The organism is Flavobacterium hauense (assembly GCF_054457175.1).
This window is the reverse complement of the sequence record NZ_JBTKVX010000020.1, coordinates 1-56,299: the sequence shown is the minus strand read 5'-3', so window position 1 is coordinate 56,299 and position 56,299 is coordinate 1. Positions and strand designations below refer to the sequence as shown.

At 37.6% G+C, this 56,299-nt stretch carries 63 protein-coding genes (1 of these 63 cut by a window edge); 23 read left to right on the top strand and 40 right to left on the bottom strand.

What is annotated here, in order from left to right; translation table 11 throughout:
- From ACX0HA_RS14225 to ACX0HA_RS14190, 8 genes are all read right to left on the bottom strand, one after another.
- Positions 1–310: the 5' end (the start) of a transglutaminase domain-containing protein gene (locus tag ACX0HA_RS14225; RefSeq protein WP_458845961.1), read on the bottom strand. 623 nt of this gene lie to the left of the window's left edge; the window shows 310 of its 933 coding nt (coding positions 1–310); the start codon lies at positions 308–310; its stop codon lies off the left edge, out of view.
- Positions 311–334: 24 nt separating this feature from the next.
- Positions 335–1,180, bottom strand: coding sequence for a substrate-binding domain-containing protein (locus tag ACX0HA_RS14220; RefSeq protein WP_458845960.1), 846 nt, complete (start codon positions 1,178–1,180; stop codon positions 335–337).
- Between the two features lie 114 nt (positions 1,181–1,294).
- On the bottom strand, positions 1,295–1,645 hold the full coding sequence (locus tag ACX0HA_RS14215; RefSeq protein WP_458845959.1) for a translation initiation factor: 351 nt from the start codon (positions 1,643–1,645) through the stop codon (positions 1,295–1,297).
- Positions 1,646–1,670: 25 nt separating this feature from the next.
- A complete protein-coding gene (locus ACX0HA_RS14210; RefSeq protein WP_458845958.1) occupies positions 1,671–2,093 on the bottom strand; it encodes a hypothetical protein in 423 nt (140 codons plus the stop codon).
- A 69-nt stretch (positions 2,094–2,162) separates the two neighbouring features.
- Positions 2,163–3,119 carry an isopenicillin N synthase family dioxygenase gene (locus ACX0HA_RS14205; RefSeq protein WP_458845957.1) on the bottom strand — a complete coding sequence of 319 codons (957 nt, stop codon included), beginning with the start codon at positions 3,117–3,119 and terminating at the stop codon, positions 2,163–2,165.
- Between the two features lie 162 nt (positions 3,120–3,281).
- Complete coding sequence (locus tag ACX0HA_RS14200; protein WP_458845956.1) at positions 3,282–4,049, bottom strand: SDR family oxidoreductase; 768 nt, start codon at positions 4,047–4,049, stop codon at positions 3,282–3,284.
- Positions 4,050–4,151: 102 nt separating this feature from the next.
- Positions 4,152–4,922 (bottom strand): helix-turn-helix domain-containing protein, encoded by a 771-nt coding sequence (locus ACX0HA_RS14195; RefSeq protein WP_458845955.1) that lies wholly within the window; start codon positions 4,920–4,922, stop codon positions 4,152–4,154.
- Positions 4,923–5,517: 595 nt separating this feature from the next.
- A complete protein-coding gene (locus ACX0HA_RS14190) occupies positions 5,518–6,369 on the bottom strand; it encodes a hypothetical protein (RefSeq protein ID WP_458845954.1) in 852 nt (283 codons plus the stop codon).
- Between the two features lie 217 nt (positions 6,370–6,586).
- Here ACX0HA_RS14190 and ACX0HA_RS14185 point away from each other — a divergent pair, with 217 nt between their 5' ends.
- The 3 genes from ACX0HA_RS14185 (at position 6,587) to ACX0HA_RS14175 (ending at position 9,596) form a co-directional block, all read left to right on the top strand.
- A complete protein-coding gene (locus ACX0HA_RS14185) occupies positions 6,587–8,563 on the top strand; it encodes an alpha-ketoacid dehydrogenase subunit alpha/beta (RefSeq protein ID WP_458845953.1) in 1,977 nt (658 codons plus the stop codon).
- A gap of 224 nt (positions 8,564–8,787) precedes the next feature.
- A complete protein-coding gene (locus tag ACX0HA_RS14180; protein WP_458845952.1) occupies positions 8,788–9,207 on the top strand; it encodes an NUDIX domain-containing protein in 420 nt (139 codons plus the stop codon).
- Complete coding sequence (locus ACX0HA_RS14175; RefSeq protein ID WP_458845951.1) at positions 9,204–9,596, top strand: acyl-CoA thioesterase; 393 nt, start codon at positions 9,204–9,206, stop codon at positions 9,594–9,596. The genes ACX0HA_RS14180 and ACX0HA_RS14175 overlap by 4 nt, the downstream gene beginning before the upstream one ends.
- On the opposite strand, the gene ACX0HA_RS14170 is transcribed toward ACX0HA_RS14175, so the two are convergent.
- The 3 genes from ACX0HA_RS14170 to ACX0HA_RS14160 form a co-directional block, all read right to left on the bottom strand.
- The gene (locus tag ACX0HA_RS14170) at positions 9,593–10,837 is read right to left on the bottom strand and encodes a mechanosensitive ion channel family protein (protein ID WP_458845950.1); all 1,245 of its coding nucleotides are present in this window, start codon (positions 10,835–10,837) and stop codon (positions 9,593–9,595) included. The two genes, ACX0HA_RS14175 and ACX0HA_RS14170, sit on opposite strands and share 4 nt — an antisense overlap.
- Complete coding sequence (locus tag ACX0HA_RS14165) at positions 10,837–11,136, bottom strand: DUF3817 domain-containing protein (RefSeq protein ID WP_458845949.1); 300 nt, start codon at positions 11,134–11,136, stop codon at positions 10,837–10,839. The genes ACX0HA_RS14170 and ACX0HA_RS14165 overlap by 1 nt, the downstream gene beginning before the upstream one ends.
- Positions 11,137–11,279: 143 nt before the next feature.
- Positions 11,280–11,651, bottom strand: coding sequence for a hypothetical protein (locus tag ACX0HA_RS14160; RefSeq protein WP_458845948.1), 372 nt, complete (start codon positions 11,649–11,651; stop codon positions 11,280–11,282).
- Between the two features lie 124 nt (positions 11,652–11,775).
- Here ACX0HA_RS14160 and ACX0HA_RS14155 point away from each other — a divergent pair, with 124 nt between their 5' ends.
- Entirely contained in the window at positions 11,776–12,288 is a 513-nt protein-coding gene (locus ACX0HA_RS14155; RefSeq protein ID WP_458845947.1) for a DUF6155 family protein, read from the top strand.
- On the opposite strand, the gene nfi is transcribed toward ACX0HA_RS14155, so the two are convergent.
- Positions 12,289–13,005, bottom strand: coding sequence for a deoxyribonuclease V (nfi, locus tag ACX0HA_RS14150; protein ID WP_458845946.1), 717 nt, complete (start codon positions 13,003–13,005; stop codon positions 12,289–12,291). It lies immediately after the preceding gene.
- A gap of 159 nt (positions 13,006–13,164) precedes the next feature.
- Between nfi and ACX0HA_RS14145 the strand changes: the two genes are divergently transcribed.
- A complete protein-coding gene (locus tag ACX0HA_RS14145; RefSeq protein WP_458846003.1) occupies positions 13,165–14,721 on the top strand; it encodes a DEAD/DEAH box helicase in 1,557 nt (518 codons plus the stop codon).
- On the opposite strand, the gene ACX0HA_RS14140 is transcribed toward ACX0HA_RS14145, so the two are convergent.
- Positions 14,707–15,933 (bottom strand): DUF763 domain-containing protein, encoded by a 1,227-nt coding sequence (locus ACX0HA_RS14140; RefSeq protein ID WP_458846002.1) that lies wholly within the window; start codon positions 15,931–15,933, stop codon positions 14,707–14,709. The two genes, ACX0HA_RS14145 and ACX0HA_RS14140, sit on opposite strands and share 15 nt — an antisense overlap.
- 179 nt (positions 15,934–16,112) lie before the next feature.
- On the opposite strand from ACX0HA_RS14140, the gene ACX0HA_RS14135 reads away from it, so the two are divergent.
- The 3 genes from ACX0HA_RS14135 to ACX0HA_RS14125 all read left to right on the top strand — a co-directional run bounded on the left by ACX0HA_RS14135 (position 16,113) and on the right by ACX0HA_RS14125 (position 17,692).
- Complete coding sequence (locus ACX0HA_RS14135) at positions 16,113–16,307, top strand: hypothetical protein (RefSeq protein WP_458845945.1); 195 nt, start codon at positions 16,113–16,115, stop codon at positions 16,305–16,307.
- A gap of 11 nt (positions 16,308–16,318) precedes the next feature.
- The gene (locus ACX0HA_RS14130) at positions 16,319–16,684 is read left to right on the top strand and encodes a hypothetical protein (RefSeq protein ID WP_458845944.1); all 366 of its coding nucleotides are present in this window, start codon (positions 16,319–16,321) and stop codon (positions 16,682–16,684) included.
- 66 nt (positions 16,685–16,750) lie between these two features.
- The gene (locus ACX0HA_RS14125) at positions 16,751–17,692 is read left to right on the top strand and encodes a cation diffusion facilitator family transporter (RefSeq protein WP_458845943.1); all 942 of its coding nucleotides are present in this window, start codon (positions 16,751–16,753) and stop codon (positions 17,690–17,692) included.
- Between the two features lie 7 nt (positions 17,693–17,699).
- Here the strand turns inward: ACX0HA_RS14125 and ACX0HA_RS14120 are convergent, their stop codons facing one another.
- The 8 genes from ACX0HA_RS14120 to ACX0HA_RS14085 all read right to left on the bottom strand — a co-directional run bounded on the left by ACX0HA_RS14120 (position 17,700) and on the right by ACX0HA_RS14085 (position 23,289).
- Positions 17,700–19,001: a GAF domain-containing sensor histidine kinase gene (locus ACX0HA_RS14120; protein ID WP_458845942.1), complete on the bottom strand. Its 1,302-nt coding sequence runs from the start codon at positions 18,999–19,001 to the stop codon at positions 17,700–17,702.
- A 412-nt stretch (positions 19,002–19,413) separates the two neighbouring features.
- A complete protein-coding gene (locus ACX0HA_RS14115) occupies positions 19,414–19,563 on the bottom strand; it encodes a transposase (protein ID WP_458845941.1) in 150 nt (49 codons plus the stop codon).
- Positions 19,564–19,629: 66 nt separating this feature from the next.
- Positions 19,630–20,406 carry a TerC family protein gene (locus ACX0HA_RS14110; RefSeq protein WP_458845940.1) on the bottom strand — a complete coding sequence of 259 codons (777 nt, stop codon included), beginning with the start codon at positions 20,404–20,406 and terminating at the stop codon, positions 19,630–19,632.
- Between the two features lie 13 nt (positions 20,407–20,419).
- Entirely contained in the window at positions 20,420–20,794 is a 375-nt protein-coding gene (locus tag ACX0HA_RS14105) for a DNA topoisomerase IV (protein WP_458845939.1), read from the bottom strand.
- Position 20,795: 1 nt separating this feature from the next.
- Complete coding sequence (locus ACX0HA_RS14100; RefSeq protein ID WP_458845938.1) at positions 20,796–21,014, bottom strand: DUF6095 family protein; 219 nt, start codon at positions 21,012–21,014, stop codon at positions 20,796–20,798.
- Positions 21,001–21,816, bottom strand: coding sequence for an N-acetylmuramic acid 6-phosphate etherase (murQ, locus tag ACX0HA_RS14095; RefSeq protein WP_458845937.1), 816 nt, complete (start codon positions 21,814–21,816; stop codon positions 21,001–21,003). The genes ACX0HA_RS14100 and murQ overlap by 14 nt, the downstream gene beginning before the upstream one ends.
- An 11-nt stretch (positions 21,817–21,827) precedes the next feature.
- Positions 21,828–22,556 (bottom strand): ZIP family metal transporter, encoded by a 729-nt coding sequence (locus tag ACX0HA_RS14090; protein ID WP_458845936.1) that lies wholly within the window; start codon positions 22,554–22,556, stop codon positions 21,828–21,830.
- Between the two features lies 1 nt (position 22,557).
- Positions 22,558–23,289, bottom strand: a complete 732-nt coding sequence (locus ACX0HA_RS14085) for an SAM-dependent methyltransferase (RefSeq protein ID WP_458845935.1) — start codon at positions 23,287–23,289, stop codon at positions 22,558–22,560.
- 58 nt (positions 23,290–23,347) lie between these two features.
- Between ACX0HA_RS14085 and ACX0HA_RS14080 the strand changes: the two genes are divergently transcribed.
- Together ACX0HA_RS14080 and ACX0HA_RS14075 are read left to right on the top strand one after the other, a co-directional pair.
- Positions 23,348–24,529 carry a THUMP domain-containing class I SAM-dependent RNA methyltransferase gene (locus ACX0HA_RS14080; protein ID WP_458845934.1) on the top strand — a complete coding sequence of 394 codons (1,182 nt, stop codon included), beginning with the start codon at positions 23,348–23,350 and terminating at the stop codon, positions 24,527–24,529.
- Positions 24,530–24,540: 11 nt separating this feature from the next.
- The gene (locus ACX0HA_RS14075; RefSeq protein ID WP_458845933.1) at positions 24,541–24,774 is read left to right on the top strand and encodes a hypothetical protein; all 234 of its coding nucleotides are present in this window, start codon (positions 24,541–24,543) and stop codon (positions 24,772–24,774) included.
- Between the two features lie 54 nt (positions 24,775–24,828).
- Here the strand turns inward: ACX0HA_RS14075 and ACX0HA_RS14070 are convergent, their stop codons facing one another.
- From ACX0HA_RS14070 to ACX0HA_RS14060, 3 genes are all read right to left on the bottom strand, one after another.
- Positions 24,829–25,458: a DUF2971 domain-containing protein gene (locus ACX0HA_RS14070; RefSeq protein ID WP_458845932.1), complete on the bottom strand. Its 630-nt coding sequence runs from the start codon at positions 25,456–25,458 to the stop codon at positions 24,829–24,831.
- 45 nt (positions 25,459–25,503) lie between these two features.
- On the bottom strand, positions 25,504–27,684 hold the full coding sequence (locus tag ACX0HA_RS14065; protein ID WP_458845931.1) for a S9 family peptidase: 2,181 nt from the start codon (positions 27,682–27,684) through the stop codon (positions 25,504–25,506).
- Between the two features lie 145 nt (positions 27,685–27,829).
- Positions 27,830–29,047, bottom strand: coding sequence for an aminotransferase class I/II-fold pyridoxal phosphate-dependent enzyme (locus ACX0HA_RS14060; protein WP_458845930.1), 1,218 nt, complete (start codon positions 29,045–29,047; stop codon positions 27,830–27,832).
- Between the two features lie 192 nt (positions 29,048–29,239).
- Between ACX0HA_RS14060 and ACX0HA_RS14055 the strand changes: the two genes are divergently transcribed.
- The 6 genes from ACX0HA_RS14055 to ACX0HA_RS14030 all read left to right on the top strand — a co-directional run bounded on the left by ACX0HA_RS14055 (position 29,240) and on the right by ACX0HA_RS14030 (position 37,613).
- Entirely contained in the window at positions 29,240–29,695 is a 456-nt protein-coding gene (locus ACX0HA_RS14055) for an Lrp/AsnC family transcriptional regulator (protein ID WP_458845929.1), read from the top strand.
- Between the two features lie 33 nt (positions 29,696–29,728).
- Entirely contained in the window at positions 29,729–31,363 is a 1,635-nt protein-coding gene (locus ACX0HA_RS14050; protein ID WP_458845928.1) for a carboxylesterase/lipase family protein, read from the top strand.
- 127 nt (positions 31,364–31,490) lie between these two features.
- Entirely contained in the window at positions 31,491–32,897 is a 1,407-nt protein-coding gene (lpdA, locus tag ACX0HA_RS14045) for a dihydrolipoyl dehydrogenase (RefSeq protein ID WP_458845927.1), read from the top strand.
- A gap of 95 nt (positions 32,898–32,992) precedes the next feature.
- On the top strand, positions 32,993–34,282 hold the full coding sequence (locus tag ACX0HA_RS14040; protein ID WP_458845926.1) for an anthranilate synthase component I family protein: 1,290 nt from the start codon (positions 32,993–32,995) through the stop codon (positions 34,280–34,282).
- 27 nt (positions 34,283–34,309) lie between these two features.
- Positions 34,310–35,620, top strand: a complete 1,311-nt coding sequence (gene tilS / locus ACX0HA_RS14035) for a tRNA lysidine(34) synthetase TilS (RefSeq protein ID WP_458845925.1) — start codon at positions 34,310–34,312, stop codon at positions 35,618–35,620.
- A 1-nt stretch (position 35,621) separates the two neighbouring features.
- Positions 35,622–37,613, top strand: a complete 1,992-nt coding sequence (locus ACX0HA_RS14030) for a protein-disulfide reductase DsbD family protein (RefSeq protein ID WP_458845924.1) — start codon at positions 35,622–35,624, stop codon at positions 37,611–37,613.
- A 31-nt stretch (positions 37,614–37,644) separates the two neighbouring features.
- On the opposite strand, the gene ACX0HA_RS14025 is transcribed toward ACX0HA_RS14030, so the two are convergent.
- Both ACX0HA_RS14025 and ACX0HA_RS14020 read right to left on the bottom strand, forming a co-directional pair.
- Positions 37,645–39,000, bottom strand: a complete 1,356-nt coding sequence (locus ACX0HA_RS14025; protein WP_458845923.1) for an FAD-dependent oxidoreductase — start codon at positions 38,998–39,000, stop codon at positions 37,645–37,647.
- 69 nt (positions 39,001–39,069) lie between these two features.
- Positions 39,070–39,444, bottom strand: a complete 375-nt coding sequence (locus tag ACX0HA_RS14020; protein ID WP_458845922.1) for a PH domain-containing protein — start codon at positions 39,442–39,444, stop codon at positions 39,070–39,072.
- A 144-nt stretch (positions 39,445–39,588) separates the two neighbouring features.
- On the opposite strand from ACX0HA_RS14020, the gene ACX0HA_RS14015 reads away from it, so the two are divergent.
- The 4 genes from ACX0HA_RS14015 (at position 39,589) to ACX0HA_RS14000 (ending at position 42,110) form a co-directional block, all read left to right on the top strand.
- A complete protein-coding gene (locus ACX0HA_RS14015; RefSeq protein ID WP_458845921.1) occupies positions 39,589–39,954 on the top strand; it encodes a cation transporter in 366 nt (121 codons plus the stop codon).
- 42 nt (positions 39,955–39,996) lie between these two features.
- Positions 39,997–41,532, top strand: a complete 1,536-nt coding sequence (locus ACX0HA_RS14010; protein WP_458845920.1) for a YifB family Mg chelatase-like AAA ATPase — start codon at positions 39,997–39,999, stop codon at positions 41,530–41,532.
- A gap of 25 nt (positions 41,533–41,557) precedes the next feature.
- Positions 41,558–41,815: a hypothetical protein gene (locus ACX0HA_RS14005; protein WP_458845919.1), complete on the top strand. Its 258-nt coding sequence runs from the start codon at positions 41,558–41,560 to the stop codon at positions 41,813–41,815.
- Between the two features lie 67 nt (positions 41,816–41,882).
- Entirely contained in the window at positions 41,883–42,110 is a 228-nt protein-coding gene (locus ACX0HA_RS14000; RefSeq protein ID WP_458845918.1) for a hypothetical protein, read from the top strand.
- Positions 42,111–42,146: 36 nt separating this feature from the next.
- Here ACX0HA_RS14000 and ypfJ read toward each other — a convergent pair whose 3' ends face one another.
- The 4 genes from ypfJ to panB all read right to left on the bottom strand — a co-directional run bounded on the left by ypfJ (position 42,147) and on the right by panB (position 46,232).
- Positions 42,147–43,001 (bottom strand): KPN_02809 family neutral zinc metallopeptidase, encoded by an 855-nt coding sequence (gene ypfJ, locus ACX0HA_RS13995; protein ID WP_458845917.1) that lies wholly within the window; start codon positions 42,999–43,001, stop codon positions 42,147–42,149.
- Positions 43,002–43,120: 119 nt separating this feature from the next.
- A complete protein-coding gene (locus tag ACX0HA_RS13990) occupies positions 43,121–44,494 on the bottom strand; it encodes a hypothetical protein (RefSeq protein WP_458845916.1) in 1,374 nt (457 codons plus the stop codon).
- A 192-nt stretch (positions 44,495–44,686) separates the two neighbouring features.
- Positions 44,687–45,376, bottom strand: coding sequence for an RluA family pseudouridine synthase (locus ACX0HA_RS13985; protein WP_458845915.1), 690 nt, complete (start codon positions 45,374–45,376; stop codon positions 44,687–44,689).
- Positions 45,377–45,413: 37 nt separating this feature from the next.
- The gene (panB, locus tag ACX0HA_RS13980; protein WP_458845914.1) at positions 45,414–46,232 is read right to left on the bottom strand and encodes a 3-methyl-2-oxobutanoate hydroxymethyltransferase; all 819 of its coding nucleotides are present in this window, start codon (positions 46,230–46,232) and stop codon (positions 45,414–45,416) included.
- 129 nt (positions 46,233–46,361) lie between these two features.
- Between panB and ACX0HA_RS13975 the strand changes: the two genes are divergently transcribed.
- Positions 46,362–46,763: a nuclear transport factor 2 family protein gene (locus ACX0HA_RS13975; RefSeq protein WP_458845913.1), complete on the top strand. Its 402-nt coding sequence runs from the start codon at positions 46,362–46,364 to the stop codon at positions 46,761–46,763.
- An 82-nt stretch (positions 46,764–46,845) separates the two neighbouring features.
- On the opposite strand, the gene ACX0HA_RS13970 is transcribed toward ACX0HA_RS13975, so the two are convergent.
- From ACX0HA_RS13970 to ACX0HA_RS13940, 7 genes are all read right to left on the bottom strand, one after another.
- Positions 46,846–48,273: an L-serine ammonia-lyase gene (locus ACX0HA_RS13970; protein WP_458845912.1), complete on the bottom strand. Its 1,428-nt coding sequence runs from the start codon at positions 48,271–48,273 to the stop codon at positions 46,846–46,848.
- A 139-nt stretch (positions 48,274–48,412) separates the two neighbouring features.
- A complete protein-coding gene (locus tag ACX0HA_RS13965) occupies positions 48,413–48,808 on the bottom strand; it encodes a hypothetical protein (RefSeq protein ID WP_458845911.1) in 396 nt (131 codons plus the stop codon).
- A gap of 46 nt (positions 48,809–48,854) precedes the next feature.
- Entirely contained in the window at positions 48,855–49,601 is a 747-nt protein-coding gene (locus ACX0HA_RS13960) for a hypothetical protein (RefSeq protein WP_458845910.1), read from the bottom strand.
- A gap of 127 nt (positions 49,602–49,728) precedes the next feature.
- Complete coding sequence (locus tag ACX0HA_RS13955) at positions 49,729–50,196, bottom strand: acyl-CoA thioesterase (RefSeq protein WP_458845909.1); 468 nt, start codon at positions 50,194–50,196, stop codon at positions 49,729–49,731.
- A 61-nt stretch (positions 50,197–50,257) separates the two neighbouring features.
- Complete coding sequence (locus ACX0HA_RS13950) at positions 50,258–50,845, bottom strand: Crp/Fnr family transcriptional regulator (protein ID WP_458845908.1); 588 nt, start codon at positions 50,843–50,845, stop codon at positions 50,258–50,260.
- Between the two features lie 47 nt (positions 50,846–50,892).
- Positions 50,893–52,110, bottom strand: coding sequence for an RsmB/NOP family class I SAM-dependent RNA methyltransferase (locus tag ACX0HA_RS13945; protein ID WP_458845907.1), 1,218 nt, complete (start codon positions 52,108–52,110; stop codon positions 50,893–50,895).
- Positions 52,111–52,177: 67 nt separating this feature from the next.
- Positions 52,178–53,050, bottom strand: coding sequence for an AraC family transcriptional regulator (locus ACX0HA_RS13940; RefSeq protein ID WP_458845906.1), 873 nt, complete (start codon positions 53,048–53,050; stop codon positions 52,178–52,180).
- Between the two features lie 93 nt (positions 53,051–53,143).
- Here ACX0HA_RS13940 and ACX0HA_RS13935 point away from each other — a divergent pair, with 93 nt between their 5' ends.
- On the top strand, positions 53,144–53,503 hold the full coding sequence (locus tag ACX0HA_RS13935) for a DUF983 domain-containing protein (protein ID WP_458845905.1): 360 nt from the start codon (positions 53,144–53,146) through the stop codon (positions 53,501–53,503).
- A 178-nt stretch (positions 53,504–53,681) separates the two neighbouring features.
- Positions 53,682–54,731, top strand: coding sequence for a WD40/YVTN/BNR-like repeat-containing protein (locus ACX0HA_RS13930; protein ID WP_458845904.1), 1,050 nt, complete (start codon positions 53,682–53,684; stop codon positions 54,729–54,731).
- Between the two features lie 215 nt (positions 54,732–54,946).
- Here the strand turns inward: ACX0HA_RS13930 and ACX0HA_RS13925 are convergent, their stop codons facing one another.
- The 3 genes from ACX0HA_RS13925 to ACX0HA_RS13915 all read right to left on the bottom strand — a co-directional run.
- Complete coding sequence (locus tag ACX0HA_RS13925) at positions 54,947–55,387, bottom strand: sensor of ECF-type sigma factor (RefSeq protein ID WP_458845903.1); 441 nt, start codon at positions 55,385–55,387, stop codon at positions 54,947–54,949.
- Between the two features lie 3 nt (positions 55,388–55,390).
- A complete protein-coding gene (locus ACX0HA_RS13920) occupies positions 55,391–55,804 on the bottom strand; it encodes a hypothetical protein (protein WP_458845902.1) in 414 nt (137 codons plus the stop codon).
- Positions 55,805–55,834: 30 nt separating this feature from the next.
- Positions 55,835–56,299: RNA polymerase sigma factor (locus tag ACX0HA_RS13915; RefSeq protein WP_458845901.1), on the bottom strand; the 465-nt coding region annotated here is incomplete at its 5' end.

Below are 56,299 nucleotides of genomic sequence, written 5' to 3'. Positions count from 1 at the left end.
CCTTATTGAAACCATAATTACCAAATACAGAACCATATAGTAATGCAATCAGGTAAAGGAATATGCAGACGATAAGGATGTGTTTCATTAACCGCAATACCAATTGGATAGCTACCAATATCACTATTCCAATAAGGATCCTGTCAATGTGTAGTGGCCAGTTCGGGTCCTTAAGATTTTGGTGAATGATAATAAACAGCGGTATGGCAATAAGTACATTTAGTACAAAAATGATAATAGATGCCCACGGCTCCTTTATCTGGAGCTTAGTTTTCAAATTTTTTATGGTTGTGGAATCCAGTTTTATCATTAGGGTCAAATAAAACGCTGTGTTTTATCCTGCTGCTATTTCAAATGCAGCTTTATCATTTATAAGGTTAAGTTCTAATAATTGATCCTGTACTTTATCAAACGTACTTTTGTCCAGTTTCTGTTGAGACCATTCAGTTATTTTTAACCACTCCTGAATATCTTCTGTTTTTTGGTTATAGCGTTCGGCAAGTGTCTTGTCAATGCTTGGTATTTCTTTAAAATCTGCTGTTGTGATGTTGATTATTTCCAGTAATTTTTCGATGGCTTTTGCATCGTTTTTCAATACTTCATTACGGACTGCGATCACGAAACAAGGCCACGGAGTAGGGCAGTCGCCAATTCTCCTAAAGATACCTTTGTCTACAATCGGTTTGGTCATAAAACGTTCCCACATAAAGTAATCGGCACGTCCTTCGGTAAGACCTTCAATGGCGCCATCCAGTGTGTTGATTATTTCAAATTCCAGGCCAGTTGTATCCCATCCATGATTTTTTGCATTTACAATTGCCATAAGATGCGAACCGGAGCCAAATCTGCTGATAGCGACTCTACCGTTCTCAATATCTGAAAGTTGCTTATGTGGAGAACCGGCAGCCACATGGATTCCCCAGACTAATGGCGACTCCACATATACCTGAATGATTGTACTCTCATTGCCGGCAGCGATATCTTTAATGATTCCCTCAGTAAGAATTACAGCTATATCAGTGCTGCCGTCGCGAAGCATCTGGCACAATTTACCTGTACCTTCAGGAGTGTCAGTCCATTCCACATCGATACCTGCCTGTTCAAATTCGCTGTTTTCAATACAAAGATGCCAAGGGAGGTTGAAATGTTCGGGAACGCCAGCAATTTTTAGTGTTTTCATGTAAATAGGATTGTAAAGGATAAAGGTAGTGAGACTATAAAGATTTAACAAACAAGAATAAAAAATCCCTCAAACAAAATTGCTTAAGGGATATATAAATTTTCAGATTCTGGCTTATCCACCAACTCTTTTTACCTTATAACCTTCTTTTGCAAGAAAATCTATGATCTTATCCCTGAAATTCCCCTGGATAATTATCTCGCCATCTTTAGCGGCACCGCCGACACCACAAAGTGTTTTTAGCTGCTTGGCTAAGGCTTTTAAATCGTCATCGCTGCCCTCAAATCCTTTAATTATTGTAGCTACTTTACCGCCACGATTCTTCTTATCAAGATGCGCTTCGAGCTTCTGCTGATTGTTTGCAAGGGTTTCCTGCTGCTCGTCGTTTGATTCAAATTCAAACTCTTTATTGGTAGAGAATACGAATCCTCCTAAATCATCTAAACTGCTTAATTTCTTCGCCATAGGTTTAATTATGTAAATAAATGCATTAACATCCGCATTCGCCGTAAATAGTTTCTTTTACACTCTTTCCATCTTTGGATTTGATGGACATTGTTCCTTTTTGCTGCCAGGTTTCATCTACCTGCAATACTTCCTCGCTGTCAAGAGTAACCTCATAGTCATCATTAGTATAGATCTTTACCCAATAGCCTTCGGTAACATCAGTATAACTCTTTAATTTGAACTGCATCATTTGACCGTTGATACTGATATAGGCATGGTCATGATAAGTATCGGCATATATATAGCTGCCATTTATGAAATCTTCTTTATTGGCAGAAAAATAACAGGCACAACCGTCAATCTCTTCCGGGAAATCTTTAAAGCGGTCAACAGTAATTGCTTTTTCCTCAGCACATGAAATTACAAGTATTGATAAAAGAAATAGTGCGCTAAAGATTTTTTTCATATCCCAAAATTATAAATAAAAAAGCATTGAACTATTGTCCAATGCCTGATTGTATATAAAAATATGTTTTTATTTTTTGATAAGCCCGAGCTCTACAAGACGCTCATAAAGATAATCACCGGCTGTGATGTCTTCATAAAGCTTAGGCTGATCTTCGCTAATACAGTTCTCAAGGCAATCCAGTTTCATTTCGGCAACGGGGTGCATAAAGAATGGAATGGAATAACGGGAAGTACCCCATAATTCCCTTGGAGGATTAACAACCCTGTGTATGGTCGATTTTAGTCTGTTATTGGTATGTCTTGAAAGCATGTCGCCAACATTGATAACCAGTTCATCAGGCTCGGCGATAGCATCAATCCATTCACCGTTGTGGTTTTGAACCTGCAGGCCGCGTCCCTGAGCACCCATAAGTAAAGTGATAAGGTTTATATCACCGTGTGCTGCTGCACGTACTGCATCTTTTGGTTCCTGTGTGATAGGAGGGTAGTGGATAGGGCGTAGTATACTGTTGCCTTCTCCAACATAGTTATCAAAATAGTTTTCGTCAAGGCCAAGGTAAACGGCTAATGCCCTTAATACATAAACACCTGTTTTTTCAAGCATTTTGTAAGCTTCTTTGCCTGTAGTGTTGAAATTTGGAAGTTCAGTAACTTCTACATTATTATGGTAATGAGGATGGCCATTGTATGTTGAGTCTTCAGAAAGATATTGCCCAAAATGCCAGAATTCCTTCAGGTCGCCCTGTGTATGTCCTTTTGCTTTTTCTTTTCCGAAAGAAACATAACCGCGCTGTCCGCCAATGCCGGGAATCTCATATTGTGATTTTGCTTCATAAGGAAGACTGAAGAAATTTTTTACCTCTTCATAAAGTGAATCTACAAGTGCGTCATCAAGGAAATGGCCTTTCAGTGCTACAAAGCCTATATCTTCGTAGGCTTTACCGATATCATTTATGAATTTTTGCTTGCGTTGTTCATCGCCGGAAAGGAAATCGCGCAGGTCTACGCTTGGTATATTTTGCATGGATAATGGTCGTTTTTGTGGAAGCAAAAATAACCATAAATTTTCATTCCGGGTTAAGGGAATGTTATGTTGCCTATCATTCTGACGAAGGAAGAATCTCAGGTTTTGAAAAGAGATTCTTCACTCCATTGCATTATGTTCAGAATGACAATATTTAATTGATTATATGAAGATACCTCCTGATGCTTCAATACGTTGTCCGTTAACCCATTTGGCATCATCGGTACATAAAAAAGCTACAACACCGCCAATGTCGTCAGCAAGGCCTACACGACCTAATGGAGTAATGCTTGAAAGGAAATCATTTATTTCTTTAGTGTCTCTCACACGGCCTCCGCCAAAATCGGTTGCAATTGGTCCGGGAGCAACTACATTAGCCCTGATTCTTCTTGATCCAAGTTCCCTGGCAAGGTAGCGGGTAAGTGACTCCACGGCTGATTTCATTGCGCCATAGGCTGATGATCCCGGTTGTGTAAAACGTGCCAGGCCTGATGAGATGTTTACGATACCGCCGCCATCATTCAGGTAGTTAAGTGCTTTTTGGGTAAGCATGTAGACACCTTTATAGTGGATGTTTATCATATCGTCAAGTTGCTCTTCGGTAGTTTCAGTAAACGGAGCGTAAAGCGCCGTACCCGCATTGTTGATAAGGAAATCGAAGTTAGGGCTTCCGGTGTGTTCTTTAAGGTGTGAGCCTACTTCGCTTAAGAAGCTGTCAAACTCAGAAATGTTTGCGGTGTTTAGCTGGTAAGCGATAGATTTTTGACCTAATGCCTGAATCTCTGCAACTACTTCATCGGCAGCAGCTTTATTACTGTTGTAAGTGAATATTACATCAATACCTTTTTTAGCCAATGCAATTGCCATATCCCTTCCAAGTCCGCGGCTCCCGCCGGTTACTAACGCGATCTTATTTTTTGTTGTTTCCATTTTATATAATTATTGTTATTAATTGATGGTACAAAATTCGGTAAGAAGGGGAGGTGGGTGTTTGCAAATTACAATCCCTGATTTGCAAAATTCAAATCTGACTTATATTCTATAAGCTAACGGAGCCATTTCTGTCTGTTTTTTAAAGAAGTTCGAAAAATGCGCGACTTCGTCAAATCCCAGGCTATAGGCGATTTCAGATACATTCCAGTCGGTTTGCTTGAGTAATATCTTAGCTTCCTGTATCATGCGTCCGGTAATGATCTCAGTTGTGGTCTTGCCTGTATTTTCCTTAAGTACCTTATTAAGATGGTTTACATGCACAGCCAGCCTGTCGGCATATTCTTTAGCAGAACGCAGTATAAGCTTTTGGGAAGTCGATTCAATAGGGAACTGACGTTCCAATAATTCGATAAACAATGCTATAATGCGTTGCGAAGCATTGTGTGCTGACTGTATGGTAGTTGCAGGTTGCAGTTTTTGTCCATAGTGTATGAGTTCCAGAACATAATTGCGTAGCAGATCATATTTGAATTCGTAATCCGAAGCGATCTCTTTCTTCATTTTTTTGAAGGTAAGCTCAATCTCATCAGCTTTTTCGTCAGATATTTCAAAAACGGGATAACCACCCGACCTGAAAATAGGAAGCTCGTCAAGCATCACGCCGCTTTTGTTCTTTACCATGAAATCATCAGTGAAAACAATAAACGAACCTGACTGATTCTCATCTTGTGGTACCCAATGGTACGGAACCTTAGGGGTAGCAAACAATAATGCATTCTTCTGTACATCAATAACCTTATCGGCATATTCAGCGCGGTTCTTACCACGGATAAGGCTTATTTTGTAATAGGCCCTGCGGTTGTAAGGCATCTGGTTCTTACGCTTTACCTCACGGATAGTATCGGCAATATCGAATATATTAAAGTGTCCGATCTCTTTGTTTATACCTGGTGGTAATAAAGTGTTTATTTCCCTTCCGGTAAAATGGCGGCCTCTTTATAGAAATCCTCAAGGGTTTTGTTTTCAATATTCATAACTTTGAATTTTGTTGCAAAATTCAAAGGTAGGGAAATAATTTATAGAGATTGCAAATCCGCGCCCCTGGTGAATCAGTGTCATGCTGATAAAGGAAGCATCTCTTTTAGATCATATTGCTACCATTCGCATTAAATCTCTCATAAGGAAGAAAAGAAAAAGAATCAAACTCAAAAAAAATCTCCCTCCTTGCTTTATAACTTTAGATATTTATAGATTTATGGAAGAGCTTTTTAGGGTTTGTTTATAGTATATCTTTATATATAGTATTTATATAGGTCGTGATGGTCTTGAAAAGTAGTAGAAAACTAGTATGAATCAATTAAAACTCATGCCTGTAGTAATGGTTGTGAAATGGTTGTGAAATGGTTGTGATTTCTTTGCCGGCACGGATTACAAATCCGAGTTATCTAGTTTGTTGTCGCAAACGTTAGAATTTTCTATATATCCCTTGTTTTATTAATAAGTCTACTGCTATTTCATAATTTATTCCAGTGAGAAGCCCAAAATCTTTTTTGTTAAAATCGTAAACGTAAAATTGTGAAAGTGTATATTTTTTTCCATCTGAATTTTTAAATGTTCCACATAAATAAATATATATGGCATCAACCTGATTATATGGGTACTTGATTTTTTCGGTATATTCTGTGTTATAATCTAAATCTGCATCTTTACCCAAGAATTGATATGGGGTGCGATTTAAAATGCTAATTTGTTTGTTTTTTTTACTAAGCAAGTAATATTTTAAATCTACATTTTTCGCTGGCGCAATACGATTTTCAATACGTACTTTAAAATGTGCCATATTTGCATAAATTGAATCTACACTGATGCCTTTATTTATAGCTATTTGAATTATTGGTTCAGGCTTATATCTTAAAGTGTCTCCTTTAGCTATTTTGACAATTTCATCTTTTGTAGCATCGTATTTTAAGCCATACTTAGCTAATGCTTCAGCTGTTTCTCTTTGGTTTTCACCAAGTTTATCAATATAATCTTTTCCGGCATTCACTATAGCCTTCTCATGTCTAATGTCTCTATCTAATAAATCATTTTTTAGTTTTTGGTCTTTATTGTCTGATTCGTTTTCTGAAATGATAAAGAGAGTTATTGTGCACAATACTGAAAATAGACTTAGTGTTACTATGACCCATCCTCTCCAAGTTAATATTTTATAATATGGTCTTCTTCGTAAATCTGATATTTTTCCTGTCAAAGGCATTATTCCACATATGAGCTGAAAAAAACCAACAAGTATTGTTAATATTAATGTCCATTTCATATAATAAGGATTTTAAACAAATTTATTTATAATATTTAAAGTGTGTATGGTTATTTTTTAACATAAAAGAATAGTTTTAAACAAGAGAAATTTCTTTAGGATAAAACAGCATACCTCGCATAGTTTTATTATTAAAAAATAAATTTTCCTAACATTTTATTTACCTACTGTTATTTTATTACTTTTGGAATCGTTTAATGATTATTCAAAAATCAACATGAATTTCGATAGAAAACAATTAACCAACGAACAATTACTCGATTTATATAAGAAATTAATAAAGCCAAGGCTGATAGAGGAGAAGATGCTTATCCTAATCCGTCAGGGTAAAGTATCCAAATGGTTCTCGGGTATTGGCCAGGAGGCTATCTCTGTGGGTGTTACCGCAGTTTTGGATAAAGACGAATATATCCTTCCTATGCACCGTAACCTTGGTGTGTTCACAGGCCGCGATATTCCGTTATACCGCCTGTTCTCACAATGGCAGGGCAAGGCTAACGGCTTTACCAAGGGCCGTGACCGTTCTTTCCACTTCGGTACGCAGGAATACAAGATCATTGGTATGATATCACACCTTGGTCCGCAATTAGGTGTGGCCGATGGTATCGCACTGGCACACAAGCTAAGGGATGAAAAGAAAGTAACTGCTGTATTTACAGGAGAGGGTGCTACTTCTGAAGGTGATTTCCATGAAGCGCTTAATATTGCTGCTGTATGGGAGCTCCCGGTGCTGTTTATCGTTGAGAATAATGGCTACGGACTTTCTACACCAACCAATGAGCAATACCGTTGCGAGAATATCGCCGATAAAGGTGTTGGTTTCGGAATGGAATCGCATATCATTGATGGTAACAACATTCTTGAGGTATTTACCAAGCTTACTGATATTGTAGCTTCACTGCGTGAGAATCCACGTCCGGTATTGTTAGAATTCAAAACCTTCAGGATGCGCGGACATGAAGAGGCGAGTGGTACAAAATATGTTCCACAGGAGCTGATGGACATGTGGGCTATCAAAGATCCGGTAGATAACTACAGGAAATATCTTAAGGAAGAAGGTGTGCTTACAGAAGAAGCAGATGAAGCTTTAAGGGCTGAACTTAAGAAAGAAATCGACGAGAATTATCAAAAAGCTTCTGCTGAACCTGCTATCGAAGCAAGTTTAAGTGAAGAGTTAAATGATGTATACAAACCATATGAATTTGAGGAAGTTGCTTCAAATGATGATAAGGAAAACGTTCGTATGATCGATGCTATTGCGCAGGGACTTAGGCAATCTATGAACCGCCACGAGAACCTTGTGATAATGGGTCAGGATATTGCCGAATATGGCGGGGCTTTCAAGATTACCGATGGCTTTGTTGCTGAGTTCGGTAAAGACCGTGTACGTAATACACCAATCTGTGAATCGGCTGTTGTATCTGCGGGTATGGGGCTTTCCATCAATGGATATAAATCGGTTATTGAGATGCAGTTTGCCGATTTCGTATCGACGGGCTTTAATCCAATTGTTAACTATTTGGCTAAAGTACACTACCGTTGGCAGGAAAACGCCGATGTAGTAGTGCGCATGCCTTGTGGGGCAGGAGTACAGGCAGGGCCTTTCCATTCACAGACAAATGAGGCTTGGTTTACCAAAACTCCGGGGCTTAAAGTTGTTTACCCTGCATTCCCTTATGATGCAAAAGGGCTTTTGGCAACTGCCATCAACGACCCGAATCCGGTAATGTTCTTTGAGCATAAAGCACTATACAGGAGCATTTACCAGGATGTGCCTAAGGATTATTACACGATTCCTTTCGGTAAGGCAGCAATGCTTAAAGAAGGTGGCGACGTAACGGTTATTACATTTGGTGCAGGTGTTCACTGGGCGCTTGAAACATTAGACAAAAATCCTGATATCAAAGCCGACCTGATCGATCTTAGATCGCTTCAGCCGCTTGATACAGAAGCGATATATAAATCGGTTAAGAAGACAGGAAAAGTGATCATACTTCAGGAGGATAGTTTGTTTGGCGGAATTGCCAGTGATATCTCTTCGATAATCATGGAGAACTGCTTCGAGCATCTTGATGGCCCTGTAAAACGTGTAGGAAGCCTTGAGAGTGCTATTCCGTTTACTAAAGCACTGGAAGACCAATACCTGCCTAAAGCGCGTTTTGAAACAGCACTTCAGGAGCTATTGGCTTACTAGAGAGTTGCAGAGCTTCAAAGTAACAGAGTTTTTAGTTTCTTAATATATTATCAGAGTTCCAAAGTAACAGAGTTTAAGACTTTGCTGCTTTGGAACTCTGTTACTTTGTGACTATTTCAAAACTTTGTCACTTTGCAACTTTGCTGCTTTATATCTATCATATCATAAATAAAATCACTGAAAAATTGCCATAAAGGAGGTCGGGTTTTTCTTAACTTTGAGGTATGAGAACATCAAAGATATTTGTAACGGTCGATGCTGTTATATTCAGGAAAAAAGCTGACGGAAAAGAGTTGCTTCTTATCAAAAGAAAGAATGATCCTTTTAAAGGTAAATGGGCTTTACCGGGTGGTTTTGTAGATGAAGGCGAGGATCTTGCTGATGCGGCTAAACGCGAATTACAGGAAGAAACCGGACTTGTGGTTGAAGGCCTCAAACAGCTTGGTGCATTTGGCAAACCCGGTCGTGACCCGAGAAGCCATACGGTTTCAGTTGCTTATACAGGTTTCGCTTCTGATGATGCCGAAGTTGTTGGTGCTGATGATGCTGATGAAGCAAAATGGTTTCCAGTTTTGGATTTACCTGAATTAGCATTTGATCATTCCGATATCATAAAATTAGCTTTAGAAAAACACAAGTTATGAGATTTCACACAAGAAAATGGGTAAAACCCGAAGACCTTAATCCTAACGGAACTTTATTTGGAGGTAAGCTGCTAGCCTGGATTGACGAAGAAGCAGCATTATATTCTATCATACAGTTGGAAAACCAAAGAGTGGTTACCAAACATATGTCGGAAATAAACTTTATGAGCTCTGCCAAACAGGGAGATATCGTAGAAATAGGTATTGATGTGGTGCGCTTTGGTTCGACTTCGCTAGTGCTTAAATCAGAAGTGCGTAACAAAATGACACAGGAGAAGATCATTACTGTAGATAACATAACGATGGTGAACCTTGATAGTTTCGGCCGTCCTTCGGCTCACGGAAAAACGAAGATCGAGTACGTAAAAGATAGGATCCTTAAGCCTTAATTGTCGATATATCCTTTGCCGGAAGGCAATTCAAATATTTCAAGGTCAAAATAAGCCACTGAAGCGATGATATGGTCGAAAATGTCAGCCATTATGTATTCGTGGTTTATCCAGCGCTTATCGGATGTAAACAGGTAAATTTCGATAGGAATACCTTTCTCGGTAGGCTGCAGGTGGCGGCACATGATGGTCATTTCCTTATTAGCACCCGGATGTGTCTCAATATAATTATTGATGTACTTCCTGAAAATACCAAGATTGGTCAGGTTACGACCGTTAATCGACAGTGATTTATCAATACCATTTAGGTCGTTATATTTGTCAATATCATGCTGTCTTTGGTCAATATAAGCAGAAACCAAATGTATCTTTTTGAATTCTGCCAATTCGTCTTTATGAACGAAACGTACAGTATTCGCCTTGATAAGAATGTGTCTCTTGATCCTCCTGCCTGGAGAAGTCTGCATTCCGCGCCAGTTTTTAAACGAATCAGAGATAAGGCTGTAGGTAGGAATAGTGGTTGTTGTATTGTCAAAATTTTTAACCTTAACCGTGGCAAGGTTAATCTCAATAACATCGCCATCGGCACCAAATTTCTCTATGGTGATCCAGTCGCCTATACGTACAATGTCATTGATGGTAACCTGAATACTGGCTACAATACCAAGTATAGTGTCTTTGAAAATAATAATAACAACAGCTGAAATAGCTCCAAAAGTTCCTAATAGCACTCTGAACTCAAGATCAAAGAGCATAAGAATAATGGTTGTTATGCCAAAAATCCATAACATTAACATTACAACCTGTACGTAGCTGTCAATAGGCTTATCGTTATAATCCGGTTTCTGCTTGAGGTAATCGCCCCATGCATTAAAGATACTTCGGGCAATCCAGAGGCTGATAAGGATAATAAAGGAACTGATACCCTTGGAGAATATATATTCCCAGTAGGTAAAATCTTTTAAAGCAATTGGAGCCGTTTTATAAATGAAATAAAGCGGTATTAAATGGGCAATGAACTTTGAGGTTTTGTTCCTGACTAAAAAATCGTCAAAAGAGGTTTTGGTGCTTCTTGCTAAAATGATAAAGCCAATTACAAACACCCTCTTGGCAACTTTGTCAATTACATACGCCAGGACACCAATGATAAGAATGTTTACTATCAGGTTGATGTATATAGCCGTAATATGGCCAAGGCCAATGCTCTTCAGTAAGTTATATGCCCAGTTAAATATGTCCATTATATCTTTTCAGAATCGTTTTCGGTATTCCTTAAGTATTTATATTCCATGTAAAAAGTACCAAATGGCGGAATTGAAGCCAGGCAGATGATGATGTATTTTTTCCATGACCATCCAAGCTCAAATTTAAGCATGGTAGCAATAATAATATAAACGGTGAACAAAAGTCCGTGAACCATTCCTGCTACGCGTACATATTCGGGCATATCCCAAATATATTTAAGCGGCATGGCGATAAAGAATAATACAAGTGCAGATATACCTTCTAGGGTAGCAATAATTTTAAATAAACGTGTCATACGTGGAGGATAATTTTAATGAATACAAATGTAGGACATACGTCTTTGGCAGAAAAACAAAAAATTAGGTAATTCAGCTTTATAACAATAAAAAAGCCGTTTGTTTCCAAACAGCTTTAAATTATATAACCAAAGATTTTTATTTAGAATGCTAAAAAAGCTTTGTTGTATTCTCTTAGGTCAAGAAGATTGTTCTTTTTAGTCAGGTCACTGAATAACGAAATAAGGTATTCAAGGCTCTCCATGTTGTTTTCGCTGCTGCTTTCAGAATCAGTTACTAATTCTGTTTCTTCATCCACAGGTTCATCATCAGGGATAGGGATAAGGAAAGCTCCATTAGCCTCCAGGTGCTCATAAGTAAGACGTAATGCCTTCGTAAGTACCGGATTTTGCTCTTCAAGGGAATATTCGCGTAATTTTTTCAGATCTGCAATTAGAGTTTCTGCTTCAAAACCTTTTTTAAAAAGGTCCAGCTGTATTTTGTTGATCAGTTTTTGTGCGCTCGGATTTTCCACAGTAAAAGTTGTTTAGTTTTGACTTTGTTTAAAGGATTGCAAAAATACTACTTTATATAGTTTTTCCGCATTCTTTTTTACATTTTATTGCTGATGGCAAAATTAAGGCTTATTTTTGAATACCATGAGTAAACGCGACCTAAAAAAGTACCTGGCATCACTGCCTAAAGAGGAATTGGAAGAGCAGCTTCTTTCATTGTACGAAAAATTCGGCGAGGTAAAAGCCTATTATGACTTTGTTTTTAATCCGAAAGAAGATAAGCTTGAACAGGAAGCTAAGGTTAAGATCGCGAATGAATACTTCCCTATAAAAGGTAAGCGCCCAAAACTTCGCCGATCTACCGCGCAGAAATATATTAAACACTTCCTTACCATTGGGGTGGATCCCTATGTGGTGGCTGATGTTATGCTATTCAATATTGAAACAGCACAAAAATATTCCGGTAAGCGTGAATTGAGTTATGCTTCCTTTTATAAAAGTATGCTGAATTCATATAAACAGGTAGTGGAATATGTCGCGGCTAACGGTATGGCACCTAACTTTAGTGAACGCATTGCTGCCATCAAAAATGAGGCTTTCAGGCAATACTGGGAAAACCGTAAGGAGTTTGAAAGAATTCATGATAATTTTGAATAGCTAAAATCCCGTAAAAAGATCGGGCTGTACGTCAAGAGTATGAAAACCTTCTTTTAACTTACCAACTCTAAAGAGATTTACCTTTTCGTGCGCATATCGTGTTGGTTCAGGTATTCGGTGTTTGAGAATACATGGTTTCATGAATTCCACGCTATCTTCAACAGATACTTTATGCCCCGGAGAAATATACACAGGTTTCACATTGTCTTTGGTGCGAACTGCATAGCCCATGTGCTCATTCTGACTTATTATTGGGCTGGTGCTGAATTTTTGCAGTCCAAGAGGCTTGTAATTACCGTATAACATATTTTTGGCGCAGCCAATAGCAGGATGATTTGCAAGTACTCCAAAATGTGATGCAATACCCATTCTCCTTGGGTGTGTAACTCCCTGACCGTCCAATATCATCAGGTCGGGTTTTTGTGGGAGCTGTTCCCAGGCCTGAAGCAATGCAGGGACTTCTCTGAATCCTAAATAGCCCGGGACATAGGGGAAAATAGTTTTTGCAATAACAAGTGAATAGGATAGTAGCTGCATTTGCGGATAGCTCAAAACCACAATGCCAGCATAAACAATGTCGGTGTCTTTATTATGTGAAATATCCCCACCCGCAATAGTTGTAATATTCTTGTTTTCAGTAATCAATGAAACGCTGTTGCGAAGCCGGTTCTGAATTTCAGTCGCTTCAGTAAGCGAAATACTGTCATAGTTAAGCATAGTTCTTTTCCTTGTATCTCAAATTTAATCATTAAAGCCTTGATTCTGTGGTAGCTTTTCCTAATGTTTCATTAAATTTCTATTAAGTTGTGAGAATTATGATTTTCTATACAAATAAATGTGAGTAAATACCATATTTTTGGCGATTATCATACCTACATGGAAAGAGAAGAAAATGTTGAGGACAGGAAAGAGCTGTACCATTACCAACAAGAGGATATAGACGCTATATTTGAGAGATTTGAGGGCAAGCCCAATAACTTTCATTTGCTTTACCAACTCCCTACAGGAGGTGGTAAAACCGTTATATTTTCTGAAATTGCACGCCGTTACATAGAAAAATACCATCGTAAGGTCCTTGTGCTTACCCATAGAATAGAGTTAAGCAAGCAGACTTCACAAATGCTTAAAAGCTTTGGCGTAAAGAATACTGTTATTGACAGTAATGTAAAAGACCTGCCAGAGAATAATGACTATTCTTGTTATGTGGCAATGGTTGAAACCCTGAACAACCGCCTTAAGGATAAAAAATTCCACATGGATTACGTGGGGCTTGTCATTGTAGATGAGGCACATTATAATTCATTCCGAAAGCTATTTACCTATTTTAAGAATTCAGTTTTTTTGGGGGTTACGGCAACTCCTCTAAGTTCGAACATTGATTTACCGATGTATGAAACCTATGGCGAGCTTATTGTTGGTGAACCTATACAGTCGCTTATCAGTAAAGGGTTTTTGGCAAAAGCCCAGATGTTTGGTTACGATGTCGAGTTGACTTCCCTAAAACTTGGAATTAACGGAGATTATACGGTAAGTTCTTCTGATGAGCTGTACTCACGTTCGGCTATGCAGGATTTGTTATTGCAATCTTATGTTTCAAGGGCTCAGGGAAAAAAGACGCTGATCTTTAATAATGGTATCAATACTTCATTATACGTATATGAAACTTTTAAGGCAGCAGGGCTTCCGATAAAACACCTAGATAATAAAACACCTGAGATTGAACGTAAAAAGATATTGACTTGGTTTAAAAAAACACCGGATGCAATTTTAACTTCAGTTTCCATTCTTACTACGGGTTTTGATGAGCCTACTGTAGAAGCTATTATACTTAACAGGGCAACCCGTTCGCTTACGCTGTATTTCCAGATGATAGGGCGTGGGTCACGTAAACTGCCTCACAAAGATATTTTTACGGTTATTGACCTTGGTAATAATGCCCAACGCTTTGGTTTATGGAGCGATCCTATAGACTGGCAGTATATTTTTAAGCATCCGGAACAATTTCTTGAGAATATCAGGACTGATGCTGAAATAGAGAGTTATCATAGCTATAGTATGCCTGATGAAGTACGTGCCAAATTTGAAAAGACACTAGACATATCTTTTAATGTAGAAGAAGAATTTCGTCTTGCGGCAGAGGAAAGGCATAAGCCAAAAGTTGTTATTGATAAGTCCATAAGGCAGCATGCCATGATGTGTATTGAAAATGCCGAAAGTATTCCCGAAGCCCGTAAACTGGCTAAATTACTGGATCCTGATATTGAATATAGGGTAAAGCAATATGCTAAACTATTAGCCAAAACAACTAAAAATTATCGCGAGTGGCTTATCGAAGATTATAAGAACAGGCTAAGCGTTTTTATTGGTCGTACATATAATAAATTTCATTCCGATGACGATGATGACGACACATTTGAGCTAAAAGAGCTTTAACTGATTGTCATTTCCTTTGTTTTTAGGAGGTTTTGCTTCGCTAAAAACTGTTCGCCCACCATATTTATAAGACTCATTGCGTTCTTTTTGAAGAAGGGCATCAAAGTTAGTGTTTGGTGTAAAATCTTTTTCGGCATTTCGGGATATCTCCGAAAGTTTTCTGATGGCATCCATTTTGTCAGAGTTACCAATTTTAGCTCTTTGAATAGCATTTTGAAGTGTGTTGATAGTTTCATCAAATACTTTTATCGGCACAGGAAACGGATGTCCGTCCTTGCCTCCATGAGCAAAAGAAAAACGTGCAGGATCGTCAAAACGGGTGGGAGTACCGTAAATTACCTCACTCACTAATGCTACCGATTGTATTGTTCTTGGCCCCATTCCCTTTAACATAAGCAGGCCCTCAAAATCTTCAGGTTTGTTTTCGTGGGCAACCCATAGCATAGCTCCAAGACGCTTCATGTTTACATCTTTCATCCTTACATCATGATGATTAGGCATAATAAGGTGATTTATTTCTTTAAGTATTTTTTCAGGATGCTCATTAACGATCAGCAGTGATTTTTCTCGTGTTTCTAACGCATCGGCTGCCGTCAGATTGAGTATTTTTCCTTGGTTTTGACCGTAAATAAAGGTATGTGGCTTATTAATGAAAGACTGCAGGTTTTCGGAATGCCAGTGATAACGGCGCGCTGTACCTGTAAGGTTGTTCATACCCTGTTGTATGACGCACCAATCTCCTTTGCTGTTTACAATAAAATTATGCTGATAAAGCTGAAACCCATCTTGTATTGCAGTATTATCTACTTTAGCAGTGAGCCTGCTAAAGCCTGCGAGTTCCATCCCATTCAGGCCTGTGCGTTCGCCAACAATAAGTAATTCTTCGGGCGTTTTAATTGAGTGTTTTCCTTTGCCGCCGCAAATATAGATTCCCAACTCTTTCGCATGCGGATTTACAGAACGTTTCAAAGCTCCGAGAACAGAAGTTGTAATCCCTGATGAATGCCAGTCCATTCCCATTACTGCACCAAAACTTTGAAACCAAAAAGGATTTGAAAGTTTACTTATGACCTCTGAAGTAGAAAACTCCATGGCAATTGTTTCCACTATGGCAAGCCCCAGCTTTGCCATTCTTTCGGAAAGCCAAAGCGGAACGTGGCCACCATGTGGAGTTGTAAAGCAAAGATAAACAGAATAACAGTTTGTGAGGATTGACTTGATTTATTTAACATCTGATTGATTCGTGTGATCAGTTATGTCACAGTTTCAGATGGTTATGTGTTATTAAAGAAATTGGCTATAATTTAATACTGCGTTATGGAAAAATTACAATTTAAGTGAGTAACTTAGGACTACTATTGAAACCATAATATCCTTAAAACATCATAATCATGGAGCGTATAATTACACATGTCGGAAGCGCAAATGAATATAACGCACTTTCTTATGAGAAGGCAGTTGCCGAATTTTCAACAGAAAAAGAGCAGACAGAAGATGTATCCTGTAGTTTACTACTGAAAAATCTTTTAATGAACAATCTGATGCTTCTCAAATTTAATGAGATAAGCACCATACTATTACTTTAATACTTTTGATTATGAAAAAAGAGCCAAATAAGGAAACAGAAAACAGGGAAAATGATGCGCATGCTGAAAAAAAAGCAACTACAGATCAGATTCCATATAATAACGATATTGACGATACAGATAAGTATCTTGCCATGGAGCAACAGGGTGTAAGATACACTAAGGAAAATGATCCCACTGCAAATTCTGATCAGACAGATTTTGGCAGCGAAAGCCGCAAAAAAGAATGGAACGATATGGGAGGAAATAGTAAAAATTCTGATGCGTTCAATCAGGATGATTATTTACTGGATGACAACCTCGACCTTGATGAAGACCAAAATCAATCCATTTCAAGTGATGATGATGATTTTGAAGAAACAAACGAACGCTATTAGTTTTTTACTACTATAATTTAAATCCCCGGTGTCGTAAGATATTGGGGATTTTTTTAAACACGACTTATGACGGGGAATTCAAAAATAGCCATATATGGAGCATTGGCAGCCAATATTGGAATTGCTGTCGTCAAGTTTATCGCTGCTTCAGTAACCGGTAGCTCTGCTATGATAAGCGAAGGGATACACAGTGCTGTTGATAGCGGTAATTCTCTATTGCTATTGCTTGGAATGAAGCGGAGCCAAAGGCCACCGGATCGTGGTCATCCTTTCGGACATGGAAAAGAGATCTATTTCTGGTCGCTTATAGTTGCTATTCTTGTGTTTTCACTTGGTGGCGGAATGTCTGTATATGAAGGTATCACCCACTTACGCCATCCTGTAGAATTGAAAGACCCTTTTTGGAATTACATAGTGCTGTTTGTTTCAATGGTATTTGAAGGGGCATCACTTTTATACGCTGTTCGCGAATTTAATAAAACCCGGGGAAATTTTAATTTTTGGAAGGAAGTCAGCATGAGTAAAGATCCGGGATTGTTTGCTGTTATTTACGAAGAAAGCGCTGCGATAATTGGTCTTACCGTTGCGTTGCTGGGAGTGTTTTTAGGACATTATTTTAATAATCCATTATATGATGCACTTGCATCGATGCTAATAGGTGTTGTATTGATATTCGTTGCAATAACAATGGTGAGGGAAAGCAAAGGATTACTGGTAGGAGAGAGTGCTAATTCAGAGATTGTTAAAGGTATTTACGACCTCGTAAATAAAGAACCAAGGGTGGAAACACTCTATTTTCCGCTTACGATGCATTTGGCACCTAATGAGATTCTGCTTGCTCTTGATGTCGAATTCAACAAGGACATGACTGTTGAAGAGCTTTTTGATACCGTAAATCAATTGGAAGAACAAATAAAAGTTGCTTTTCCCAATGTTAAGAAAATCTATATCGAAGCCAAGAATTTTGGAGGGCGTGAGCGTCCCTGGATGATTGATGCAGTGGATTAGATTGTAGCTAAGCCGGAATAAAAACATCAAATGCAGCACCTCTGCCTAATTCTCCCTGAGCAGAAATAAAGCCTTTATGGTTCTCAACAATACGTTTTACTATTGCCAGGCCTATACCTGTACCTTTGAATTGCGATTTGTCATTCAGCCGTTGGAAAAGCTCAAAAATACGCTCATTGTACTTTGGCTCAAATCCAATGCCATTGTCTTCAATATGGATATGACAATAGTCAGATTCCGGTTTAAGTCTGTCATCGTTAAAAAAGCTTCCTTTAACAATGTGACTATTAATGGTAATTACTAATGCCTTATCAGGATTAGAAAATTTAATTGAATTTGTAATAATGTTATAGAGCAACTGCCTGAATTGAAAGGGTATTATTTTTGCGTGGCACATTTCTGTGGCTTCAATACGCCCATTTTTTTCCTTTAGATCATCTGATACATCAATTATTATTTCATCAAGTATCAATTGTAGGTCCGTTTCTTCAATATTGCCTTCGGCGATGTTTGTTCGTGAATAGGCCAATAGATCATTGATAAGCGCCTGCATTCTTTCAGCCGCATTTTTCATGCGCTCAAAGTAGTCTTTTCCTTTATCTGATAATTTATCGACTTCAGTTTCGGCAATTATAGTGGCTATGGTCTGTATCTTTCTTAAGGGCTCCTGTAAGTCATGACTTGATATATAAGCAAACGCCTGCAGCTCTTTGTTCATTTTTTCAAGCGATTTGTTGGATTCTTTAATATCAAGTGTACGCTGTTCCACTTCCTTTTCAAGAATGTCTTTAAATGCTTTTTCTTTCTCAAGTTTTTTCTTAGTACTTCTTGCTTCTTCAATCGAATTGAGATGAAAAGAAATAAGGTCAGCAAAGAGATTGAACATACCGGTCACAGCAGGCGTATTTAAAATATTGGGGCTAGGATCGATTGCACAGAGTGTTCCGAAGAAGGTCCCATCCTTACGAATGATTGGTATGGAAATATAACTTTGAAAGCCATACATGGCCGGTGTATGATGATTGCGGAATTCTGGACTTTCCGAAACATGGTCAATAATTACGGCTTTTTGCGATTCCCTTATTTCATTGCAGATAGTAGTTTTTATTTCCAGTTCACTCCCTGGTACCATACCAAAATTAATATCATCGCGAACACTGCAGGTAATCCATCTGTCATCAGTTACTCTTGCAACTGCAGAAAATCCCATTCCTGTTGTTTGACAGATGACATTTAGCATTGTAGGTATGATAGAAATCTGCCCTATGTCATGTATATCCTGTTCGAAATTCTCTTCTGATACGGCCATTAAGTTGGTTTAAAGTTCTACTTTATAAAAATAAGCCTTTTTCTCAAATTGAGCTTTTCCGATTTGAAAACATTATGATTATTATAATAATTTACCAGAAATATTTTCACAATTAAATTAAGATATTGTATATCAGTTATTTGTGTTTTAAAAAACGTAAGAGCTGTCTATAGTATGTCTATACTCGAAATTTCTTTTAAATGCTAAGTAATACTATATTTGTAGGACAATTTTAACGAATCTCCTATTTTAAGATTCATTAAAATTTACTTCATAAGCCCCCGAATACCTATTATCATATTTTATTGGTTGCAGCTGCATTTTTAGTGCAGCTGCATTTTTTTATAGAGATAATTGTAAATATAAAAGAACTGTAAGTTTGATTTAGTCTTGGACGTAGGTCAACGTGAACCTATTTACTATAAAAGCCTATCCAATGCCTAAGATTGGATTTGGTAAAACCATGCTCATAAGCAACAGACTCTGCGCTGCAATGGTGCTTTAAAACTTCTTCAATACAACAAAGTTTAAACTCATAATTGTATTTGACTTTTCTTTCCATAAAAATATTCCCAATAGTGTCTAATTTTGGGGCAGTTCAATCCTTACGGAGCGTTTTTTTATATGCTTACTGATTACCTTTTCTCATTTTCATATTTATGAATTCAACTGCCAACGAAAAAGCTATTGCAAAGTAGAGATAGCCTTTAGGTACAGCCCCTACATGCTGCCCTGCGAGTTCAGCAGCTGAGAGATGCATACTTTCTGTTGTTAGCATAAAACCGATCAAAATCAGGAATGCCAGGCCGAGTACTTGTATCGATGGATTAGCATTTACAAAATTCCCTACCGGTACTGCAAAAAGCATCATAATACCTACAGAGATTACAACAGCTGTAATCATAATTGTTAGCGCTCCTTCAATACCATTTGTCATTCCTACAGCAGTAAGTATAGAATCTACAGAGAAAATGATGTCAATCATTAATATCTGAAATATAATCGAAGTGAACGATTTTTTAGCTGCTCCTCCAAGAGTCATTTCTTCTTGCCCTTTATGGTCTACTTTTTCATGTATTTCTTTCGTACTCTTATAAATAAGGAAAATACCTCCGGCAAGTAATATTACAGCCTGACCTGTAAAATCGGCTTTAAACCAGCCCCAGTCAACACTCAAAAAAGGCTCTTTCATTGCAATGAGCAAAGTGATACCAAACAAAAGGCCTATACGCATAAACATAGCAAGGAACAAACCTATTCGGGTTGCTTTTTTACGATCTTCAGGCGGAAGTTTTCCCGTAACGATTGATATGAATATGATATTATCAATACCCAATATGATCTCAAGAAAGGTAAGCGTAAGAAGCGCTACCCAGGCGCTCGGATTTAAAAAAACTTCAAACATATCTGATATAGTATTAGTTGAGTTTGGTTACAGTTCCTTTTTGCTTATTGGTATCTCCTACAATAGAAAACTCAAACGTATATGAATTCTCTTTTGTTGTTAAGATTTTCATTTGGATGGCTTTCTCTTCCAGCATGTTCTTAGGATGAAGTTTCTGTAAAATATATTCACAATCATTTACCCAGCGAACACTTGCAGTATCAGTTTTTCCATTGAACGTTTCTATTTGAAGATTTTCTGTACGTTCAAAAAAAGTTATCTCTTTTTTTCCGTTGATTTCATGTTCAAATCTAAACTTGCCTGTTTTAAAGTCTTTGCAATTGCGCTCCTGTTGATAACATGAACTTAATAATAACGCTACCAACAGTGCATAAATAATGTTTTTCATATTAGTCAAATAAGCTTTTCATGATTGTTTTGATGCCAAAAAACGCCAATAAAATACCAACAATACAGGTTATTATCCCTAATCCCAGTACTGGAATATACATCGGATGTTGCTGATTTTTAAATGAACTATGTATAACAACCGGTCCCAAAAAGAATAACGGCAGTGCACCGCTCAGGTATCTGATACCTTTCATTAAAATTCGTTTATCTGTTGACATATGCTTCTATTGCTTTTCTAACATTTTTATATTCCTCCAAAAGGGTAGATGCTACTTCCTGAGAAACATTTATCTCATCCATTATCATTCGTACACCTCGATCAACCAATTTGTGGTTGCTTAATTGCATGTCAACCATCTTATTACCTTTCACATGGCCTAATTGTATCATCGTTGCTGTAGATATCATATTCAGTACAAGCTTTTGTGCTGTTCCTGCTTTCATGCGTGAACTACCGGTTACAAATTCAGGCCCCGTAACAACTTCTATTGGGTATTGAGCAACATCGGCTAATGGACTTCCGCTGTTACACACTATGCATCCTGTGGTAATACCATTTTCATTGCATTTTTCAAGTCCTCCAATAACATATGGCGTTGTTCCTGATGCCGCTATACCTACAACAACATCTTTGCTGTTAATGTGATATTCTGAAAGATCCTTCCAAGCCTGTTGGTTATCGTCTTCGGCAAATTCAACTGCCCTGCGAATCGCAGTATCGCCCCCTGCAATAAGTCCTATTACAAGGTCGAATGATACTCCAAAAGTAGGAGGGCATTCCGATGCATCAACAATTCCAAGCCGGCCACTTGTTCCTGCACCAATATAAAAAAGACGTCCGCCCTCTTTAAGCTGGGAAACAGTTTTTTCTACAAGCTTTTCGATCTGAGGAAGCGCTTTTTCAATCGCTAAGGGTACAGATTTATCCTCGTTATTAATATTTTGAAGCAGTTCTGAAACTGGCATCTTTTCGAGATGATCGTATTTAGAGCTTTGTTCTGTGGTTCTGGTAAAAGACATGATTCTGACTTTTAGTTATATTCAAGAAAATAGGCCATTATAACTCCAAATATAATTACAATAAGCTTAGCAAGGTTAAATTTATGGCCTTCACTGCTTTCAAATATAATTGTAGAAGATATATGGAAAAGGATACCTACAACTACTGCTGATATCTCTGTGTAATAATGGCTGATAAATTCAAGCTGCCCTGACAACAGGGTTCCCAGTGGTGTCATTATCGCAAACGCAAGCATGAACAGCATTATAACAATTTTTTTAAGCCCGGAATTTATAAAGAAGGCCGTCAGGATTATAGCAATAGGAAAATGGTGTATAGCAATGCCCCATGCCATGCCATGATGATGACTTACCGGCATTCCTTCTAGTAAAGCATGTATGCAAAGACTCAAAAATAAGAGCCATGGCATTTTATGCAAATGATCACTACCGTGAACATGTACGTGACCATGCTCGGCACCTTTAGAGAAATATTCCAGTATTATCTGAAAGACAATACCGGCCATAATAAAGATTCCAATTGGATTACTGTGGCTATGCTCGTGGTCATGGTCATGACCTTCATGCAAATGCGCTGCACTTTCATAAACTTCAGGTAAAAGGTGCAAAACAGTAAGAGCTAAAAGAAAAGCTCCACTGAATGCAAGTAAAAGTTTAAGACTTTTTTTATTGGTAGGCTTCAATATCAATGCAAAAACATAGCCAAACACAACCGATAATAACGGTAATAGGTATATCATTTTATTTAAAGATCATGATTAAACGTTCTGATTCATTCTTGAAGAATTTCCTCAGCTTATAGTCACCAAACGTATCTAAAAGATAGATACCCGCTTCCTCCATCATCGTCTCAAAATCTTCAAGAGTAAGTGCTCTTACTTTCTCAGTAAAATGAAACTTTTGTCCTTTATCTTCAAAGTCAATTTCTTTGATAATGTGATTGTCTATGTAATAACGCTTTATATGAAAATCAATGCCATCAACAGTTTTAACTTCTTCGGGAATCAGGTTATTTATCACATGCTGCACATTCATGAAGTCAATCACGCCAAAACCATATTCAGTAAGGCTTTCGTGGATAGCTTTAAGGGTAACGAGATTGTCGCTGTCATTTTCAAAATAACCAAAGCTGGTAAAGAGGTTAAATATGGCATCAAATTTCTCTTCAAAAGATTCACGCATATCATGAACCACAAAGTGCAGTTTGTCGTTTGCAGATTTTGAAGCTTCATTTATACTGTTTTCGGAGAGGTCGGCACCGGTTACATCATACCCAAGCTGGCTAAGATAAATAGAATGCCTGCCTTTTCCACAGGCTAAATCAAGTATTTTGGCATCATCGGGCAGGTTTAGATATTGAGTAATATTATCCATGAAGAGTTGAGCCTCTTCGTAGTCACGATCCTTGTATAAAGTGTGGTAATAAGGTGTATCGAACCAGGATGCAAACCAGTTATTCGTTTCTTTTTGCATATTCATTGAATGTACCCGCAAAATTAGTTTATTTTTGCCAAGAATTTGATTCAGGCACATGGAAAATAATTTTAAAATGATTGCCAAAACCTTTTTTGGTTTTGAAGAAATACTTGCAAAAGAACTGCAGGTTTTAGGAGCTCAGGAAGTAGAGCAGGGTGTAAGGATGGTAAGTTTCAAAGGCGATAAGGGCTTTATGTACAAAGCCAACCTGTCGTTAAGGACTGCCCTTAAGATACTTAAGCCTATTTACCATTTCAGGGCATTCAACGAGCAGAGCCTCTATAAAGGTATTCAGGGCATTGACTGGTCTAAATATCTTAATGCAAATCAATCATTTGTTATTGATGTTACCCTGCATTCAGACCATTTTAACCATTCGCAATTCGTAGCGCTCAAGACAAAAGATGCTGTAGTTGACCAGTTTAGGGACCGTTATGGTAAAAGGCCAAGTATTGATAAGGATTTTCCGGATTTAAGGATCAACATCCATATTCATAATGACCAGTGTTCTGTTGCTCTTGATACATCAGGAAACTCATTGCACCAAAGAGGGTACAAAACCGCGACTAACATTGCACCAATAAACGAGGTGCTTGCTGCTGGGATGCTATTGCTTTCAGGTTGGGATGGCCAGGGTGATTTTATCGACCCGATGTGTGGATCAGGTACAATATTGGCTGAAGCAGCGATGATTGCATGTAATATTCCTGCGAACATCAATCGTAAAGAGTTTGCGTTTGAAAAATGGAACGACTGGGATAATGACCTTTTTGATATGATAGTTGACTCTCTTATGAAAAAGGCACGTGAATTCCATTATACCATCAAAGGCTATGATAAAGCGCCATCAGCTGTAGCAAAGGCAAAAGACAATATCTATAATGCCAATTTGGATGAGTATGTGACTATTACACAAGCAGATTTCTTTACTACAGAAAAAGAAACAAGAGGACCGCTGCACATGGTATTCAATCCGCCATACGGAGAAAGGCTAGATGTAGATATGGAACGTTTTTACAGGGAAATAGGAGATACGCTTAAGCAAAGCTATCCGGGTACTAATGCATGGTTCATTACCGCAAACCTTGATGCCCTCAAATTTGTAGGGCTTAAACCTTCGCGAAAAATCAAGCTCTTTAATGGTAAGCTGGAGACTCGTTTTGTGAAATATGAAATGTACGAAGGAAGTAAAAGAACTAAATTCCAGAATAATAACACTACTGAAGATTCAGAATAATATCTATCATTATGAATAAACAGAATAAAGCATTTGTATATAACCTTTTAGGATTTGTTTTTTTCTATTGCCTCAGCTATTTCCTGCTATATACTTTTACAGGAGCAAGAGGGTGGATGCTGCCGCTTATTTCGGCTGTAGTCACAACCATACTTACCCCTAAATTCCAATATGCCCGTCAGGCAGGAGGAGATAAGATCTACATGAGCTGGTTATTCATGAAAGGGATAAAAGAAGTTAAATAGTCCTGATACAATATAACAAAAAAGCCTGATAGCAATACTATCAGGCTTTTTTGTTTACATTTTTTTGAAACCGCTAATCCAACGTTGATTCTCATAAAGTGTTGAACGGCTAATTCTTTTATCAGGATCTTTAGCTGTTCCTTTAAGATGCCTTTTTATTGTCTCATATATTTGTTTAGGCATTTGCTGGCTTATAGTGACCTTACGGATTACGCTTAACGGGATATCAATTTCAAAGAAATCCATTTTATCATTGGTTTCATAGATTATCCGATATTCTTCTTCACATCTATATGGCCATCTCTTTGTAAAAGGTATATCGTCAAGTTCAATTATCTTTTTAGAAGATACATCATCTATCTTTTTATAAATGACTTTTCTATGTTTTATACCCTGAATTTCATCCAATATTGCAAATAGTTTTTTTGGATCAAATTCAATCACACAGCCACTAGGTCCGTTTGAATAGGTTTTCCAGTGATGAATTGTCTCATCATCATGAGAAAAACACAGCGCAAAAAGATAATCAATATCTTTTCTTGATTTATATTCATTAATAATTTCAGCATCATTCCTGTCTTCCCATAAATTTGGATTAAGCAGCGTAAGCTTTTTTCTTTCCAGCATATCAAGCAGGATGGGAAGGGTCGTGAAACGATTTAATCTTGAAATTGGATTGTCCATAGTGAGTTATATAAAAAACGGAGGCCTAAGCCTCCGTCAATATTATTACTTTTTAAGGTAAGTATCAAAATAATCGGCGATTTTCTGGTTCAGGTGAACCCTGTCTTTACCACGTACATTGTGTTCATGGTTAGGATACAGGAAGTAATCTACCTGTTTTCCAGCTGCGATACACGCATTGATAAACTCCATACTGTGCTGCTGAACCACTACTGGGTCCTGAGCTCCGTGAATTACAAGCAGTCTGCCTTTAAGTTGTTTTGCTTTATCTATGATGTTTGTTTTTGCATAACCATCAGGATTTTCCTGAGGCATGTCCATGTAACGCTCACCATACATGATCTCATAATATTTCCAGTCGCATACCGGACCACCGGCAACACCTACTTTAAAAGTATCGGCCTGATCAAGCATTAGTGAAGAAGTCATGAAACCACCAAAGCTCCATCCTGAAACACCAATCCTGTTCTGATCAACAAATGCTTTAGACTTAAGGAACTCAACGCCTTTCATTTGATCGGCCATTTCATTTACACCAAGGTTACGGTGAACCACATGCTCAAAATCACGTCCGCGTGCGTCGCTACCACGGTTATCAAGTGTAAATACCACATAACCCTGTTGTGCAAGATAATAATCGAATAAGGATGCCCCGCCAAGCCATTTATTGTTAACCAATTGTGCGTGAGGGCCACCGTAAACATACACGATAACCGGATATTTTTTAGCAGCATCAAAATCTGCAGGATAGATTAATCTTCCGTTAAGCGGTGTTTTGCCATCTGCAGAAGTTACAGTAACCAATTCCATTTTAGGAAGTACTGTTTTACCTGCATATGGGTTTTCGGCTGTAAGAATAGTATTTGTATTTTTTTTATCCTTTAGGTTGATTACCGTTACAGTATTTGGGGTAACCCTATTGCTAAAACTGTCAAGTGCATAAGTCCCATCAGTGCTGATTATGGCATTATGTGTGCCAGACTGTGTTGTTAGAGGGACAGTTTTTCCTGATGAAAGTTCAACTTTGTATACTTGTCTTTCAAGTCCATTATCTGCAGTACCTATATAAAGCGCATTTTTAGCAGCTGCATCAAAACCTAAGAATTCAGTTATAACAACATCAAGATACCCTAGTTTTTTAAGCTGTTTGCCCTCAATATTATATAAATACAATTGTTCAAAACCGTCTTTTTCGCTTCTGTAAAGGAACTGATCGTTTTTACCGGGAACAAAGGTTAGGTCGTGAAGAGGCTCTACATATGTCGTAGCTTTTTCTTCAAACAAAGTCTTTTCAAAGTTACCTGTTACTGCATCATATCGGTTTAGTTTCAGGTCATTTTGCTCCCTGTTTAATACACCAACATATACCTTTTTACCATCAGGTGACCAGGTAACGCAAGTAAGGAATTGCTCTTTAGGCCCTTCGGTCTTAAGTGTCGTAGATTTACCTGTAGCAATATCATATACTACAAGTGTAACTTCCTCACTTTTCATACCCGCCATTGGGTATTTAATATCATTGTTTGAAGCTATACGCTCATCCCAGTTGGTAAGAGGATAATTAGCAACCATAGTTTCATCCTTTCTGTAGAATAGTAATTTATCGCTATTAGGACTCCACCACATACCTTTATCAATACCAAATTCCTGACGGTGTACATAGTCACTGCCGTTCACAATACCTTTATCAGCATCATTGGTAACAGTAATGGTTTTGCCGTCACCGGTTGAAATAACGATGTTGTTATCTTTTAACCAAGATGCATTTGCACCATTTGGAGAAAGTTGTTGCTGTGCAGCTTCATTCGAAATTGCTACAGCACTTTTCACTTCTTTTTTGGCTACATCAAACAGAACCAGATAGGTCAGGTTTTTAGCGGCTACTTCTAATACCAAAGTATTTACATCATTCCATTTATATGAATAAGGAAACATTCTCAATTCAAATGAATCCGAAGGGAATTTAGCTTTTAGTGCAGCTGCCAGTTCAGTTTTAGAGATTAGGGTAGTTTCCGCCCATTTGCCTTCTTCACTACGTGCCATAAGGTTAGCATACGTATTATCAAGGTAAGTAATGGTTTTGGCACCCTTTCTCCATGCCGGAGCAACAAGGCTTTTTGGAGCAAAAATCTGATATTGTCCAGATGTCGCTTCCTGAATGGTAAGATTCTTTTGAGCTGTGGCAGCCATTCCTGATAATAAGAATAGCCAAACTATTTTTTTCATGTGTTTGTTGTTAGATGGGCGAATTTAATTAAACTTAAAATGACACCAAAATTGTTTCTGTTCAATTAGTAGTGAACAGACATAATTTGTTACAATAAAAAATCCGTTCATTACTATGAACGGATTTAGATTATCTGATTGATGATTAAACTGTAGCTATTGCTTTAAGTACTCCAACTTCCACCATACATTCTTTCATTTTCTGGTAGGTGCGCTCAATGTCATTATCAAGGCCAATTGAAAAACGGATCAGTCCGTCAGTTAAGCCCATTTCTTTTTGCTCATCCATTGGTATTTCACTTGATGTAGATGACCCCGGAGCACTGAATAATGTTTTGTAGAAACCTAAACTAACGGCAAGGTAACCAAGGTTGCGGTTTTGCATCAGTTCCATTAATTCATTTGCTTTATCAATTGTACCTGCATCGATAGTCATCAGACCTCCGAAACCATATTCAGGATTGATCATGCCTTTATATAGTTTGTGTCCCGGGTGACTTTCAAGACCAGGATAAACTACTTTAAGTCCGTCATTTTCGAATTTTTCTGCCAGATATGAAGCATTGTGGCTGTGTTGTTTCATCCTGATATGAAGTGTACGAAGGTTTTTCATTACACTGGCGGAACGAAGGCTGTCCATTGTTGGGCCTAGAAGCATGCTTGCACCATCGTTTACATTTCTAAGGGCATCGATAAATTCCTGAGTACCACAAGTAACACCACCTACAGTATCGCTACTTCCGTTGATGAATTTTGTAAGGCTGTGGATAACCACATCAGCACCCAATTTAACAGGAGCAACAGATAAAGGAGAGAAAGTATTGTCAACAACCAATTTAAGGTTGTGTTTTTTAGCTATTTTAGCAAGGCTTTCAATATCAGCAACTTCAAGAAGCGGGTTACTTACTGTTTCGCAATACAATACTTTTGTATTAGGTGTGATAGCAGCTTCAACAACATCAAGTTTTGTAATGTCTACAAAAGATGTTTTGATATTTAGCTTTGGCAGGAAGTTTTTCATGAAAGCATACGTTCCTCCGTAGATTGTACGGCTTGAAACAATATGGTCTCCTCCTGCACAAAGCTGTAGTAATACGGGAGTAATTGCTCCCATACCCGATGCTGCAACGTTTGCGGTTTCAGTTCCTTCCATAGCAGCAAGTGCCTGTCCAAGATAAAGATTACTTGGCGAAGAGTGACGTGAATATAAATAACATCCATCAGCATTTCCTTCAAATGTATCAAACATTGTTTTTGCCGAAAGGAAGGTATAAGTTGATGAATCAGAAATTGATGGATTAACACCACCAAATTCTCCAAAATATTGTAAGTCTTGTATTTTATCAGCCGGATTAAAGTCCATTTTTAAAATTTTAAGTTTATAGTTGTAGTTTTTTATTAGATTTTATACATACAAATAGATTGTTTTTTAAATCAAAAATCAATAGATATACATATAATTAGATTATTTATCTATAGATTTGATTTTTAAAAACAAATATTACATTTAACTACCTTGATTTCCTTGCGATAAAAGAAAATTTTACATCACAGTATGGATACAACCGACAGAAAACTGCTTATGCTATTGCAACAGGATAGCACTAAGACGACAAAAGAATTATCATTGAAACTTAACCTTTCGGTTACTGCAATTTATGAACGGATAAAAAAACTCGAACGTGAAGGTATCATCAGTAAGTATGTTGCCCTGCTCGATCAGAAAAAGCTGGATAAGGCTTTTGTTGTTTTTTGTCATATCAAATTGATACAACATACAAAAGAATACCTGACCCGTTTTGAACAGGAGGTTACAAAACTTGAAGAGGTTTTGGAATGCTATCATGTAAGTGGTGATTATGATTATATTTTAAAAATATATGTAAAAGACATGGAAGCCTATCGTGAGTTTATGGTTACCAAGCTAACCACCTTGCAGCATATAGGCAGTACTCACAGTACTTTTATGATAAGCGAGGTAAAGAACACCAATATCATCACGTTACAATAATGGTTATATTTGTTAGAAACATCTATCAATAATATGACTAAAAAAAACGTATTCTTAGCCTTATTACTGCATCTGGCTTTGGTGGTTTCTGCCCAGAAAAGTCCACAGGTCAAAGTAGAGCAGGGAACACTTGAAGGTATTACACTTTCATCAGGAATCCATAATTACAGAGGGATACCCTTTGCACAGCCTCCGGTAGGAGAACTGAGATGGAAAGCACCACAACCGCCTAAAAAGTGGAGTGGTGTGCGTAAAGCTGATACATTTGGTAACAATCCTATGCAAAAGCCTATATATGGAGATATGAATTTCAGGGCACCTTCTATGAGTGAAGATTGCCTTTACCTTAATATATGGACACCTGTTAAGGATACACAAGAAAAATTACCAGTCCTGGTTTATTTCTATGGCGGTGGGTTCATGGCAGGTGATGGTTCAGAAAACCGGTATGATGGTGAAAGTCTTGCTGAAAAAGGGATAGTAACTGTTACTCTAAATTACAGGCTTGGTATTTTTGGCTTCTTTGCTCATCCTGAACTTACAAAAGAATCTCCAAATCGCGCTTCAGGAAATTATGGATTACTGGATCAGAATGCAGCTTTATTGTGGGTAAAGAAAAACATTGCTGCTTTTGGAGGTGATCCGAATAAGATCACTATTGCAGGAGAATCAGCAGGCTCTATTTCAGTATCAGCACAAATGACTTCCCCTTTATCTAAAGGGCTTATTGCAGGAGCAATAGGACAGAGTGGTGCTATGATCAATCCAACGCTCGACGCAATTCCATTGGCAGCAGCCGAAAAAAATGGTGTTGCATTTTCTCAAAAAATAAACAGTATCGAATTATCAAAACTTAGGGCTATACCAGCTGAAAAGCTTTTGGATGAAGCTTCAAAACCTAATGTATTTAGTGCAAGAGCAACAGTTGATGGTTATTTTTTGCCAAAATTGCCTTCAGAAATATTTACCGCAGGTGAGCAGGCAAAAGTTCCACTTTTGGCAGGATGGACATCTGCTGAGATTCCGTATATGGCTTTTATGCAGGGCCAATATCCTAATCCTGAGAATTATAAAAAAAGGGTAGAGGATGTGTATAAAGAAAAAGCAGCAGAGGTACTTAAGTTATATCCCGGGAATACTGAAACAGAAGTTATTGAGTCGGCAACAGCACTGGGAAGTGATAATTTTATAGTTTACAGTACATGGAAATGGTTGGAGCTGCACAGAAAAACCACCAAACAACCTGTTTATGCTTATAATTTCTCAAAAGCACGTCCGCCGATGAAATTGGAAATGGGAAATGCTAAATCAGGTCTTGCCGGAGGAATTACAAAAAATACCGGTAAGAAGGAAGAAAATAAAATGCCTGAGCCGCAGCCTGGAGCTAATCATGCTTCAGACATAGAGTATCTGCTTGGGAATCTCTCAACAAACAAGGTGTATGAATGGACAGCAAACGATTATAAAACATCTGAGATTTCGGAAGAATATCTGGCAAATTTTATAAAGACAGGGAATCCAAACGGAAAAGGCTTAACGGAATGGCCAGTGAGCAAACCTGACGGTGATATGAATATCATGACACTGGATGTGGTTAGTAAGGCTACAAAAGAAAAATACCGTAGCCGTTATTTATTTCTCGATGGTTACTATAGTATGAAGAAATAAAATATTTATCAGTTTAAATGTGAGATATTCAAAGAGGAGTGCAAATTCCTCTTTTTTATTTATCCCATATTAATGATAATGCCTAAATTTGCCAGACAATAAATAAAATCACACAAAAATATATATTATGAGTTCATTTGACGTAGTCGTTATAGGTTCAGGTCCCGGCGGATATGTAGCAGCAATTCGTTGCGCGCAATTGGGTTTTAATACTGCAATCATTGAAAAATACCCAACACTGGGAGGTACTTGCCTTAACGTAGGCTGTATTCCATCAAAAGCATTGCTGGATTCGTCTCACCACTACCATGACGCTACTACACACTTTAAGGAGCACGGTATTGATATTGCCGGAGAAATTAAAGTAAACATTGAGCAGATGATTACCCGTAAAAAAGGTGTTGTTGATCAGAATGTTGTAGGTATCAAATACCTTATGGATAAGAACAAGATCACTGTTTTTGAAGGATTAGGTTCTTTTGAAGATGCTACACATATTAAAGTGACTAAAAATGACGGTTCATCTGAAACTATAGAAGCTAAAAACACAATTATAGCTACAGGTTCAAAACCATCATCACTTCCATTTATCAAAATAGATAAAGAAAGAATCATCACTTCTACTGAGGCTCTTGAATTAAAAGAAGTTCCTAAACACCTTATCGTTATCGGTGGTGGTGTTATTGGTCTTGAATTAGGTCAGGTTTACCTTCGCCTTGGTGCTCAGGTATCAGTAGTTGAGTATCTTGACAGGATTATTCCTGGCATGGATGCAGGCCTTTCTAAAGAGCTTACTAAAGTACTTAAGAAACAAGGCATGAAATTCTATACTTCACACAAAGTAAAATCTGTTGAAAGAAGCGGAGAAGGTGTTCAGGTTCAGGCTGAAAATGCTAAAGGAGAGACTATCACTTTAGATGGAGATTACTCATTGGTATCTGTTGGCCGTCGTCCATATACTGACGGACTTAACGCTGAAGCAGCAGGAGTTAAAGTTACTGAAAGAGGCCAAATCGAAGTAAATGATCATCTACAGACTTCAGCTTCTAACATATATGCTATCGGAGACGTTATTAAAGGCGCCATGCTTGCTCACAAAGCAGAAGAAGAAGGTGTATTTGTTGCTGAAACACTTGCAGGTCAAAAACCTCACATTGATTATAACCTTATCCCAGGTGTAGTTTATACATGGCCTGAAGTTGCTGCTGTTGGTAAAACAGAAGAACAGCTTAAAGAAGCCGGTGTTGAATATAAATCAGGAAGTTTCCCTTTCAAAGCGCTTGGACGTTCTCGTGCAAGTATGGATACTGACGGATTTGTGAAAATCCTTGCCGATGCTAAAACTGACGAAGTTCTTGGTATCCACATGATCGGTGCACGTACGGCTGACCTTATTGCTGAAGCAGTAACAGCAATGGAATTCAAAGCATCTGCTGAAGATATTTCAAGAATGTCACACGCTCACCCTACCTATGCTGAGGCTGTTAAAGAAGCGGCTCTTGCTGCTACTGAAAATAGAGCTATACATATCTAAGAGATTAGATAAAAATATAATAAACCCATTCCGAAAGGAGTGGGTTTTGTATTTAAAGGCAATGTGTTGTACTTTTGATTAATTAAATAAAAGCTTTGAGAACTTCCCATATTCTGACTATAGAAAATACCGAACGGTATAAAAAACAACTGCTCGGTTGGGCACAGCAATTTCGTGAAATCGTATTTCTTGACAGCAACGATTATCATCAGCAATATACAACCTATGATGCTGTTTTAGCGGTTGATGCTTTTACTTCAATTAAGACTGATTATCACAATGTATTTGAGGAACTTAAAGTATATCAGAAAATAAGTAAAGACTGGCTTTTTGGATACCTTTCGTATGATCTGAAAAATGATACAGAAGAGCTAAAGTCAAATAACTATGATGGTTTAAGCTTTCCTGATCTATTCTTCTTTCAGCCCAAAAAACTCTTTTTACTTAAGGGTCACCAACTCGAAGTCCAGTACCTTAGTATGTGTGATGATGAGATTGAAGGAGACCTAAAAGAAATTATGAATTATGAATTAGGAAATTCAAATGTCAGTACCCAAATTTCTATAGAGCAGAGAATTTCAAAAGAGAGTTATCTCGAAAAGGCAGGGGAGATGTTGGCGCATATCCACAGAGGAGATATTTATGAAGCTAATTTCTGCATGGAGTTTTATGCCGAAAATGCGAGTATTGATCCTTTTGATACATATTTGAAGCTCAATTCCATTTCAGAACCACCATTTGCGGTATTTTTCAGGAATTACAAGCAATATCTTTTATCTGCTTCTCCGGAACGTTATATTCGAAAAGAAGGTGACAAGGTTATCTCACAGCCGATAAAAGGAACTGCAAGGCGTAGCAATGACGCAACAGAAGACAAAGCGATTCAGCAAGAGCTGTACAACAATGAGAAAGAGCGTTCAGAAAACATAATGATCGTTGACCTCGTCCGCAATGATCTGTCACGTACTGCTGCCAAAGGATCGGTACAGGTTGAAGAACTTTGCGGTACTTATGCTTTTAAGCAGGTACATCATTTAATCTCTACTGTTGTTTCTGAAATAGCTGAAGGGTATTCGCCTGTCGATGTAATTAAAACTACTTTTCCGATGGGAAGCATGACCGGAGCCCCAAAAATATCAGCCATGCAAATCATTGAAAAACTCGAAGAAACTAAAAGAGGACTATATAGTGGAGCAGTAGGCTATTTCACTCCGGAAGGTGATTTCGACTTCAACGTGGTTATCCGTAGCATTTTATACAATGAGGAGAATAAATATGTCTCTTTTTCTGTAGGCAGTGCTATAACCTCTAAAGCTATTGCGGAAATGGAGTATGAGGAGTGTCTTCTTAAAGCAAGGGCGATGCGATCAGTACTTGAATCATAATTTGAATTGAATTCATTAACTTTGAATATGCTGCAAGAACTTAAGAAACACCTCAAAGAAAACCTTCCTTTTCTCAAGAACTCAAAACTACTTGTTGCGGTTAGCGGTGGCATTGATAGTGTTGTTTTAGTGCATTTATTAAAACAGCTTGATTACGATATTACCATTGCGCATTGCAACTTTGGATTGAGAGGAGAAGAGAGTGATGGAGATGAAAAATTCATCAGGGATTATGCTTCTGAAAATAATATTAAAATTTTTGTAACCAACTTTGATACAAAGCTTTTTGCAGAGGATAATAAACTATCAGTTCAGGTAGCAGCCAGACAACTTCGATATATCTGGTTTGATCAACTACTCGAAGAAAACAGCCTTGATTATTTACTTACTGCCCATCATCTTGACGACAATATCGAGACATTCTTAATCAATTTTACCCGAGGAACAGGACTGGAAGGATTAACGGGCATACCACAGCAAAACGGCACTATTGTAAGACCACTACTGCCTTTTACCCGAAACCAAATTGAGGCTTATGCGTTAGCAAATTCTATTACTTGGCGTGAGGATAGTAGTAATGCTTCGGACAAATACTTACGAAACAAGTTACGTCATGATATAGTTCCTGAATTGAAATCACTTAATCCTTCATTTACAGATTCTTTCATTCAGACATTAAACAATTTACAACAAACATCTTCGCTGGCTCATGATGCGGCCATATTGATGTATCAGCAGGTGGTTGCAGAGAAAGAAGGCCAAAAGCATATAAATATTGCTCAACTTAAACGCTTACCTAATTATAAGGCCTATCTCTACCAATGGCTGAGCCCGTTTGGATTTACTGCATGGGATGATATTTATGATCTTGCTGACGCACAATCAGGAAAGCAGATATTCTCATCCGGATACAGGCTACTAAAAGACAGGCTTGTACTTATTCTCGAACCTTTAAAACCTGTAGACAAACAAATTTATGAAATTGGAGATGGGGTAAACCACATAAATGAACCATTAACAATTAAACTCGAATTAGGAGCTGAAATATCATCAGATTCCACAAAAAACGTTGTTTTTGTTAATAATAGCTTAATAAAATTCCCGTTATTTGTTCGCAAATGGCAGGAAGGTGATTACTTTTGCCCTCTTGGAATGAATGGACAAAAAAAGAAGCTGTCAAAATTCTTTAAGGACGAGAAATTATCGCTAACCGAAAAAGAAAATGCCTGGCTTTTATGTTCTGAAAATGAAATTCTTTGGATTATTGGCAGGCGTGCTGATGATCGTTTTAAAATACGCAATACAACAGACACAATATTAAAAATAGAAGTTTTGTAAAATGAAAAAAGCGGCCTTATTATTCTTTTTTTTATTTGCCTTTTTAACCCTTCAGGCACAGCCTCAGGGAGCTAATTTAAAAGACCCTGTAAAATGGACATCTAAGATTGAAAAGAAATCTGACACTGAATATGTATTGGTGTTTGATGCAACAATCGAAAAGGACTGGCATATGTACTCTCAGTTTACTGCTGATGGGGGAGCACTTCCATTAGAGGTACTATTCAACAACGACAAAGGTAACTTTGAGGCAGTTGGTAAAGCTGAAGAAAGCAAAACTGAAAAAGCATTCAACGAAACTTTCGGTGTTGATGAAACATTTTGGAGCCATTCAGCTCAAATAAAACAAACTATTAAAGTTACTAATACTGCTAACAATATAATTCAGGTAGAACTGGCTTATCAGGTTTGTAAAGAAGTTTGCATTCAGGGAAGTAACTTATTCCAGTTTGACACAAAAACATTGACTTCCACCGAAGTTAAGAGTTTTGAGGAAGCAGTAGTTCCTGCAAAAACTGAAAAAAAAAATAATAGTTCAAACACAGGTAGCCCTGAGAAAAAAAGTGAAGAGAAAGGCTTATTTACAATATTTTTTATAGCCTTTTTATCAGGTTTCGCTGCTTTGCTTACACCATGTGTATTCCCAATGATACCAATGACTGTAAGCTTCTTTACGAAACAAAGTAAAACTAAGGCTGCGGGTATTAAAAATGCCATTATATATGGTGTTTCAATCATACTTATTTATGTTATCCTTGGTTCGCTTGTAACTGCTGTTTTTGGTGCCGATTCATTAAATGCATTATCTACAAACGTTATATTCAACCTTGTGTTTTTTGTACTTCTTATCGTTTTTGCTGCATCATTCCTTGGAGCTTTTGAGATCATGTTACCAAATTCATGGGCTAATAAAGTGGACCGTCAGGCCGACAGAGGTGGTATAGTAGGAATATTATTTATGGCGCTTGCACTGGCAATCGTTTCTTTCTCTTGTACAGGACCAATTGTTGGAACACTATTGGTTGAAGCTGCCTCTAAAGGAGGAATCGCACCAGTAATAGGGATGTTTGGTTTTTCTCTTGCATTAGCGTTACCATTCATGTTGTTTGCAATGTTTCCGGGATGGCTTAACAGCCTTCCAAAATCTGGAGGATGGCTTAATACGGTTAAAGTATTCTTAGGTTTCCTTGAACTTGCATTTGCTTTCAAATTTTTATCAAATGCCGATTTAGTACTTCAGACACATATCCTTGAAAGAGAAATTTTCCTTGCAATATGGATTGGTATTTTTGGTGCACTTGCACTATACCTGTTTGGGAAAATAACACTGCCTCACGATAGTCCGCTTACTTCAATTTCAGTAGGAAGGCTCTTTTTAGGACTTTTAACGTTAATCTTTACGGTTTACCTTATACCGGGATTATGGGGAGCTCCTCTAAAACTTATTAGCGGTTTCCCACCATCATTAACCTATAGCGAAAGCCCTTATGGGATTGGTAATCCTAAGAGCGGCGGAAGTGCAGATGCTGCTGATATGCCTGAAGGTGCTCACGACGGTCCTCACGGTATTGTTGCTTTTGACGATTATGCCAAAGGTCTTTCTTATGCCAAAGAGGTTAACAAACCTGTACTGATCGATTTCACCGGTTATGCATGTGTTAACTGTCGTAAAATGGAAGACAATGTATGGAGTGATGAACATATACTTTCAGTACTTAATAATGATGTTGTATTAGTTTCTCTATATGTAGACTATAAGAAAGAGCTTCCTGAAAGTGAACAATATATTTCTGAAACTACTGGTAAAAAAGTAAAGACTATTGGTAACAAATGGAGTGATATGCAAATCACGAAATACAAAACCAATTCACAACCATATTATGTATTGATAGGCCTTGATGAACAAAATCTTAATGAGCCTATCGGTTACACTCCGGATGTTGAAGAATATCAAAACTGGCTTACCTCCGGTATAGCGAACTTCAAAAAATAAAAAAAATGCCTTCTGAAAAGAAGGCATTTTTTTATATATCATTTATAAGTTTCCGTGCTGCTGTCTGTACCGGATCCCAAACTGGGGAGAAGGGAGGAGCATACGACAAATCCAAATCTATTATATTTTGCAAGGTCAAATTATGAGTAAGTGCAGTAGCTAATACATCGATACGCTTAGCCGCACCTTCCTCACCAATGATTTGTCCGCCTAAAAGGCGTCCGCTATTTTTTTCTGCCAATAGCTTTACAGTTATATTTTTTGCTTTAGGATAGTAATGTGCTCTTGTTTTACTTGTAATCGTTCCTGTTACATAGTCAATACCTAATGCTGCAAGTTCTTTTTCCTGTAAGCCTGTACGAGCCACTTCATAACTACATACTTTACATACAGCAGTCCCAACTACCCCCGGAAAATGAGGAGTTTCACCGGCAATGCTACTCCCTGCAACCAATCCTGTTTTATTGGCAATAGTGCCCATAGCAATATGCACATGCTTATGGCTTACCAGATGCAGGGTTTCAGCACAGTCTCCTGCCGCCCAAACATCTTTTACATTGGTCTGCATCTGTGCGTTTACCTTTATGGAATTTTTTACGCCAAGTTCTATACCTGAACCTTCTAGAAAACCGGTATTGGGAGCTGAACCCATTCCGAATATGACTATATCAGTTGAAATGGATTGTTTATTGGTTACTACAGATGTAATCAGGCTGCCATCTATTTCAAAAGCTTTTAACTCTTCTTCACAGAATAATGTAACGCCAAGGTTGCGTATGGCTTCCGAGACCATTTCACCCATATCAGGATCAAGGGTATTCATAACTTGTTTTGACCGATTTATAATTGTTACAGTCAAACCTCTTATCAGTAATGCTTCGGCCATTTCAAGCCCAATATAGCCACCACCTATTATCACCGCCGATTTAGGCTTCTTCTCTTCAATGAAGTTTTCTATATTAATACCGCTTTTTAGTGTGGTTACACCAAAAGCATTATCAGCATCTTTACCTTTAATGTCAGGACAATACGATTTTGCTCCTGTAGCAATAAGGAGTTGATCATATTCCTGCCAGAATTCGATATTCTTTTCCTTATCAAGTACCCTAATTCGTTTTCCGGGGGTATCGACTTCCAGTACAAGATTCATTGTCCTGACATCAATATTAAATTTATCCCGGAATGCTTCGGGACTTCGCACGACAAGCTCATCAATAGATTTAACAGTCTCTGATATAAAATATGGAATACCACAGGCAGAGTAGGAGGTATAGCCTGATTTTTCGAAAACAATGATTTTCCTGTCCGGCTGTTCACGCCTTACTTTTGATGCTGCCGACATTCCGGCTGCGTCTCCTCCGATGATTACTAATGTATTATCTGCCATAGTCGTTGTAAAAAAATAGCCAAAACGTTGCGTGTTTTGGCTAAAGGTAAGTAGGTTTAGGTGGTTTAGTTACAGTATATGCTGGCTTAAGATTACATATACCTCATTGATATTGTTATCTTTTCCAAATTGTTTTTTGATAGGCATTGCCTCGCCTCTAACCCAAATCTTAAGTTCAGCATCAAGGTCAAGTAAGCCTGCACTTTCTTTAGAGAACTTCGTAATACTATGGTACGGAATAGACTGATAATCTACCTTTGATCCTGTAATACCTTGTTTATCTACCAGTATTAGCCTTTTATTGGTAAAGACAAACATATCCCTGATCAGCTTAAATGCTTTTTCAATAGTTTCTCCGGGAATAAGCATTGGTTGAAATTCTCCTTGTATCTTCTCGATATCTACCGAAGAAGCATTGCCCATGATGGCATTAAATAGTCCCATAAATTGTAATTGGTGATTTAAATTTTAATAAAAATAGGGAGATATTTCTTATTACAGAAATTTAGATGTTTATTTTTAGAAGGATTTTAAGACTTGGTTTTAATTTCTTACTTTCGGATAATAAACCAAACCAATTTATTTCAGATGAAAAACCTGATTAAGACCATTTTAGTTCTGCTTGTTATCGCTTTCAGTTCAACTACAGCAAATGCGCAGGAAAAAAAGCTAAAAACTACACAAACAGCAGTAATTAAAACGGCCATTTACTGTGACCATTGCAAAGCATGTGAATCTTGCGGGGACAGACTCCAAAAAACACTGCTTAAGGAACAAGGTATCCAGATGATTACGCTGGATGATAAAGCGATGACCATTAAGGTAGTTTACAATTCTAAAAAAACAGATCTTACAAAGATAAAAACAGCAATAAGCAAGCTGGGCTATGATGCAGATGATATCAAAGCTGATCCCGTTGCTTATGAAGGCCTTGATGGCTGCTGCAAGAAATAATATACACATACTTACTATATACGCCATACAAAATAAATTATTATGCTGATAAAAGTCTTCGGGAGTGCCGTCTTTGGGGTAGAAGCTACCACTATTACTGTAGAAGTAAACATTGACAAAGGAGTAGGCTATCACCTGGTAGGACTGCCCGATAATGCAATCAAAGAAAGTAGTTACCGTATTGCTGCTGCGCTTAAGAATAACGGATACCAATTACCCGGAAAGAAAATTACCATTAACATGGCTCCGGCCGATCTTAGAAAGGAAGGCTCGGCTTATGACCTTACACTTGCCATAGGCATATTAGCTGCTTCAGGACAAATCGTATCTGATGAAGTGGATAAGTACGTTATTATGGGCGAACTATCTCTTGATGGAGGCCTTCAGCCTATTAAGGGAGCATTACCTATTGCTATTAAGGCAAGGGAAGAAGGCTTTAAAGGTTTCTTTCTGCCAAAGCAAAACGTAAAAGAAGCTGCAATTGTTGACGGGCTTGAAGTATACGGAGTCGAAAATGTTCTTGAAGTTATTGATTTTCTGGAGGGAAGGGGTGACTTACAGCCAACTATATTCGATACCCGGGAAGAATTCTATAAAACATTAGACTTTCCTGAATTTGATTTTAGTGACGTAAAAGGGCAGGAGTCTATTAAACGCTGTATGGAAATTGCAGCTGCCGGTGGGCATAATATCATTCTTATAGGCCCACCGGGAGCAGGTAAGACAATGTTGGCCAAACGTTTGCCAAGCATACTCCCTCCAATGACATTAAAAGAAGCTTTAGAGACAACCAAGATACATAGCGTTGCAGGAAAGGTAAAAGAAGGCGGCCTGATGAATCAGAGACCCTTTAGGAGTCCGCACCACACGATATCGAATGTAGCACTTGTTGGCGGAGGAAGCTATCCACAACCCGGAGAAATTTCAATGGCACACAATGGTGTATTGTTCCTGGATGAATTACCTGAGTTTAAACGAGAAGTACTTGAGGTGATGCGTCAGCCCCTTGAAGACAGGGAAGTAACTATCTCAAGAGCTAAATTTACGATAACCTATCCTTCATCGTTTATGCTTGTGGCAAGTATGAATCCAAGCCCCGGAGGGTATTTTAATGATCCCGATGCTCCGGTTAGCTCATCGCCACACGAAATGCAGCGTTATTTAAGCAAAATTTCAGGGCCCTTACTCGACAGGATCGATATTCATATAGAGGTTACTCCTGTTCCATTTGAAAAGTTATCAGATAAGCAAAAAGCCGAGAGCAGTGTTGAGATACGTGAGCGAGTAACGAGTGCAAGAGAATTGCAGACTGCGCGTTTTGCACATTTTGAGAATGTACACTATAATGCCCAAATGAATACGAAACAGATACGCGAGTACTGCGAACTCAACGAAACCTCATTACAGCTGCTAAAAACAGCAATGGAGAGGCTTAATCTTTCGGCAAGGGCTTATGACAGGATATTAAAAGTATCACGCACTATTGCGGACTTGGAAGCTTCAGAAAATGTGCAGCAACATCATATAGCGGAGGCAATACAATATCGAAGCCTTGACAGGGAGGGTTGGTTGGGGTAGTTGATTTAATCACTATCTTTCCTTTATGAAAAAAGCAAAAAACCAGATTAATGATATCTATAACAGATATAGGGACAATAGGGTGATAACTGATCCTCGCGAGAATAAAAGGCTAGGCCTGACTGGGTTTATTGACAACACGATTAAGCAATTATCTACAGAATTTGATGGTGTTCTTTCTGAAAATGCGCATCGCTTAACAAATGGCGAAGTAGATGAACTGAATGCTTATGGAAATACTCTTTTAGAAAGCTTTTCTAAAATTGCAAAAAATAGAGAATAACATATTCATGGTTAAATTAGAATACCTAATTTTACTTAATCAAAAAGAGATAAAGAGGATAATACACATGGTAAAGCAACAACTTGAAGAATTGTTTAATGGAATGCCGGAGATCGTACAGGAAAAATTGAGGCCTGTAATGGAAAATCTATTAGAGAGGGCAGAAGACCTTGATGCAGCCGGTATGGAAGACCCGGATTATGAAGATGAACTGGAATCGATTACAAAAGAAGTTAACAAAGTAAAATATCTGAATGATCAATGGCAGATCATGAATGCAAAAAAGAACAACTAAGCAGTTGTTCTTTTTTATTTAGATGAAGTTTATTCTTTATCTAATAGATGAGAATTCTCCCTGGCGAATATCACCGGATTGAAATCCTTTTTTAAACCAGTACATACGCTGCTCCGATGTGCCATGCGTAAAAGAATCCGGCACAACATGTCCCTGTGCTCTTTTTTGTATAGCGTCGTCGCCAACAGCATTGGCAGCACTTAATGCTTCTTCTATATCCCCTTCTTCAAGAATATCATTCATTTTCTGGTCATAATGTGCCCAGACTCCGGCATAAAAGTCTGCCTGTAGTTCTAATTTAACGGATAATTTATTGGCCCCAGCCTCATCCGTTTGAGATTGCTGCTGTCGCATTTTATCTGATGTCCCCAGCAGTGTCTGAACATGGTGACCAATTTCATGAGCAATAACATAGGCAATTGCAAAGTCACCACCTTTCGCCCCGAAACGGGTTTGCAATTCATCAAAAAAAGCAAGATCCATATATACCTTTCTGTCAGAAGGACAGTAAAAAGGTCCTGATGCAGAAGATGCACCACCGCAGGCAGTTTGCACGCCATCACGGAAAAGTACTAGTTTAGGCTCTTCATAAGTCAGCCCGTTTTCGGCAAAAATTTTACCCCATACATCTTCTGTATCGGCTAATACTGTAGCCACAAATTGCCCCATCTCTTTATCATGAGCTGAAAGTTCTACGGGTTCGCCTGCGCCACTGCTTTGCTGTAGCTGATTGTTTATGTCATTAAGAACAGCGGAATTATCTCCGCCCATAAACATATTGATCAGTAGGATTATTACCCCAATAACACCACCACCTGCAACTATTTTACCACCGGATACGCCACGGCGATCCTCCATATTATCACTTTGTCTTCTGCCTGACCATTTCATATTGATTGGATTTTATCTAATGAAATTACAAATTTTAATCATTACCCTGAATTCTTTCACAAATATTTTGCAATAAAAAAGCCGCATCTTTAGATGCGGCTTTTCAAAATCTTATTTTATTAGAATCCAAAACGGAATCCAAGATAAGCATCTGCTTGTTTTGAATCACTAAGTACAGCAGTAATAACAGATCCTGAACCAATATAGAATCCTCCTACTCTAAATCCTATACCGGTAGTGAATCCTGCTATCTCATTTGTAGAAAATGGCATATAAGCTTCAAACTTTTTCGTAGAAAAACGTGGCGTTACTGTAAATACATTTTGTACAGCAACCTGGGCATTATTGTTAGATTTATTAAGTTTTTGCTGAAGGAAACCTGTTACATACCACTGGTTGTATACCTTTACATCTCCATAAACCGATAATACTGATGGCAATTTAACTTTAAAATCCCTGTTGGTCTCATCCAGAGTTACTAACCCGCTCTGAAGTAAAAGATTTTCAACTTCTTCAATAGTTTCTGCATCTTCAAACTGGCTAAGGTTAAGTTCATCTCCCGGCTGCATTGCTAAAGTGTAATTATTCGAAACATTATTATCATCTTTGAATGTCATCTTCCCAATATTCCTTACCGATACTCCAAAATTAAGTTTATAGCCATCGTCATCTGAATTTATATCCTTCCAACGGTAATTAACACCTAAATCAGTTGAAAATCCATTCAGCCCTCCTGCAAAAAAATCGGTGAAATTACCAGCGTCATCAAAACCATCGGCTAATGAACCCGAATAAGCGAAGTTAAGGTTTGCTTCACCATCCTTCAACACCATATCTCCTACATTGTCAGGATTATTTAATGCATCTGTACCAATAGTTACTCTTCCTTTGAACTGATCAGCAGACATATTTGCATACGAACCAGGGAATAGTAGCTTAAAAGTTACACCTCCTGAGATTTTATGTTCTTCTGTCTCATAAATATCCCTTGCAACTGAAAAACCGATTTCTCCCCAAGAAGTGCCTGAAACCCTTTGGTTATAGTTTGTATTAATAATTTCCGGAACGGCATCTATTGAAGGATCTGTTGTTAATGCCCTACCTAATTCGGGATTTACATCAACGATGTTAGCTTTTACTTTAGCTGCCGTTGTAATAGCAAAAGCCCATTTTTCAAGTTTCATTGCATATGCCGGACCTAGGATTTCAACGTCAACGCTCATGTTAACGGGTTCGCCGCCGGAAAAGATTAATTCATCAAAATCGGTATTGCTATCAAACAAGTCACCTACACTAATTTTATTATTTGATACATTGACACTAAAATTCAATACATTAACCTCGTTATCATTTTTCAGGTTAGTCAATTCGGCAGGATTGACCACTGCATTGATAATACCTGTTCTTCTGGATGTATTGATTCCTGAAAAATGTTCCTGAGCATAAAGCCCTGTGCTTAAAAGCGTAAAAACAAATAGTAATGGTTTCTTCATATGAGTTAGGTGAATTGTTACTTATTTAGGATAGTAGGTGTTTTATAGAATATTAACAGTATAACATCTAAATATTTATTTTCCCTATTATCAAATGTTAATAAGGTGCAAATATTAAAAAATATTAAGCAAAATAAAATACCCAGAAATAGGTATTTTATTTATATAATAAATAATGATGGTAGCTTAACCTTAAATGGCTTTCCAGATAACATCATCCGGAACCGGAGCCGTAATCTCAATAGTTTCTTTAGAAACAGGATGAACGAAAATCAGTTTACGGGCATGCAGATGAATACCTCCATCAGGATTGCTGCGGTCAAAACCATATTTAAGATCGCCTTTTATAGGGGAGCCTATAGCAGAAAGCTGTGACCTGATCTGATGATGCCTGCCGGTGTGAAGATTAATTTCGAGGGCAGTATAATTATTTAATTCTTTTATAATGGTATAATCGAGAACAGCCTGCTTGCTCTCCGGAACTTCTTTCAGATGTGCTTTAGATGTATTGGATTTCTCATTACGCTTAAGATAATGTACCAATGTCGCAGATTTTTCCTGTGGTTTGTTTTTTACAACAGCCCAATAGGTCTTTTTGGTTTCACGGTTCTTGAAAAGCTCATTTAAACGGGTGAGAGCTTTTGAAGTACGGGCAAATATCACAATACCTGTTGTTGGCCTATCAAGCCTATGTACAACGCCCAGAAACACTTCTCCAGGCTTGTTGTACTTATCTTTAATGTATTCCTTTACAACATCGCTAAGTGGTTTGTCTCCGGTTTTATCGCCCTGGACAATATCACCCACACGTTTATTAACCACAATAATGTGATTATCTTCGTAAAGAACCTGAAGGTTTTGTTTATTTGATATTACTTTCATTCCTAATTTTCAAATTATTACATTTTAAAATCAGAAATTAATATTGTTCGTTTGAATTGGGGAAATCCTTAGATTTTACATCAGAAACATACTGACCAATAGCAGTTGTCATACCTTCATAAAGATTCATATACCTCCTAAGGAAACGCGGGCTGAATTCATTATTCATACCCAGCATATCATGAACCACCAATACCTGCCCATCGACACCACCACCGGCTCCAATACCAATTACCGGTATTGATATGCTTTCGGCTACTTTTTGGGCAAGATGTGCAGGAATTTTTTCTAAAACAATAGCAAAACATCCTATGCGTTCAAGCATTTTAGCATCTTCAAGAAGTTTTTCTGCCTCTGCTTCTTCTTTAGCACGAACAGTATAGGTACCAAACTTATAAATAGATTGAGGAGTAAGGCCAAGATGCCCCATTACAGGTATACCGGCATTAAGTATTTTTTTTATCGAATCTTTTATTTCGCTTCCACCTTCCAGTTTTACCGCATGGCCGCCGCTTTCTTTCATTATCCTGATTGATGAGCGTAAAGCTTCTTTTGGATCTGACTGATAACTACCAAACGGAAGATCAACCACAACCAAAGCCCTTGTAACAGCTCTTACTACCGAAGAAGCGTGGTATATCATCTGATCCAAAGTAATAGGTAATGTGGTTTCATGCCCCGCCATCACATTAGAAGCAGAGTCTCCAACAAGGATTACATCCATACCTGCAGTGTCAACAATTTTTGCCATGGTAAAATCGTATGCAGTAAGCATTGATATTTTTTCACCATTCGCTTTCATTTCAATTAGAGACCTTGTGGTAATTCTTTTGTAATCTTTCTTTGCAGTTGACATAGTATGATATTTAAAGTGTAAAAGTAGTAAATTACCATAAGAATAGGGGGAATGTGTGTATTTTATTAGCGAACACTGTAACAAAAGCCTATTTCAGAAGACTAAATAATTAACCGCAAATCCAAACCAATGAAAAAAACACTTCTACTATTTACTTTGGTTTTAAGTCAAGTGCTTATTGCCCAGGAAGCTGACGTTAAAAAATCAATTGCTACTTTTTTTGAAGGAATGCATACATCTGACACGCTTAAGATTAAATCTGTCTGCAGTGATTCTATGATACTTCAATCAGTATCAGAAGGTAAGACAGGTATAAAATTGTCTACAGAGAATGTTTCTGAATTTTATAAATCCGTTACAGAAGTTCCCAAGAGTGCAAAAATAGAGGAGAGGCTATTGGATTATAAAATTCAGATAGACGGTGCTATGGCACATGCATGGACTCCTTATGAATTTTATGTAAACGGGAAGCTTAGCCATAAAGGCGTGACTCTTTTCAGCTATTTAAGGATAATGATGTATGGAAGATAATTTATATAGTTGATACGAGGAGAAAATAGTTTTCAGTAGCAGTTTTCAGTTCTTAATGAAAACTGCTACTGAAAACTTTATACTAGCAATCGGCGTTATTTACCGTAACGGCAAGTCCGCCTTCTGATGTTTCTTTATATTTATTGTTCATATCCTGAGCTGTTTTCCACATAGTATCTACTACCTTATCTAATGGAACCTTAGCATTTTTAGGATCTGTTTCAAGAGCGAGTTCAGCTGCATTTATGGCTTTGATCGCGCCCATAGTATTACGCTCGATACAAGGAATTTGTACCAACCCTCCAATAGGATCGCAGGTCATACCTAAATGATGCTCCATAGCAATCTCAGCAGCCATAAGGCATTGTTCCGGAGTACCTCCCATAAGTTCGCAAAGGGCAGCAGCCGCCATTGCAGAAGACACACCTATTTCAGCCTGGCAGCCTCCCATAGCAGCAGATATGGTAGCACCTTTCTTGAAGATACTTCCCACTTCTCCGGCAACCATAAGGAATTGTTTGATATGGCTTTCATCAGCGTCATGGTTTTCAATTACCATATAATACATCAATACAGCGGGGATAACACCGGCACTTCCATTGGTAGGGGCAGTAACAACGCGTCCTAGGGCAGCGTTCACCTCATTTACTGCTAGAGCAAAACAGCTTACCCATTTTAAAATCTGACGGAATTTAACTTCCGTTTGGCGTATCACCTGCAGCCATTCCTGTGGGTTGTTATAAGGTATTTCTCCAATTAGATTTTGATGCATGTCAAATGCCCTGCGGCGTACATTCAGTCCGCCGGGTAATATACCACCCGTATGGCAGCCGGTATACATACATTCGAGCATGGTATTCCATATACGCATCAGTTCTTTATGGATATCTTCTTCACTACGGATAGATTTTTCATTTTCGTAAACGATCTCAGATATCTTAAGACCCTGTTTCTGAGTATAAACCAATAGCTCATCGGCTTTATCGACAGGGTAAGGGAAAGCACATTTTATCTCAAGTTTTTCACTCGAATCAGCCAGTTCTTCTTTAACCACAAATCCACCACCTATGGAATAAAAAGTAGATTCATATTCCTGGCCGTCTTCTGTATATGCCGTAAACATAAACCCATTAGCATGGAAAGGAAGAAAGTTCTTATTGAAAACAATATCCCTTGAAATAAAGAACGGAATTATCCTTTGTCCGCCAAGGTTTATCTGATACGATACACTTATAGTATCAATGATACTTGAAATACTGTCAATAGGAACGTATTCAGGATCTGCACCGCTAAGGCCCAGCATCACAGCAAGATCGGTAGCATGGCCTTTTCCGGTAAGGGAAAGCGATCCATACAGGTCAACTTTAACGCGGTTTACTTTTTCAAAAATACCCTCTTCGTGAAGTTCTTTCAAAAAGCGTTCGGCACCACGCCATGGCCCAAGAGTGTGCGAACTGGAAGGCCCCACACCGATTTTGAGCATATCAAAAACAGAAATACATTCGTTCATAGCAGTTTACAGCAATTCTTATAAAGATAGTTTATTTGCAGCCTGTAAAGTTATATAAATTGATAAAACTACAACGTTATAGCAATAAAATTGTTTATTTGATAAAAGGGAAATAACAAAGAAGAAGCGAGAAGTTATTTTATTCTATAATTTCGATTTGTCTTGTTGTAATATTCGAAGCTATTTCAGTCCTTGGTTTAATAACGACTACATTTCCTGCTTTCGTTTTCATGATTTTTATTGCGGTTTCCCTGTCAATCTGGCTACCTTCAATGAGTATAGCCGGATAGCCAGGTATGTATATCTCCAACTCTATAATAGGAGGAATCTTTTCGTTTTCCTCTTTTCCCTTTAAAGTAATAGATGCGTCAATAATTTCATTCCGGGTCATCTTAATAGCCCCACCTTTATCATTTATGTCATTTTTACCATTAATAGTAGTAAAATAAAGCTTTTTCCTAAACAGGTTTTCGCTATTAGTTTGTGCATACATAGATACCTGAAAAAATAGTAAAAATAAGAGTATAGCTTTCATAGGTTGGTTAGTTTTAAATAATTGAGAATTGGTAATTTGTGATACATTATTCAGCAACATTTCCACACTGGCAATTATCGGCAGGGAGTTTTGAAGAATTGAGCAGTTTCGATTTTTTCACATATTTATCATCGACCTCCGAACGGCTGATAGAGCCATTTTTAGGATTAAAAGTATGTATTACCGATTTAAAAGGAATCTTCACAGCCTGCTGGGCCAGCCCAAAGTATTTGCCGTCTTTATAATATATCCCATAAATGTAGTCTTTAAGATCGTCAGATGTAAAAACCAACTTATTTTTTGAAAGATCAAAAATGGTTATACCCGATAAATCGGAATCGTAAGTACTGAACAGGTATTTAGAATCGCTAGAAATATGGTAAATCCCACCATGGTATTGCTGTATTTTTCCGGTAGTGTCAATCAACAATAATTCACCGTTGTAATCCCCAAATTTGGTCAGAATAAAATAGTCCTTAGGCTGGAGCTGGTCAACATATATACCGGAACATCCTCCTAACGATTCACTATTGTCATAATAGCGTCCGTCAATAACTTTATTACCTGATTTTATAAGTATCCAAAACCGACAAATAAAATCAGCCTGCTGGTTGTCGTCTTTGGGCGAAACATGAGTTACTTCAATCCGGAATTCATTAAAGGTGAAAGGCTGCGTTTTAATATTATATTTTTCAGGAGAATAATTATTAACATCAAACGCAATAGAATTATTATTCTGGCCTGAAGCAACAAGAGTAAAAAGTAATACGATAAGTAATAAAGCCTGTTTCATAACTTTATGATTTGTATAAAGTTATGAAAATAATCTGCAATTTATTCATATATACCTATGTTGATGCAAAAACAAAAACTCCCGATAATATTATCGGGAGCTACTATTAAAACAAAGGAGACAAACACTATCTCCTTACAAGCATTGCAAGCCTCTCGTTATGAGAGTTCACTTCCTGCAATGTTGTGTTTTCAAGAGGTGCTGCGAGCTGCATAAACCAGTCAGGATGCTTGTCGCGCTTACCGCTTATCATATTGACATGTATGAATTTTGTCCAAAGCAGGGCTTTTAACTGGGTTTCCTGTTCATTCCACATGGACATTTCAACGAGTAATGTATCATTTGTCAACTTTATAAGGGATGATTTTATACAGGCATTTTCATTATAAAAAGCAGGGGATAGGTATACTATTTCATGCTTGCTGACCATCCAACCACAGCCTTTCTCATAGAGTGAAGTCATGCTAATATTATGAAAATCGTTGAGATGATCTTCGCGGGCATTGAGCATGTAATCTACATAGCCTGAATTGTGAAGGTGCTTAAAAGAATCGCAGTCGCTGAATCTTATTTTGTAAAAGGTTTTCGGTTCCATTTATGGTTGTTTTTTATACCACAAATTTGGTATGCCTACATAGCTTTTCCTTTGACAAATATCAAAAAGTAACTTTTGCACGTATTCTACTCAGTGTTTCCTGGGTTATACCGAGATAGGAAGAAATAATTCCCAGAGGAACCCTTTGAAACAGGGAAGGAGTAGACTCAATAAGGTTTATATAGCGTTCTTCAGCCGATTTGAATTGCAGTCCGCTGAGCCTGTTTTGCAATTCGATAACATCGTTTGTAATGATATGTCTTCCAAGACGCTCTATTTCATGGTGATCGTCGTATAGCTTTTCCAGTGTTTCATAAGGCATAGTCCATACTACTGATTGTTCCAGTAATTCGATCTGCCTGCCATCAGGAGTATTAGTAAGGTATCCTGCCATGGAACAGGTAAACGAATTTTCAGCACAAAACCTTTCAGTTACTTCTTTGCCATCTTTCAGGTAAAAAGTGCGCGTAAGTCCTTTTTCAAGATAATATACACTTCTGCATATACTGTCAACAGGTACCAGTACATGACCTTTCGGCAAAGACTGTTTTACCATATGAGATAGTAGGACCTGCCTGCTTAACGGACTTAACTTTACAAAAGGGGATACGCTGTCAAAAAAGCTGATAGGTTTTACTGTGTTTTCCATATTCAAAATTAGGAAATAAAAAAGCCTCCCAATTGGGAGGCTCTATATTATTTGTTTTTTCTTTCAAGCAATGCCATATAGAAACCGTCAAAACCACTTTCTGAAGCAAGAATCCTTTGATCTTTTACAAAAGTGAATTCCTGACCTATTTCAGTAGTAAGGAATTTTTGTACCTGTTCCTGATTTTCCGATGGTAATACTGAGCAAGTAGCGTATACCAACTTACCACCCGGTTTTACAATTTTAGAGTAGCTTTCAAGCACTTCTGCCTGTACTTTCCTGATGTTGTCTATAAACTCAGGTTGTAGCTTCCATTTGCTGTCAGGATTACGTTTGAGTACTCCTAATCCACTGCAAGGCGCATCAATAAGCACACGATCCGCTTTCTCATGAAGCTTCTTTATCACTTTAGTACTGTCAATGATGCGGTACTCAATATTGAAAGCACTGTTTCTCTTCGCACGAAGCTTAAGCTGTTTCAGTTTGCTTTCATAAAGATCCATAGCAATTAACTGTCCTTTGTTCTCCATTAAAGAAGCCATGTGCAATGTTTTACCACCGGCACCTGCACAGGTATCAACAACACGCATACCCGGCTCAACTTCAAGAAAACGCGCTACAAGCTGCGATGAAGCATCCTGAACCTCGAACAATCCTTCTTTAAAAGCATCAGTAAGGAATACGTTTGCTCTTTCTTTAAGAATAAGCGCATCTGGGTAATCCTTTTCGATAAGGGTATCAATATTTAAATCCATAAGGATAGCACGAAGCTTCTCCCTGGTAGTTTTAAGTGTGTTTACGCGAAGTATTACTTTGGCTTGTTCGTTTTGTGCAGCAAGCTCGGTCTCCCATTTCTTTTCGCCAAGTTCTTTTACGCCAAGCTCATCCATCCAGTCCGGAATAGACTCCCTGTATTTCCTGATCTTAGAAAGCTCATCATAACGCCCTTTTATACGACGTACCGGAGTCTCTTCAAAATATTTCCAGTCAGGAAGGGTAACGCCACGAAGCACAGCCCATACGGCAAAAATTCTCCATAATTTATCACGGTCCAAAGGTTCTTTAACCTCTGCAATTTCCATGTAAAGGCGTTTCCACCTAACAATTTCATATATAGTTTCGGCAACAAACTTCCTGTCAGCACTGCCCCAGCGTTTGTCTTTCTTAAGTGCACGTGCCACTACTTTATCGGCATACTCGCCGTCATTAAAGATAAAGCCAAGTGAATCTATAACCGTAAAAACTAAATTTCTGTGTAATCTCATTATTGTAATTTGAAGCTGCAAAGGTATCAATTTTTAAGGAGATACCCTAAAGCATATTTATAAGGTTTTAATACCTTTTGAGGAAATCAGATGGGGTAGCGCCTGTCTTCTTTGTAAATAACTTTGAAAAATACGCATAATCTTCATATCCAAGATGTTCAGCAATCTCACTGAAATAATGTCTTTGCAGTAATATCTGTTTTTTTGCCTCCAGCATAACCCTCTCAAGAATGACATCAGAGGCTGTTTTACCTACAACGGCCTGAGCAATACGGTTCAGGTGTTTTGATGTCATATTGAGCATAGCAGCATAAGCCGAGGGTGATTTTTCATCAGTGTAATGCTGCTCGAGTAGTTCTTCAAACTTTCGGAATTTCTCATAATATTTATCTTTATTGTTCAAGCCTCCCTGATTCTGTAGCATATAAGCACGTGTACTTTCTAGATATATAAGATCAGTCAGGCTTATCAGGAATTCCCTGCCAAACATCTTTTGATTCGCATATTCTGAAAGCAGCATGATAAAAAGAGATCGTATTCTCTCGGTCTTTACATTATTCAGGTAGATACATGGCGAATTGTAAACACTGTAATAAAAAGGGAAACTACTAAGTTTACTATTAGTGTAATGTAGGTCATAAAAAGCCTGGGTATGAAAAAAAATATATCCTTCAGTATCTGCAGACAGCTCCCAATGATGTGTCTGTCCCGGATTCAGGAAAAATAAAGCTCCGGATTTTACTTCATAAGAGCTAAAATCTACTTCATGCACGCCTTTACCTTTAGTAAAAAGTACTGCCAGATAAAAATTATGTTTATGGGGCACTGCAATATCCTTATGTCTTGTCTGCAAATGGTTTTGCAATGTATTTGCATAAAAATCTTCAGTTGCATCATGGTCGTGAAACTGTTCTATTTTTAGGATATTGACTTTCTTCATATATATTTATTATGTCCTAAAAGTACAAATTATTGCGTAATATATCCATTGCATTAAAATGAGTTCAACTGTACCTTTACATAAAAATTAACGATGTCAGCAATTACAGGTATAATAACAGAAAAATGTCCTAAATGTGGAAAAGGAAAGGTTTTTATCAAAAAAGGAAACCCGTTGCTTTTTCAAATGCCAAGAATGAACGAACATTGCCCTGAGTGTAATCACAAATTTGAGAAGGAGCCGGGTTATTTCTTTGGTTCCATGTTTGTAAGTTATGCAGTAGCAGTGGCAGAGATGATAACTTTTTTCTTTCTGGTACACTTATTTGTACAAAGCATCCCATCTCTAATTGCTCTTATCGCATTACTTTCTATTCTACTCAGCACTTTTAATTTCAGGCTATCACGAATGATATGGATGTATATGCTCGATGGCAAAAACAGACAGGTTTAAATACAATTATTTCCGATTAACTACATATTAAAAGGACTGCTTTACAGCAGTCTTTTTTGGTGTTCAAAGGTTTATTTTGCGACTTTTTCACAAAAAACCGACTATATGTATCAAAAATTCATATATCAATAAATATTTAATAGCATTTTTCAGTATATTAGCAATCCAAATTTATCTGATGAAGAAAGTGTTATTTTTTGTAGTGGCCGCCTCCCTGATTTCCTGCAATAAGAAGGAAAAGACAGTATATAAAGCGTCATTTGCAAATGTCACAATTGACACACTCCTCAATGAAGAAATTAGCATAAGAGCAATAACACCTGATGGCAGCAAAGTTTGGTATGCAGGTAATAAGGGTAAATATGGCTGGGTAGCTCTTGATAGAGGCAATGATTTTAGTGGTGTAGCAGTACAAGACACGTTGTTACCCGAGTTTAGAGCTATTGCCCAAACCAAAAACGATGTTTTCATCATTAACGCCGGAACTCCGGCATTACTGTATAAAGTATCAAAAGATGGAAAACATATTAGGCTTGTTTACACCGAAACGGGTGAAAAAGTATTCTATGACAGTATGCAGTTTCGAAATGACAAAGAAGGTGTAGCAATAGGGGATCCTACTGATGGTTGTATTTCATATATCGAAACGAAAGATGGAGGTGATACATGGACAAAAAAACCATGTGGCACACTACCAAAGACCATAGAGGGTGAAGCTGCTTTTGCAGCCAGCAATACAAACCTGATTGCTAAAGGAGACAACACATGGATAGCATCAGGAGGTAAAAAGTCGAGAGTTTTCTTTTCAGATGATAAAGGAAAAAATTGGAAAGTATTCGATACCCCAATTGTACAGGGGAGTGAAATGACAGGAATGTTCTCTCTTGATTTTTATGACGACCAAATCGGTTTTGCAGTTGGTGGTGATTATGAACAGTTGGATAAAAAAACAGGAAATAAGATCGTTACTGACGATGGTGGTAAAACCTGGAAAACAGTTGGTGAGAATAAAGGTTTTGGTTATGCATCTTGTGTGCAGTTTATACCTGACAGCAACGGTAATGAGTTAATAACAGTGGGGCCTTCAGGAATTTATTATTCCTTTGACAAAGGTGAGAACTGGAAAAAACTATCTGATCACAAGTCGTTGCACACGATAAGACTAATAGATAAAAACACTGCAGTAGCTGCAGGACAAAATATAATGGTTAGATTACGATTTAAATAATTTTTTTATTAGATTTGTAATCACCCTTCATAATTTATGGCGGATTGATGATATTTTTACAGAGTTTCTTTGAAAAAGCTGAAAGATGTAGATTTATGGTTTAAATAAAAAAGAGAAAGAGAAGCTGTAACTTCCCTTTCCCAAACTTAAACTAAACATAAACTAACTAACTGGATAATCATCCCGATTATACCAATTAACTTTCATAAACTACTTTAATCTTTTTTGCTTTTACTATATTTACTCATTAATAATTTTGTAAAATCATCTTCCGCCTTTCTTAATTTTAGAATTTTCTTAGTGCCAATAACCGGCTTTAAATCATAAATTAATTTTTTGCGAAGAGTTACTATTTCATCTTCAGCTGATTCAAGAGTAACAAGATACTGAAGAGCTTCCTTTTGTGAAAGTGCATCAATGCCCTTTTCATCAATCTTATTTGTAACCGGACGTATTTTATTATGTCTTATCTCATATTCTCTTTCTTCACTATTCAGATACAAAGGCCAGAATTTTTGCGACTCAGCTGCTGACAGGTTAAGTGCTGCAGCAATACGGGCTGACTTTAATTGTTTGATCTGGTCTCTTTTATCTGCCTGTCCAAAGGACACTAACGCGAATAAAGCTACGATTGACAGAACTTTTCTTATTTTCATAACTTAGTTTATTAAATCGGAAACGTTATTAAGATCGATGTTTGCTTCAATTGCCTCATTACTGACATGTTCAATAGATTGATCATTTAGCTCTTTCAGATCTTCAATATCAATATGAGCTAACAGATCGTAATTAGTAACTCCTGATTCGTCTAAAATATAATCTGCACTGATTGCTTCAGCCGGCAGTGCCGGAGTTGAAGCCTCGTTTTTACTCAACATTAATGAGAACGATAGTACCAATGCCGCTGCAGCTGATGTAATCCAAACCGGCCTTCTTTTATAAAGAGGAATCACTTTAACTTCTTCTGAAGGAAGGTTTAGCATTACTCTGTCGGCCAAGCTTTCAAAATAGTGGTCAGGAGTTTTAAATCCTGATTTAATATTTGGTCTGCTATCTAATTTAAAATTGTTCATACTGTTTAGACTTAATAAAATTAAAAAGGTTTAATGGGCATTTACAAAATCTTCAATTTTTTTTACTGCATGGTGGTAAGACGCCTTTAACGCGCCTACTGAAGTGCCCAGTATCTCTGATATTTCTTCGTATTTAAGGTCTTCAAAATATTTCATTTTAAATACGAGTTGTTGTTTTTCAGGAAGTGAAGCTATAGCCTGTTGTAATTTTACCTGCATCTCATCGCCTTCAAAATATTCATCGGCCTCCAGGTTTTTTAGTGCTTTTTGCTGCACTTCTTCATTGGTTATATTATTCTTTTTTGCTTTTGAGCTAATAAAGGTTATTGCTTCATTGGTTGCAATACGGTAAATCCAGGAAAACAGTTTGCTTTCCCCTTTAAAGTTTTTAAGATTCTGGAATACTTTAATAAATGTATTCTGGAGTACGTCATCAGTATCATCATGATCAATCACGATGTTTCTTATATGGTTATAAAGAGGTCTGCTGTATTC

What these genes read in the sequence shown, in the direction of transcription:
- ACX0HA_RS14220 (WP_458845960.1), bottom strand. Translation starts at nt 1,180, where the DNA reads ATGAAAACACTAAAAATTGCTGGCGTTCCCGAACATTTCAACCTCCCT.
- ACX0HA_RS14215 (WP_458845959.1), bottom strand. Translation starts at nt 1,645, where the DNA reads ATGGCGAAGAAATTAAGCAGTTTAGATGATTTAGGAGGATTCGTATTC.
- ACX0HA_RS14210 (WP_458845958.1), bottom strand. Translation starts at nt 2,093, where the DNA reads ATGAAAAAAATCTTTAGCGCACTATTTCTTTTATCAATACTTGTAATT.
- ACX0HA_RS14205 (WP_458845957.1), bottom strand. Translation starts at nt 3,119, where the DNA reads ATGCAAAATATACCAAGCGTAGACCTGCGCGATTTCCTTTCCGGCGAT.
- ACX0HA_RS14200 (WP_458845956.1), bottom strand. Translation starts at nt 4,049, where the DNA reads ATGGAAACAACAAAAAATAAGATCGCGTTAGTAACCGGCGGGAGCCGC.
- ACX0HA_RS14195 (WP_458845955.1), bottom strand. Translation starts at nt 4,922, where the DNA reads ATGCCTTACAACCGCAGGGCCTATTACAAAATAAGCCTTATCCGTGGT.
- ACX0HA_RS14190 (WP_458845954.1), bottom strand. Translation starts at nt 6,369, where the DNA reads ATGAAATGGACATTAATATTAACAATACTTGTTGGTTTTTTTCAGCTC.
- ACX0HA_RS14185 (WP_458845953.1), top strand. Translation starts at nt 6,587, where the DNA reads ATGAATTTCGATAGAAAACAATTAACCAACGAACAATTACTCGATTTA.
- ACX0HA_RS14180 (WP_458845952.1), top strand. Translation starts at nt 8,788, where the DNA reads ATGAGAACATCAAAGATATTTGTAACGGTCGATGCTGTTATATTCAGG.
- ACX0HA_RS14175 (WP_458845951.1), top strand. Translation starts at nt 9,204, where the DNA reads ATGAGATTTCACACAAGAAAATGGGTAAAACCCGAAGACCTTAATCCT.
- ACX0HA_RS14170 (WP_458845950.1), bottom strand. Translation starts at nt 10,837, where the DNA reads ATGGACATATTTAACTGGGCATATAACTTACTGAAGAGCATTGGCCTT.
- ACX0HA_RS14165 (WP_458845949.1), bottom strand. Translation starts at nt 11,136, where the DNA reads ATGACACGTTTATTTAAAATTATTGCTACCCTAGAAGGTATATCTGCA.
- ACX0HA_RS14155 (WP_458845947.1), top strand. Translation starts at nt 11,776, where the DNA reads ATGAGTAAACGCGACCTAAAAAAGTACCTGGCATCACTGCCTAAAGAG.
- nfi (WP_458845946.1), bottom strand. Translation starts at nt 13,005, where the DNA reads ATGCTTAACTATGACAGTATTTCGCTTACTGAAGCGACTGAAATTCAG.
- ACX0HA_RS14145 (WP_458846003.1), top strand. Translation starts at nt 13,165, where the DNA reads ATGGAAAGAGAAGAAAATGTTGAGGACAGGAAAGAGCTGTACCATTAC.
- ACX0HA_RS14135 (WP_458845945.1), top strand. Translation starts at nt 16,113, where the DNA reads ATGGAGCGTATAATTACACATGTCGGAAGCGCAAATGAATATAACGCA.
- ACX0HA_RS14130 (WP_458845944.1), top strand. Translation starts at nt 16,319, where the DNA reads ATGAAAAAAGAGCCAAATAAGGAAACAGAAAACAGGGAAAATGATGCG.
- ACX0HA_RS14125 (WP_458845943.1), top strand. Translation starts at nt 16,751, where the DNA reads ATGACGGGGAATTCAAAAATAGCCATATATGGAGCATTGGCAGCCAAT.
- ACX0HA_RS14120 (WP_458845942.1), bottom strand. Translation starts at nt 19,001, where the DNA reads ATGGCCGTATCAGAAGAGAATTTCGAACAGGATATACATGACATAGGG.
- ACX0HA_RS14115 (WP_458845941.1), bottom strand. Translation starts at nt 19,563, where the DNA reads ATGGAAAGAAAAGTCAAATACAATTATGAGTTTAAACTTTGTTGTATT.
- ACX0HA_RS14110 (WP_458845940.1), bottom strand. Translation starts at nt 20,406, where the DNA reads ATGTTTGAAGTTTTTTTAAATCCGAGCGCCTGGGTAGCGCTTCTTACG.
- ACX0HA_RS14105 (WP_458845939.1), bottom strand. Translation starts at nt 20,794, where the DNA reads ATGAAAAACATTATTTATGCACTGTTGGTAGCGTTATTATTAAGTTCA.
- ACX0HA_RS14100 (WP_458845938.1), bottom strand. Translation starts at nt 21,014, where the DNA reads ATGTCAACAGATAAACGAATTTTAATGAAAGGTATCAGATACCTGAGC.
- murQ (WP_458845937.1), bottom strand. Translation starts at nt 21,816, where the DNA reads ATGTCTTTTACCAGAACCACAGAACAAAGCTCTAAATACGATCATCTC.
- ACX0HA_RS14090 (WP_458845936.1), bottom strand. Translation starts at nt 22,556, where the DNA reads ATGATATACCTATTACCGTTATTATCGGTTGTGTTTGGCTATGTTTTT.
- ACX0HA_RS14085 (WP_458845935.1), bottom strand. Translation starts at nt 23,289, where the DNA reads ATGCAAAAAGAAACGAATAACTGGTTTGCATCCTGGTTCGATACACCT.
- ACX0HA_RS14080 (WP_458845934.1), top strand. Translation starts at nt 23,348, where the DNA reads ATGGAAAATAATTTTAAAATGATTGCCAAAACCTTTTTTGGTTTTGAA.
- ACX0HA_RS14075 (WP_458845933.1), top strand. Translation starts at nt 24,541, where the DNA reads ATGAATAAACAGAATAAAGCATTTGTATATAACCTTTTAGGATTTGTT.
- ACX0HA_RS14070 (WP_458845932.1), bottom strand. Translation starts at nt 25,458, where the DNA reads ATGGACAATCCAATTTCAAGATTAAATCGTTTCACGACCCTTCCCATC.
- ACX0HA_RS14065 (WP_458845931.1), bottom strand. Translation starts at nt 27,684, where the DNA reads ATGAAAAAAATAGTTTGGCTATTCTTATTATCAGGAATGGCTGCCACA.
- ACX0HA_RS14060 (WP_458845930.1), bottom strand. Translation starts at nt 29,047, where the DNA reads ATGGACTTTAATCCGGCTGATAAAATACAAGACTTACAATATTTTGGA.
- ACX0HA_RS14055 (WP_458845929.1), top strand. Translation starts at nt 29,240, where the DNA reads ATGGATACAACCGACAGAAAACTGCTTATGCTATTGCAACAGGATAGC.
- ACX0HA_RS14050 (WP_458845928.1), top strand. Translation starts at nt 29,729, where the DNA reads ATGACTAAAAAAAACGTATTCTTAGCCTTATTACTGCATCTGGCTTTG.
- lpdA (WP_458845927.1), top strand. Translation starts at nt 31,491, where the DNA reads ATGAGTTCATTTGACGTAGTCGTTATAGGTTCAGGTCCCGGCGGATAT.
- tilS (WP_458845925.1), top strand. Translation starts at nt 34,310, where the DNA reads ATGCTGCAAGAACTTAAGAAACACCTCAAAGAAAACCTTCCTTTTCTC.
- ACX0HA_RS14030 (WP_458845924.1), top strand. Translation starts at nt 35,622, where the DNA reads ATGAAAAAAGCGGCCTTATTATTCTTTTTTTTATTTGCCTTTTTAACC.
- ACX0HA_RS14025 (WP_458845923.1), bottom strand. Translation starts at nt 39,000, where the DNA reads ATGGCAGATAATACATTAGTAATCATCGGAGGAGACGCAGCCGGAATG.
- ACX0HA_RS14020 (WP_458845922.1), bottom strand. Translation starts at nt 39,444, where the DNA reads ATGGGACTATTTAATGCCATCATGGGCAATGCTTCTTCGGTAGATATC.
- ACX0HA_RS14015 (WP_458845921.1), top strand. Translation starts at nt 39,589, where the DNA reads ATGAAAAACCTGATTAAGACCATTTTAGTTCTGCTTGTTATCGCTTTC.
- ACX0HA_RS14010 (WP_458845920.1), top strand. Translation starts at nt 39,997, where the DNA reads ATGCTGATAAAAGTCTTCGGGAGTGCCGTCTTTGGGGTAGAAGCTACC.
- ACX0HA_RS14005 (WP_458845919.1), top strand. Translation starts at nt 41,558, where the DNA reads ATGAAAAAAGCAAAAAACCAGATTAATGATATCTATAACAGATATAGG.
- ACX0HA_RS14000 (WP_458845918.1), top strand. Translation starts at nt 41,883, where the DNA reads ATGGTAAAGCAACAACTTGAAGAATTGTTTAATGGAATGCCGGAGATC.
- ypfJ (WP_458845917.1), bottom strand. Translation starts at nt 43,001, where the DNA reads ATGAAATGGTCAGGCAGAAGACAAAGTGATAATATGGAGGATCGCCGT.
- ACX0HA_RS13990 (WP_458845916.1), bottom strand. Translation starts at nt 44,494, where the DNA reads ATGAAGAAACCATTACTATTTGTTTTTACGCTTTTAAGCACAGGGCTT.
- ACX0HA_RS13985 (WP_458845915.1), bottom strand. Translation starts at nt 45,376, where the DNA reads ATGAAAGTAATATCAAATAAACAAAACCTTCAGGTTCTTTACGAAGAT.
- panB (WP_458845914.1), bottom strand. Translation starts at nt 46,232, where the DNA reads ATGTCAACTGCAAAGAAAGATTACAAAAGAATTACCACAAGGTCTCTA.
- ACX0HA_RS13975 (WP_458845913.1), top strand. Translation starts at nt 46,362, where the DNA reads ATGAAAAAAACACTTCTACTATTTACTTTGGTTTTAAGTCAAGTGCTT.
- ACX0HA_RS13970 (WP_458845912.1), bottom strand. Translation starts at nt 48,273, where the DNA reads ATGAACGAATGTATTTCTGTTTTTGATATGCTCAAAATCGGTGTGGGG.
- ACX0HA_RS13965 (WP_458845911.1), bottom strand. Translation starts at nt 48,808, where the DNA reads ATGAAAGCTATACTCTTATTTTTACTATTTTTTCAGGTATCTATGTAT.
- ACX0HA_RS13960 (WP_458845910.1), bottom strand. Translation starts at nt 49,601, where the DNA reads ATGAAACAGGCTTTATTACTTATCGTATTACTTTTTACTCTTGTTGCT.
- ACX0HA_RS13955 (WP_458845909.1), bottom strand. Translation starts at nt 50,196, where the DNA reads ATGGAACCGAAAACCTTTTACAAAATAAGATTCAGCGACTGCGATTCT.
- ACX0HA_RS13950 (WP_458845908.1), bottom strand. Translation starts at nt 50,845, where the DNA reads ATGGAAAACACAGTAAAACCTATCAGCTTTTTTGACAGCGTATCCCCT.
- ACX0HA_RS13945 (WP_458845907.1), bottom strand. Translation starts at nt 52,110, where the DNA reads ATGAGATTACACAGAAATTTAGTTTTTACGGTTATAGATTCACTTGGC.
- ACX0HA_RS13940 (WP_458845906.1), bottom strand. Translation starts at nt 53,050, where the DNA reads ATGAAGAAAGTCAATATCCTAAAAATAGAACAGTTTCACGACCATGAT.
- ACX0HA_RS13935 (WP_458845905.1), top strand. Translation starts at nt 53,144, where the DNA reads ATGTCAGCAATTACAGGTATAATAACAGAAAAATGTCCTAAATGTGGA.
- ACX0HA_RS13930 (WP_458845904.1), top strand. Translation starts at nt 53,682, where the DNA reads ATGAAGAAAGTGTTATTTTTTGTAGTGGCCGCCTCCCTGATTTCCTGC.
- ACX0HA_RS13925 (WP_458845903.1), bottom strand. Translation starts at nt 55,387, where the DNA reads ATGAAAATAAGAAAAGTTCTGTCAATCGTAGCTTTATTCGCGTTAGTG.
- ACX0HA_RS13920 (WP_458845902.1), bottom strand. Translation starts at nt 55,804, where the DNA reads ATGAACAATTTTAAATTAGATAGCAGACCAAATATTAAATCAGGATTT.